The 55,257-nt window shown below is 75.2% G+C and carries 59 protein-coding genes and 3 pseudogenes (2 of these 62 only partly in view); 23 read left to right on the top strand and 39 right to left on the bottom strand.

Going from position 1 to position 55,257, the window contains the following annotated elements; translation table 11 throughout:
* The 3 genes in view from hemQ to hemE are tightly spaced (each overlapping or abutting the next) and all read right to left on the bottom strand, a layout consistent with a single transcriptional unit that may run on beyond the window.
* Positions 1-237, bottom strand: partial view of a hydrogen peroxide-dependent heme synthase gene (hemQ, locus tag ACFPBZ_RS11990; RefSeq protein WP_378036276.1) — the beginning only. 453 nt of this gene lie to the left of the window's left edge; only the first 237 of its 690 coding nucleotides appear in the window; the start codon lies at positions 235-237; its stop codon lies beyond the left edge, outside the window.
* Positions 225-1,655 carry a protoporphyrinogen oxidase gene (gene hemG, locus ACFPBZ_RS11985; protein WP_378036275.1) on the bottom strand — a complete coding sequence of 477 codons (1,431 nt, stop codon included), beginning with the start codon at positions 1,653-1,655 and terminating at the stop codon, positions 225-227. The genes hemQ and hemG overlap by 13 nt, the downstream gene beginning before the upstream one ends.
* Entirely contained in the window at positions 1,652-2,716 is a 1,065-nt protein-coding gene (hemE, locus tag ACFPBZ_RS11980; protein ID WP_378036274.1) for a uroporphyrinogen decarboxylase, read from the bottom strand. Before hemE ends, hemG begins: the two co-directional genes overlap by 4 nt.
* A gap of 102 nt (positions 2,717-2,818) precedes the next feature.
* On the opposite strand from hemE, the gene ACFPBZ_RS11975 reads away from it, so the two are divergent.
* The 3 genes and pseudogenes from ACFPBZ_RS11975 to ACFPBZ_RS11965 form a co-directional block, all read left to right on the top strand.
* On the top strand, positions 2,819-3,415 hold the full coding sequence (locus tag ACFPBZ_RS11975) for a DUF3000 domain-containing protein (RefSeq protein ID WP_378036273.1): 597 nt from the start codon (positions 2,819-2,821) through the stop codon (positions 3,413-3,415).
* Between the two features lie 833 nt (positions 3,416-4,248).
* Positions 4,249-4,902, top strand: a complete 654-nt coding sequence (locus ACFPBZ_RS11970) for a response regulator (protein WP_218891017.1) — start codon at positions 4,249-4,251, stop codon at positions 4,900-4,902.
* A 59-nt stretch (positions 4,903-4,961) separates the two neighbouring features.
* Positions 4,962-6,152 (top strand): annotated as a pseudogene (locus ACFPBZ_RS11965) (HRDC domain-containing protein); the annotation flags it as partial.
* 173 nt (positions 6,153-6,325) lie between these two features.
* Here ACFPBZ_RS11965 and ACFPBZ_RS11960 read toward each other — a convergent pair.
* Positions 6,326-7,570, bottom strand: coding sequence for a sensor histidine kinase (locus ACFPBZ_RS11960; protein ID WP_378036354.1), 1,245 nt, complete (start codon positions 7,568-7,570; stop codon positions 6,326-6,328).
* A gap of 83 nt (positions 7,571-7,653) precedes the next feature.
* Between ACFPBZ_RS11960 and ACFPBZ_RS11955 the strand changes: the two genes are divergently transcribed.
* Positions 7,654-8,532, top strand: a complete 879-nt coding sequence (locus ACFPBZ_RS11955) for a beta-keto acid cleavage family enzyme (RefSeq protein WP_378036272.1) — start codon at positions 7,654-7,656, stop codon at positions 8,530-8,532.
* Between the two features lie 35 nt (positions 8,533-8,567).
* Here ACFPBZ_RS11955 and ACFPBZ_RS11950 read toward each other — a convergent pair.
* The 8 genes and pseudogenes from ACFPBZ_RS11950 to ACFPBZ_RS11915 all read right to left on the bottom strand — a co-directional run.
* Positions 8,568-9,266 (bottom strand): annotated as a pseudogene (locus ACFPBZ_RS11950) (alpha/beta fold hydrolase); the annotation flags it as partial.
* A 6-nt stretch (positions 9,267-9,272) separates the two neighbouring features.
* Positions 9,273-9,953 (bottom strand): response regulator transcription factor, encoded by a 681-nt coding sequence (locus tag ACFPBZ_RS11945; protein ID WP_378036271.1) that lies wholly within the window; start codon positions 9,951-9,953, stop codon positions 9,273-9,275.
* A gap of 122 nt (positions 9,954-10,075) precedes the next feature.
* Entirely contained in the window at positions 10,076-12,091 is a 2,016-nt protein-coding gene (gene dxs / locus ACFPBZ_RS11940) for a 1-deoxy-D-xylulose-5-phosphate synthase (protein WP_378036270.1), read from the bottom strand.
* Between the two features lie 50 nt (positions 12,092-12,141).
* Positions 12,142-12,729, bottom strand: coding sequence for a class I SAM-dependent methyltransferase (locus tag ACFPBZ_RS11935; RefSeq protein ID WP_378036269.1), 588 nt, complete (start codon positions 12,727-12,729; stop codon positions 12,142-12,144).
* Positions 12,726-14,111 carry a M20 metallopeptidase family protein gene (locus ACFPBZ_RS11930; RefSeq protein WP_378036268.1) on the bottom strand — a complete coding sequence of 462 codons (1,386 nt, stop codon included), beginning with the start codon at positions 14,109-14,111 and terminating at the stop codon, positions 12,726-12,728. The genes ACFPBZ_RS11935 and ACFPBZ_RS11930 overlap by 4 nt, the downstream gene beginning before the upstream one ends.
* Complete coding sequence (locus tag ACFPBZ_RS11925; RefSeq protein WP_378036267.1) at positions 14,108-15,307, bottom strand: amidohydrolase family protein; 1,200 nt, start codon at positions 15,305-15,307, stop codon at positions 14,108-14,110. The genes ACFPBZ_RS11930 and ACFPBZ_RS11925 overlap by 4 nt, the downstream gene beginning before the upstream one ends.
* Positions 15,308-15,362: 55 nt before the next feature.
* Positions 15,363-16,547, bottom strand: coding sequence for a class I SAM-dependent RNA methyltransferase (locus ACFPBZ_RS11920; protein WP_378036353.1), 1,185 nt, complete (start codon positions 16,545-16,547; stop codon positions 15,363-15,365).
* An 86-nt stretch (positions 16,548-16,633) separates the two neighbouring features.
* Positions 16,634-18,712 carry an APC family permease gene (locus ACFPBZ_RS11915; protein ID WP_378036266.1) on the bottom strand — a complete coding sequence of 693 codons (2,079 nt, stop codon included), beginning with the start codon at positions 18,710-18,712 and terminating at the stop codon, positions 16,634-16,636.
* 134 nt (positions 18,713-18,846) lie between these two features.
* Here ACFPBZ_RS11915 and ACFPBZ_RS11910 point away from each other — a divergent pair, with 134 nt between their 5' ends.
* The 4 genes from ACFPBZ_RS11910 to ACFPBZ_RS11895 all read left to right on the top strand — a co-directional run bounded on the left by ACFPBZ_RS11910 (position 18,847) and on the right by ACFPBZ_RS11895 (position 22,275).
* Entirely contained in the window at positions 18,847-19,512 is a 666-nt protein-coding gene (locus ACFPBZ_RS11910) for a potassium channel family protein (protein ID WP_378036265.1), read from the top strand.
* A 5-nt stretch (positions 19,513-19,517) separates the two neighbouring features.
* The gene (locus ACFPBZ_RS11905) at positions 19,518-20,201 is read left to right on the top strand and encodes a potassium channel family protein (protein WP_378036264.1); all 684 of its coding nucleotides are present in this window, start codon (positions 19,518-19,520) and stop codon (positions 20,199-20,201) included.
* 87 nt (positions 20,202-20,288) lie between these two features.
* Positions 20,289-20,636 carry an ester cyclase gene (locus ACFPBZ_RS11900; protein ID WP_378036263.1) on the top strand — a complete coding sequence of 116 codons (348 nt, stop codon included), beginning with the start codon at positions 20,289-20,291 and terminating at the stop codon, positions 20,634-20,636.
* A gap of 1 nt (position 20,637) precedes the next feature.
* On the top strand, positions 20,638-22,275 hold the full coding sequence (locus ACFPBZ_RS11895; protein ID WP_378036262.1) for an alpha/beta-hydrolase family protein: 1,638 nt from the start codon (positions 20,638-20,640) through the stop codon (positions 22,273-22,275).
* A gap of 2 nt (positions 22,276-22,277) precedes the next feature.
* On the opposite strand, the gene ACFPBZ_RS11890 is transcribed toward ACFPBZ_RS11895, so the two are convergent.
* The 5 genes and pseudogenes from ACFPBZ_RS11890 to dut form a co-directional block, all read right to left on the bottom strand.
* On the bottom strand, positions 22,278-23,048 hold the full coding sequence (locus tag ACFPBZ_RS11890) for an SAM-dependent methyltransferase (RefSeq protein WP_378036261.1): 771 nt from the start codon (positions 23,046-23,048) through the stop codon (positions 22,278-22,280).
* Positions 23,049-23,127: 79 nt separating this feature from the next.
* A complete protein-coding gene (locus ACFPBZ_RS11885) occupies positions 23,128-23,871 on the bottom strand; it encodes a DUF3159 domain-containing protein (RefSeq protein ID WP_378036260.1) in 744 nt (247 codons plus the stop codon).
* Positions 23,872-24,086: 215 nt separating this feature from the next.
* Positions 24,087-24,464, bottom strand: coding sequence for an OB-fold nucleic acid binding domain-containing protein (locus ACFPBZ_RS11880; protein WP_378036259.1), 378 nt, complete (start codon positions 24,462-24,464; stop codon positions 24,087-24,089).
* An 89-nt stretch (positions 24,465-24,553) separates the two neighbouring features.
* Positions 24,554-25,222 (bottom strand): DUF3710 domain-containing protein, encoded by a 669-nt coding sequence (locus ACFPBZ_RS11875; RefSeq protein ID WP_378036258.1) that lies wholly within the window; start codon positions 25,220-25,222, stop codon positions 24,554-24,556.
* Between the two features lie 259 nt (positions 25,223-25,481).
* Positions 25,482-25,967: pseudogene (gene dut, locus ACFPBZ_RS11870) on the bottom strand (dUTP diphosphatase); the annotation flags it as partial.
* On the opposite strand from dut, the gene ACFPBZ_RS11865 reads away from it, so the two are divergent.
* Complete coding sequence (locus ACFPBZ_RS11865; RefSeq protein ID WP_378036257.1) at positions 25,939-26,427, top strand: DUF3093 domain-containing protein; 489 nt, start codon at positions 25,939-25,941, stop codon at positions 26,425-26,427. The pseudogene dut and the gene ACFPBZ_RS11865 overlap by 29 nt on opposite strands.
* A gap of 81 nt (positions 26,428-26,508) precedes the next feature.
* On the opposite strand, the gene ACFPBZ_RS11860 is transcribed toward ACFPBZ_RS11865, so the two are convergent.
* Positions 26,509-26,811 (bottom strand): DUF4193 domain-containing protein, encoded by a 303-nt coding sequence (locus tag ACFPBZ_RS11860; RefSeq protein ID WP_169183181.1) that lies wholly within the window; start codon positions 26,809-26,811, stop codon positions 26,509-26,511.
* A 280-nt stretch (positions 26,812-27,091) separates the two neighbouring features.
* Between ACFPBZ_RS11860 and cei the strand changes: the two genes are divergently transcribed.
* On the top strand, positions 27,092-27,721 hold the full coding sequence (gene cei, locus ACFPBZ_RS11855) for an envelope integrity protein Cei (RefSeq protein WP_378036256.1): 630 nt from the start codon (positions 27,092-27,094) through the stop codon (positions 27,719-27,721).
* An 8-nt stretch (positions 27,722-27,729) separates the two neighbouring features.
* Here the strand turns inward: cei and ACFPBZ_RS11850 are convergent, their stop codons facing one another.
* Positions 27,730-28,569 carry an inositol monophosphatase family protein gene (locus ACFPBZ_RS11850; RefSeq protein WP_378036255.1) on the bottom strand — a complete coding sequence of 280 codons (840 nt, stop codon included), beginning with the start codon at positions 28,567-28,569 and terminating at the stop codon, positions 27,730-27,732.
* 55 nt (positions 28,570-28,624) lie between these two features.
* On the opposite strand from ACFPBZ_RS11850, the gene ppgK reads away from it, so the two are divergent.
* The 7 genes from ppgK to ACFPBZ_RS11815 all read left to right on the top strand — a co-directional run bounded on the left by ppgK (position 28,625) and on the right by ACFPBZ_RS11815 (position 33,813).
* Complete coding sequence (gene ppgK, locus ACFPBZ_RS11845; protein ID WP_378036254.1) at positions 28,625-29,371, top strand: polyphosphate--glucose phosphotransferase; 747 nt, start codon at positions 28,625-28,627, stop codon at positions 29,369-29,371.
* Between the two features lie 224 nt (positions 29,372-29,595).
* A complete protein-coding gene (locus ACFPBZ_RS11840; RefSeq protein ID WP_378036253.1) occupies positions 29,596-30,996 on the top strand; it encodes an RNA polymerase sigma factor in 1,401 nt (466 codons plus the stop codon).
* A 94-nt stretch (positions 30,997-31,090) separates the two neighbouring features.
* Positions 31,091-31,990, top strand: a complete 900-nt coding sequence (locus ACFPBZ_RS11835) for a DMT family transporter (protein ID WP_378036252.1) — start codon at positions 31,091-31,093, stop codon at positions 31,988-31,990.
* 9 nt (positions 31,991-31,999) lie between these two features.
* Positions 32,000-32,206 carry a hypothetical protein gene (locus tag ACFPBZ_RS11830; RefSeq protein ID WP_378036251.1) on the top strand — a complete coding sequence of 69 codons (207 nt, stop codon included), beginning with the start codon at positions 32,000-32,002 and terminating at the stop codon, positions 32,204-32,206.
* A 16-nt stretch (positions 32,207-32,222) separates the two neighbouring features.
* The gene (locus ACFPBZ_RS11825; protein WP_378036250.1) at positions 32,223-32,636 is read left to right on the top strand and encodes a PaaI family thioesterase; all 414 of its coding nucleotides are present in this window, start codon (positions 32,223-32,225) and stop codon (positions 32,634-32,636) included.
* A gap of 50 nt (positions 32,637-32,686) precedes the next feature.
* Positions 32,687-32,980 carry a hypothetical protein gene (locus ACFPBZ_RS11820; RefSeq protein ID WP_378036249.1) on the top strand — a complete coding sequence of 98 codons (294 nt, stop codon included), beginning with the start codon at positions 32,687-32,689 and terminating at the stop codon, positions 32,978-32,980.
* Positions 32,981-33,030: 50 nt separating this feature from the next.
* Positions 33,031-33,813, top strand: coding sequence for an inositol monophosphatase family protein (locus ACFPBZ_RS11815; protein WP_378036248.1), 783 nt, complete (start codon positions 33,031-33,033; stop codon positions 33,811-33,813).
* Here the strand turns inward: ACFPBZ_RS11815 and ACFPBZ_RS11810 are convergent.
* Complete coding sequence (locus tag ACFPBZ_RS11810) at positions 33,791-34,339, bottom strand: hypothetical protein (RefSeq protein WP_378036247.1); 549 nt, start codon at positions 34,337-34,339, stop codon at positions 33,791-33,793. The two genes, ACFPBZ_RS11815 and ACFPBZ_RS11810, sit on opposite strands and share 23 nt — an antisense overlap.
* A gap of 83 nt (positions 34,340-34,422) precedes the next feature.
* Between ACFPBZ_RS11810 and ACFPBZ_RS11805 the strand changes: the two genes are divergently transcribed.
* Complete coding sequence (locus ACFPBZ_RS11805; protein ID WP_378036352.1) at positions 34,423-35,364, top strand: aldo/keto reductase; 942 nt, start codon at positions 34,423-34,425, stop codon at positions 35,362-35,364.
* A gap of 17 nt (positions 35,365-35,381) precedes the next feature.
* On the opposite strand, the gene ACFPBZ_RS11800 is transcribed toward ACFPBZ_RS11805, so the two are convergent.
* From ACFPBZ_RS11800 to ACFPBZ_RS11790, 3 genes are all read right to left on the bottom strand, one after another.
* The gene (locus ACFPBZ_RS11800; RefSeq protein ID WP_378036246.1) at positions 35,382-35,957 is read right to left on the bottom strand and encodes a class I SAM-dependent methyltransferase; all 576 of its coding nucleotides are present in this window, start codon (positions 35,955-35,957) and stop codon (positions 35,382-35,384) included.
* 200 nt (positions 35,958-36,157) lie between these two features.
* Complete coding sequence (locus tag ACFPBZ_RS11795) at positions 36,158-37,543, bottom strand: type I glutamate--ammonia ligase (protein WP_378036245.1); 1,386 nt, start codon at positions 37,541-37,543, stop codon at positions 36,158-36,160.
* A 24-nt stretch (positions 37,544-37,567) separates the two neighbouring features.
* Positions 37,568-38,485 (bottom strand): EamA family transporter, encoded by a 918-nt coding sequence (locus ACFPBZ_RS11790; RefSeq protein ID WP_378036244.1) that lies wholly within the window; start codon positions 38,483-38,485, stop codon positions 37,568-37,570.
* 185 nt (positions 38,486-38,670) lie between these two features.
* Here ACFPBZ_RS11790 and ACFPBZ_RS11785 point away from each other — a divergent pair, with 185 nt between their 5' ends.
* Complete coding sequence (locus ACFPBZ_RS11785; RefSeq protein ID WP_378036243.1) at positions 38,671-38,865, top strand: DUF7455 domain-containing protein; 195 nt, start codon at positions 38,671-38,673, stop codon at positions 38,863-38,865.
* 343 nt (positions 38,866-39,208) lie between these two features.
* On the opposite strand, the gene ACFPBZ_RS11780 is transcribed toward ACFPBZ_RS11785, so the two are convergent.
* From ACFPBZ_RS11780 to ACFPBZ_RS11750, 7 genes are all read right to left on the bottom strand, one after another.
* Entirely contained in the window at positions 39,209-40,966 is a 1,758-nt protein-coding gene (locus ACFPBZ_RS11780; RefSeq protein WP_378036242.1) for a DEAD/DEAH box helicase, read from the bottom strand.
* Between the two features lie 72 nt (positions 40,967-41,038).
* The gene (locus tag ACFPBZ_RS11775; protein WP_378036241.1) at positions 41,039-41,287 is read right to left on the bottom strand and encodes a DUF3039 domain-containing protein; all 249 of its coding nucleotides are present in this window, start codon (positions 41,285-41,287) and stop codon (positions 41,039-41,041) included.
* A 67-nt stretch (positions 41,288-41,354) separates the two neighbouring features.
* Positions 41,355-41,774 carry a DUF3099 domain-containing protein gene (locus ACFPBZ_RS11770; RefSeq protein WP_378036240.1) on the bottom strand — a complete coding sequence of 140 codons (420 nt, stop codon included), beginning with the start codon at positions 41,772-41,774 and terminating at the stop codon, positions 41,355-41,357.
* A gap of 184 nt (positions 41,775-41,958) precedes the next feature.
* The gene (locus ACFPBZ_RS11765; protein ID WP_378036239.1) at positions 41,959-42,573 is read right to left on the bottom strand and encodes a superoxide dismutase; all 615 of its coding nucleotides are present in this window, start codon (positions 42,571-42,573) and stop codon (positions 41,959-41,961) included.
* Between the two features lie 158 nt (positions 42,574-42,731).
* Positions 42,732-43,451: a Crp/Fnr family transcriptional regulator gene (locus ACFPBZ_RS11760; RefSeq protein WP_378036238.1), complete on the bottom strand. Its 720-nt coding sequence runs from the start codon at positions 43,449-43,451 to the stop codon at positions 42,732-42,734.
* 81 nt (positions 43,452-43,532) lie between these two features.
* Positions 43,533-44,795: an MFS transporter gene (locus ACFPBZ_RS11755; protein ID WP_378036237.1), complete on the bottom strand. Its 1,263-nt coding sequence runs from the start codon at positions 44,793-44,795 to the stop codon at positions 43,533-43,535.
* Between the two features lie 129 nt (positions 44,796-44,924).
* Positions 44,925-46,820: a heavy metal translocating P-type ATPase gene (locus ACFPBZ_RS11750; protein ID WP_378036236.1), complete on the bottom strand. Its 1,896-nt coding sequence runs from the start codon at positions 46,818-46,820 to the stop codon at positions 44,925-44,927.
* Positions 46,821-46,901: 81 nt separating this feature from the next.
* Between ACFPBZ_RS11750 and ACFPBZ_RS11745 the strand changes: the two genes are divergently transcribed.
* A complete protein-coding gene (locus ACFPBZ_RS11745; RefSeq protein WP_378036235.1) occupies positions 46,902-47,246 on the top strand; it encodes an ArsR/SmtB family transcription factor in 345 nt (114 codons plus the stop codon).
* On the opposite strand, the gene ACFPBZ_RS11740 is transcribed toward ACFPBZ_RS11745, so the two are convergent.
* Together ACFPBZ_RS11740 and ACFPBZ_RS11735 are read right to left on the bottom strand one after the other, a co-directional pair.
* Entirely contained in the window at positions 47,243-47,782 is a 540-nt protein-coding gene (locus ACFPBZ_RS11740; RefSeq protein WP_378036234.1) for a hypothetical protein, read from the bottom strand. The two genes, ACFPBZ_RS11745 and ACFPBZ_RS11740, sit on opposite strands and share 4 nt — an antisense overlap.
* 182 nt (positions 47,783-47,964) lie before the next feature.
* Entirely contained in the window at positions 47,965-48,252 is a 288-nt protein-coding gene (locus ACFPBZ_RS11735; RefSeq protein WP_378036233.1) for a zf-HC2 domain-containing protein, read from the bottom strand.
* Between the two features lie 72 nt (positions 48,253-48,324).
* Here ACFPBZ_RS11735 and ACFPBZ_RS11730 point away from each other — a divergent pair, with 72 nt between their 5' ends.
* A complete protein-coding gene (locus tag ACFPBZ_RS11730; protein WP_378036232.1) occupies positions 48,325-49,017 on the top strand; it encodes a DUF5134 domain-containing protein in 693 nt (230 codons plus the stop codon).
* Here the strand turns inward: ACFPBZ_RS11730 and ACFPBZ_RS11725 are convergent.
* The gene (locus ACFPBZ_RS11725; protein WP_378036231.1) at positions 49,014-50,426 is read right to left on the bottom strand and encodes a hypothetical protein; all 1,413 of its coding nucleotides are present in this window, start codon (positions 50,424-50,426) and stop codon (positions 49,014-49,016) included. The genes ACFPBZ_RS11730 and ACFPBZ_RS11725 overlap by 4 nt on opposite strands.
* A gap of 88 nt (positions 50,427-50,514) precedes the next feature.
* On the opposite strand from ACFPBZ_RS11725, the gene ACFPBZ_RS11720 reads away from it, so the two are divergent.
* Both ACFPBZ_RS11720 and ACFPBZ_RS11715 read left to right on the top strand, forming a co-directional pair.
* Positions 50,515-51,072, top strand: coding sequence for a sigma-70 family RNA polymerase sigma factor (locus ACFPBZ_RS11720; protein WP_378036230.1), 558 nt, complete (start codon positions 50,515-50,517; stop codon positions 51,070-51,072).
* Complete coding sequence (locus ACFPBZ_RS11715) at positions 51,069-51,755, top strand: zf-HC2 domain-containing protein (RefSeq protein ID WP_378036229.1); 687 nt, start codon at positions 51,069-51,071, stop codon at positions 51,753-51,755. Before ACFPBZ_RS11720 ends, ACFPBZ_RS11715 begins: the two co-directional genes overlap by 4 nt.
* A gap of 15 nt (positions 51,756-51,770) precedes the next feature.
* Here ACFPBZ_RS11715 and ACFPBZ_RS11710 read toward each other — a convergent pair whose 3' ends face one another.
* The 6 genes from ACFPBZ_RS11710 to ACFPBZ_RS11685 form a co-directional block, all read right to left on the bottom strand.
* A complete protein-coding gene (locus ACFPBZ_RS11710; RefSeq protein ID WP_378036228.1) occupies positions 51,771-52,097 on the bottom strand; it encodes a putative quinol monooxygenase in 327 nt (108 codons plus the stop codon).
* Between the two features lie 181 nt (positions 52,098-52,278).
* A complete protein-coding gene (gene cobF / locus ACFPBZ_RS11705; RefSeq protein ID WP_378036227.1) occupies positions 52,279-53,043 on the bottom strand; it encodes a precorrin-6A synthase (deacetylating) in 765 nt (254 codons plus the stop codon).
* 24 nt (positions 53,044-53,067) lie between these two features.
* Positions 53,068-53,655, bottom strand: coding sequence for an HhH-GPD-type base excision DNA repair protein (locus ACFPBZ_RS11700; RefSeq protein WP_378036226.1), 588 nt, complete (start codon positions 53,653-53,655; stop codon positions 53,068-53,070).
* Between the two features lie 5 nt (positions 53,656-53,660).
* Entirely contained in the window at positions 53,661-54,188 is a 528-nt protein-coding gene (locus ACFPBZ_RS11695) for a GNAT family N-acetyltransferase (RefSeq protein WP_378036225.1), read from the bottom strand.
* A 258-nt stretch (positions 54,189-54,446) separates the two neighbouring features.
* A complete protein-coding gene (locus ACFPBZ_RS11690) occupies positions 54,447-55,205 on the bottom strand; it encodes a DUF1365 domain-containing protein (RefSeq protein WP_378036351.1) in 759 nt (252 codons plus the stop codon).
* A protein-coding gene (locus ACFPBZ_RS11685) for an NAD(P)/FAD-dependent oxidoreductase (RefSeq protein ID WP_378036224.1) crosses the window boundary here: on the bottom strand, positions 55,199-55,257 show its 3' portion. It continues 1,186 nt past the right edge of the window; only the last 59 of its 1,245 coding nucleotides appear in the window; its start codon lies off the right edge, out of view; the stop codon is at positions 55,199-55,201. Before ACFPBZ_RS11685 ends, ACFPBZ_RS11690 begins: the two co-directional genes overlap by 7 nt.

Below are 55,257 nucleotides of genomic sequence, written 5' to 3'. Positions count from 1 at the left end.
CGACTCGATGTCCGGCGCGTGGGTCCAGACCATCCAGTCGGCGTCGGCGCGCATCCCGGCCAGGTCGTAGACGCCGCGCACGACGACGCCCTTGTTGTCCTGCTCCTCGACGACGGCGGTGAACTCGTCGGCCGCCTCGCGGCGGTCGTCGGGCAACCGGGCGGGGTCGGTGCGGAACACCGACCACATCGCGTACCGGATCGTCGAGTTCAGGTCGTCGTAGTTCAGCCGGGCCACGGCTCCATGGTGCCACTCGTCCGCCGGGCCAGGTGCGCGGTGACCCGGGTGGCCGCGGCGTCGCCGGTCGCGAGGCACGCCGGCACCCCGACCCCGTGCAGGGCCGCGCCCGCCACGGCGAGCCCGTCGGGCAGCGACGACTCGATCGTCGCCACCCGCTCGCCGTGCCCCACGCCGTACTGCGGCAGCCCGCCGCCCCAGCGGGCGACGACGGTCTCGACCGGCTCGGCGTCGATCCCCAGCAGGACCCGGAGGTCGTCGAGGACGGCGTCGACGAGCTCGTCGTCGTCGCGCTGCAGGGGCGTCGTGTCGCCGTAGCGGCCCACCGAGGCCCGCAGGACGAGACCGTGCTCGGAGCGCAGGTGGGGCCACTTCACCGACGACACCGTGACCGCCTTGATCGTCCACGGGGTGCCGTCGGGGCGCCGCTCCCCCGCGCCGAGCAGCACGCCCGAGCGCGTCCCCAGGTCGGTCCCGGGCGGGACGGCGATCCCGACGACGGCCGAGGAGGCCAGTTCGATGCCGGCCGCGGCCGCGGCGGCGACCGGGGCGACGTCGGTGAGCAGCCGGCGCAGCCCGGGCGCCGGGACCGCGAGGACCACCGCGTCGGCCTCGAGCGTCTCCATGCCGTCGGGGCCCATCGCGAGCACCCGCCAGCCGCCCGGCGTGGGCTCGAGGGCGGTGACCGTCCGGGCCAGCCGCACCTCGGCCCGCGCGGCCACTGCGAGGGCGGCCGGCAGGTCGGCGAGCCCCGTGCGCAGGGTGCCGAAGACCGGGGCGGGCGCGGTGCCGTCGGGCGGGGCCCCGGGCAGCGCCGTGGCGGCCGCGGCCACCAGCGAGGAGGGGTCGCGGTCGAGGGCCGCGGCGAGGGCGGGCACGGTGGCCCGGACCCCGAGCGAGTCGGCCCGCCCGGAGTAGACCCCGCCGAGCAGCGGGTCGACCAGCCGGTCGGCGACCTCGTCGCCGAGCCGGGCGCGGACCAGCCGGCCCACCGAGTCGTCGCCGGTCCACGCCACCGGGCCGAGGTCGGCCTCCGCGGCGAGCGCCCGCCGACCCTCGTCGGACAGGAGGTCGGTGACGGCGGCCGGGTCGCCCGGCACCCCCATGACGGTCCGCGGCGGCAGCCGGTGGGTGGCGCCGCCCGCGCGGATACCGCTGGACGCGGCCGACGGGTGCACGACGTCGTCGGACAGGCCGAGCTCGCGCAGGCGGTCCGCGGCCTCGGGGCGGCGGGCCAGGAACGCCTCGGCGCCGACGTCGAGCCGGATGCCGGCGAGCTCCACCGCGGAGAGCTTGCCGCCGAGCACGCGCGTCGCCTCGAGCACGGTGATCGTGGCGTCGGGTCCGAGCCCGGTACGGAGCCGGTGTGCGGCGGCGAGCCCGGAGACCCCGCCGCCCACGACGACGACGTGCGTCATCGCACCGGCAGCGAGTGCACCAGGTCGACCACGCGGGCGAGGGAGTCCGGGTCGGTCTCGGGCAGCACGCCGTGGCCCAGGTTGAAGACGTGCGCGGGAGCGGCGTGGCCCTCGGCGACGATGCGCCGGACCTCCCGCTCCACCACGTCGGGCCCGGCGAAGAGCACGGCCGGGTCGAGGTTGCCCTGCAGGGCCTTGCCGGGGGCGCGCGTCGTCGCGACGTCGAGCGGGATGCGCCAGTCGACCCCCACGACGTCGGCGCCCGCCTCGCCCATCGCGCCGAGCAGCTCGCCGGTGCCGACGCCGAAGTGGATGCGGGGCAGGCCCGAGTCGGCGAGGCCCGCGAGCACCTTCGCCGAGTGCGGCATCACCAGCTCGCGGTAGTCGCGCTCGGACAGCGCGCCCGCCCACGAGTCGAACAGCTGCACGGCGTCGACCCCGGCGTCGACCTGGGCCCGCAGGAACGTGAGGGTGAGGTCCGCGAGGTGGTCGAGCAGCGCGTGCCAAGTGGCCGGGTCGCCGTGCATGAGTGCCTTGGTGCGCTCGTGGTTGCGGCTCGGGCCGCCCTCCACGAGGTAGGAGGCGAGGGTGAACGGCGCGCCCGCGAAGCCGATGAGCGGGGTGTCGCCCAGCTCGCGGGTCAGCAGCCGCACCGCCTGCGCCACGGGGTCGGCCTGCCCGGGGTCGAGGGTGGGCAGGGCGGCGACGTCGGCGGCCGTGCGGACCGGCGAGTCGATCACCGGGCCGGTGCCGGTGACGATGTCGACGCCCACCCCGGCGACCTTGAGCGGCACGACGATGTCGGAGAACAGGATCGCGGCGTCGACGCCGTAGCGGCGGACCGGCTGCAGGGTGATCTCGCACGCCAGGTCGGGCGTCAGGCAGGACTCGAGCATCCCGGTGCCGGTGCGCACCTCGCGGTACTCGGGCAGCGACCGGCCGGCCTGGCGCATGAACCAGACGGGCACGTGGTCGGCGGTGCCGCCCCGGGCCGTCGTCAGGAAGGCCGAGCCGGGCAGGGCGCGCCGGGCGGAGTCGTGGCTGGTCGTCGGCGCGCTCATCGCCCTCCAGTCTGCCACTCGCCCCGCACCCCGCTTCCGGGCGTGGCGCCCCCCGGCGCGTCGGACTCCCGCGCGTGGCGCGGGGCACCTACGCTCCGTGAGGTGAGTGCACCCGCGACCGCCCCCGAGACGTTCCGCCGGGCCGTGGAGTCGCTGGCCGCCCTGCGTCCCCGCCCCGAGATCGAGCTGCGCGACATGCGCGCCCCCCAGCGTCTGGCGCCCTACTCGGCCGCCTGGAGCGCCGAGGTGGTGTCGCCGGCCGCGATGCCGGAGGACGAGCCCGAGGTCCTGGTGACGGGCCGCCTGGTGCTGCTCCACGACCCCGAGGGCCAGGAGGCCTGGGACGGCACGCTGCGCCTGGTCACCTTCGTCCGCGCCGAGCTCGACCCCGAGCACGCGAACGACTCCATGCTCGCCGAGGTCGCCTGGTCCTGGCTGACCGGCGCGCTGGAGGACAGCGGGGCGGCGGCGACGGCGGTCGGGGGCACGGTGACCCAGACGTCGTCGGTGCGCTTCGGCGACATCTCCGGGCCGGCGCACGTCACCGACCTCGAGCTGCGGGCGTCGTGGACCCCGGTGGTCGACGAGGAGCCGATCGACCTCACCACGCACGGGACGGCGTTCACCACCGTCCTCGCGACCGCGGCCGGCCTCCCGCCCGTGGGTGTCGCGACGCTCGGGGCCCGCCGCCACGGCTGACGGCCCCCGGCCCACCACCGGCCTTCCCGAGTGGGCCCTGGTGGCTCCCCCGACAGCCCTGGACGCCCCCTCGGCGGGGCGCCCGCGCCCGAGGGCCCGACCCCCGGACGTCAGCGATGTGCCACCGCGGACACCGGACGTCAGCGATGTGCCATCGCCGACGCGAGGCCTCGCGGGGCCTCGGGTGTCCGAGATCCGCGCCCGGAAAGCTCTCCCACAACGAGACGACAGCCCTTCCGGCGTCTCAACTCGGGTCCGGGATCCGGTTCACCATTCAGCGAACTCTCAGCATTTTTCCCGGTACCGATGGTTCCGCCACGACCATTTCCCGGTGGTCCGTGTGCCGATGCCGGACCCGGCGGACGCGTGGTCCGCTGGGCGGACCGGGCGTACGCGGGGTAGCGGGTGGGTCACGGGACGGACTCCGAACGCTGCTGCCGTGTTGCGTCCGTTACGGAGCCGATACTGGACCGATGAGCGCAGCCGCGCTGGGACGTTCGGAGGCTTTGGACACTCTGCGTCACTTCGATCACACAGAGTGTCACCGAGCCCGTACGGAGAGTGCGACACACACCCCGAGGAGTGACCGAAAACCCGTAACGGGGGAAACTCCACCGAGCGAAGTTGGCCCTAATGCTCTCGTTAACTCGCCAGGGGGGATATGTTCTCCGGCGACGCACTTCCTCGGCCGTTCGGCGGCGCGGTCGGACACCGAGGGTTCCCGGTGTGTTCCGTCGGGGGGCAAGACCGACTTCAGGGAGGTAGTTGACGTGGCTACCGTTGGCCCAGGTATGGCACTTCGCGGCGTAGCGAGTGGCCTGCTGCCACCGGCCATGGTCCCGCATCCGCGGGAAGAGATGTTCTCGGTGCTGGTGGTCGACGACCACCCGCTGTTGCGCGAGGCGATCGCGCAACGACTGACCTCGATGGGCGCGGGCACCGTCCACGAGGCCGCCTCGATCTCCGAGGCGCGCACCAGGGCACTCGCTTCCGGGCCGTGTGATCTCGCGATCCTCGACCTCGGACTCCCGGACGGGTCCGGACTGGACCTGATCGCGGAGCTGCGGGCACAGGGCTGGAACCGCATCGTGGTGCTGGCGGCGTCGGACGACCCGTCCGCCGTCCGCGCGGCGTTCCAGGCCGGGGCACAGGCGTATCTGCTCAAGTCCGCCTCGCCGGGCATCGTGACCGACGGCGTGCGACGCGTGCTCGAGGGCGGCCTCTACGCCGACCCCTCGGTCGCGCCGCTGCTCGCCGCGGGCACGAGGGTCCCGGCCACCGACAACACCCCGCGCGAGCTCTCGGCGCGCGAGGTCGAGGTGCTGCAGCTGGTGGCGGACGGTCGCTCCAACAAGGAGATCGGCGAGGCGTTGAGTCTCTCGGCCCTCACGGTCAAGAGCCACCTCTCGCGGATCGGGCGCAAGCTCGGCACGGGCGACCGCGCCCAGATGGTGGCGCTGGCCATGCGGGCCGGCGTCATCCGCTGAGCGCTCACCCGGACCCCGGTGCGAGCGGGGACGACGCCGTCGGTGGGGGCGAGGAGATCATCGAGCTCCTCGCCCCCGCCGAGGGTGTCCCCGACCTGGTCACCGACCGGGACCGTCTCTCGGCGCTCGCCGACGACCTGGCCGCGGGCAGCGGTCCGGTCGCCGTCGACGCCGAGCGCGCCTCGGGGTTCCGATACTCCGCCCGCGCCTACCTGGTGCAGCTGCGCCGGGAGGGCGCGGGGTCGGCCCTGGTCGACCCGATCGCCCTCGGGGGCGACCTCTCCGTGCTCGGCGACGCCCTGCGCGGCGTCGAGTGGGTGCTGCACGCCGCCTCGCAGGACCTCGCGTGTCTCGCCGAGGTCGGCATGCGGCCCGATTCGCTCTTCGATACCGAGCTCGCGGGCCGGATCGCCGGCTACCCGCGGGTCGGGCTCGGCCCGCTGGCCGAGCGGCTCCTCGGCGTGCACCTGCGCAAGGGCTACGGCGCAGCCGACTGGTCGACCCGCCCGCTGCCCGACGACTGGCTCGTCTACGCGGCCCTCGACGTCGAGCTCCTCGTCGAGATGCGCGACCTCCTCGCCGCCGACCTGGAGAGCCAGGGCAAGGCCGAGTGGGCCCGCCAGGAGTTCGAGGCCGTGCGGCTCGCCCCTCCCCCGCCCCGGCGGGCGGAGCCGTGGCGCCGCACCTCCGGCCTGCACAAGATCCGTCGTCCCCGCCAGCTCGCCGTGGTGCGGGCCCTGTGGGAGTCCCGCGACGAGCTCGCCGAGTCCCGCGACGTCGCGCCCGGGCGCCTCCTGCCCGACGCCGCGATGGTCGACGCCGCCCAGCGCGAGCCGGCCGACAAGGCCGAGCTGACCGGTCTGCCCGTGTTCCGGGGCAGCCGCCAGCGCCGCCTCGCCGACCGCTGGTGGCGGGCGATCCGCACCGGCCGGACGCTGCCCGCCGAGGAGCTGCCCACCGCGGCGGTTCCCGGCGACGGTCCCCCGCCGGCCAACCGGTGGTCGGACAAGGACCCCGACGCGGCCGCCCGGCTCGCCGCCGCCCGCGCCCACCTCGCGACGCTGTCCGAGCAGTGGGGCACCCCGGTGGAGAACCTCCTGCAGCCCGACCTGGTCCGGCGCCTGTGCTGGGCGCCGCCGGTCCCGGCCGATCTCGAGGCGGTCGAGGCCTTCCTGACGACGGGCGGTGCGCGGCCCTGGCAGCGCGAGCTCGCCGGGCCCGGGCTCGTGACGGCCCTGACCGCCGCGGCCCCGCCGCCCCGGGCGCCGCAGGCATCGGCACCGGTCTCCGCCGAGGGGACGCCCGACGAGGCCGACGCGGAACCGCCGTCCGAGCCGGAGCCGGAGTCGGACCAGCAGCCCGACCAGCCCCGGGCCTCGTCGCGCCGGCGCCGCACCCGCTCGCACGAGGGCCAGATCGGCGCTCAGGTGGGGACGACGACCCCGGTGTTCAGCGACCCCGAGGGCTGATCCACCTCCGGGGCGGGCAGCACCACCCGCACGGAGAGTCCCCCGCCCTCGACCGGCTCGGCGGTCACGGTCCCGCCGTGCGAGCGCACCACGGCCCGCACGATCGACAGCCCCAGGCCCGAGCCGGTGCCCACGCGGTCGGCACCGCGCCGGAACGGCTCGAACAGGGCGGGCACCCGGGCGGGGTCGAGGACCGGTCCCGACGAGGCCACGACCAGCTCGACCGCCCGCTCCGCCGGCAGCGGCCGGGTGCTCACCGCGATCCAGCCCGCGTCGACGTTGTGGCGCACGGCGTTCTCGACGAGGTTGCCGACCACCCGCTCCAGCAGCGCCGCGTCGCCGACCACCACGGCGCCGTCGTCGTCGGCGCCCGTCGCGGCCTCGTCGACGGCGAAGCGGACCCGCAGCCGGCGTGCCTCGACCTCGGCGCGGACCGCGTCGAGCGCTCCGTGGGCGGCCAGGTCGAGGTCGACGGCCTCGTCGCCCGAGGTGGCGCGGTGCTCGGCGGCCTCGGTGCGGGCCAGCAGCAGGAGGGCCTCGACGAGTCCCTCGGCCCGCTTCGTGGCGTCGCGGAGCACCCCGGCCATGCGCCGCAGCTCGTCGACGTCGGCGTCGGGGTCGGCCAGGGTCACGTCGATCTCGGTGCGCAGGACGGCGAGCGGGGTGCGCAGCTCGTGGCTGGCGTTGGCGACGAAGCGGCGCTGGGCGTCGAAGGCGGCCTGCAGCCGGTCGAGCATCTCGTCGAAGGTGTCGGCGAGCTCGGCGACCTCGTCGCGCGGGCCCTCGAGCTCGATGCGGGCGTCGAGCGACTCGGCGGAGAGCCGGCGGGCGGTGGCGGTCACGTCGTGGACCGGGCGCAGCACGTGCCCGGTGAGCACCCACGAGACCATCGCCGCGGCCGACACCACCAGCGCGAACGCGATGCTCCCCACCTGCAGCACCTCGACCCGCGCGCTGCGCCCGAGGGCCGCGGCGATCTCCCCGGCCGGGACGGAGACCCCGTCGACGAGCACCGGGGTGCCGGGCGGCAGCGTCGGCAGCGAGGCCGCGACCTCCCCGACGAGCATCCACCCCAGCCACAGCAGGAGGGCGGCGACCGCGGCCACCAGGCCGGTGGCGAGCAGGGTCAGGCGCAGCCGCAGGCCGGGGCCACGGCGTCGCCGCGCGAGTCGTTGGCCGGCCGGTCGGGACACGGTCAGGGAGCCTACGACCGCTCCCGCACCCCGCGTGTGAAGGTCCCGACGCCGCTCCCCCGGTCGGCGCCGTGCGGCATGCTCGCGCCATGAGCGCCGAGTCCGTGATCGTCGAGGTCGCCGTGAACGGCACCACCACCCGCGACGCGAACCCGCACGTCCCCCGGACCCCCGACGAGATCGCCGCCGACATGCTGGCGTGCCTCGCCCGCGGGGCCGCCGTGGCGCACAACCACAACGACGAGCCGATGTTCACCGCCGACGCGGTGCACGCGGTGGAGCCCTACGTGCAGGCGTGGACCCCCGTCGTCGGAGCCCACCCCGACGTGCTGCTCTACCCGACGATGGGCGCCGGAGCCCGCGGGATCCCCGTCGAGCAGAAGTGGGGCCACGTCGAGGAGCTGGCGCGCCGCGGGCTGGGCGGCATGACGCTGGTCGACCCCGGGTCGGTGAACGTCGGGCTGCTCGGCGACGGCACCGTGCCCGCCGCGGCCGCCCCGGAGGCCTACCAGAACAGCTTCGCCGACACCGAGTACATGTTCCGGCGCACCGGGGAGCTGGGCGCGATGCCCTCGATCTCGATCTTCGAGCCGGGGTTCCTGCGCACCACGCTGACGCTGCACCGCCACGGGCGCGTCCCCGCGGGCGCGATGGTGAAGCTGTACTTCGGCGGCGACCTGCAGTTCGGGCTCCCGCCCACCGAGCGGGCCCTCGACGCCTACTGCGAGCTCCTCGAGGGCTCCGGGCTCACGTGGTCGGTGGCGGTGCTCGGCGGGGACGTCGTCGGCAGCGGGCTCGCGGCGCTCGCGCTGGAGCGCGGCGGGCACCTGCGCGTGGGGCTGGAGGACTACGCGGGGCCGCGCCGACCCTCCAACACCGAGCTGGTGGACGAGGTCGTCGAGCTGCTCACCGCGTCGGGTCGCCGGCCCGCGACGTGCGCCGAGGCCCGCACGATCCTGCGGGCCTGAACCCGCGCGAGGAACGGGACCACCGCCGCAGCGAGCTCCTGCGGGTGCGTCACCGGCACCATGTGGGCGCCCGCGCCGACCGTCACCGCCTCGATCCCCGGGCGCAGCGCGGCCAGGCGGTCGAGCCAGTCGGCCGGGGCGATCCGGTCGCCCGGGCCGCGCACGAGCAGGACCGGCTGGTCGAGCCCGGCGAGCACCGGGCCGAGCGGGTGCCGCCGCGCCGCGTCCATCGCGCGCGCGAAGGTCACCAGGCCGGTGTGGGTGTAGTCGCGCGCCAGCAGCGGGACCTGGCCGAGGGGCTCGCGGGCCGCCGTGGCCAGCCACCGGGCGGTGAGCCCGGGCCAGGTCGGAGCCTCCGGGTCGGTGGTGGGGCCCACCAGGACCAGCGACGACACCCGCTCGGGCCGCCGGCGCGCCATCTCGGCGACCAGCTGGCAGCTTGCGGAGTGGCCCACCAGGGCCGCGCGGTCGATGCCCAGCTCGTCGAGCCGGGAGATCAGGCGCTCGGCGGAGGCAACGGGGTCGAGCGGGTCGTCCCGGCGGGCGGGGACGCCGTGGGCGGGCAGGGCGACGACCGCGGTGCCGCGGCCCGTCCCCGCGGCGAGCAGGATGCCCGGGCCGCGCCACCCCTCGACCGAGAGCCCGAGGCCGGGGACGGCCACCACCTCCGGCGGGTCGTCGCCGTGGCGCAGCACCTCCGGCGGCGCCGTGGGGAGGCGGCGACGCAGCAGCATCGTGGCCTAGACGCCCGCCGTGGCGGCGTGGGTGTCGGTGCGGACCCGGTAGCCGGAGCCGACGACGGTGTCGATGATGCCGGGCTCGCCGAGCTTCTTGCGCAGCGTCATCACGGTGACCCGCACGGTCGTCGTGAAGGGGTCGGCGTTCTCGTCCCACACGCGCTCGAGCAGCTCCTCGGACGACACCACGGCGCCACCGGCGGCCATGAGCACCTCGAGGACCCCGAACTCCTTGCGGGTGAGGTCGACCGCGGTGCCCTCGCGCACGACGGTGCGCTTGGCCGGGTCGAGCACGACGCCCGCGGCGGCGAGGATCGGCGGCGTGGCCGGCACGGCGCGGCGCCCGAGGGCGCGGATGCGGGCGACGAGCTCGGGGAAGTCGAAGGGCTTCGCCAGGTAGTCGTCGGCGCCGAGCGCGAGGCCCGTGACCTTGTCGCGCAGCGTGCCGCTCGCCGTCAGCATGATCACCCGCGTCACGTCGCCGGCGATCTCGGCGCACAGCTCGTCGCCCGAGCGGCCCGGCAGGTCGCGGTCGAGGACCACGACGTCGTACCGCGTCACCGACGCCTTCTCCGAGCCGGTGTCGCCGTCGTAGGCGACGTCGACGGCCATGCCTTCCCGTCGCAGGCCCCGCGCCAGGGCGTCGGCCAGGGCCTGCTCGTCCTCCACGATCAGAATGCGCACTCCGTCGGCCTCCCAGGTCGAGCTCAGCTCCGCGTCATCTCCACGATGCCACCGCGCTCCTGAGCGGGGGCTGAGAGGAGCCTGGGCGGACCCGGTCGATCCGTGGGCCCGGTCCTCCCGGACTAGCCCTGCCCGTCGCCGGCCGCGCGCGGCAGGGAGGCCACCACGTCGTCGTCGCCCGCGCGGCCCGAGACCCACTCGGTGACCCGGCGCGCGACGTCCTGGTCGGTGAGCCCGGCCGCGGAGAGGATCGCGCTGCGGCTGTCGTGGTCGAGGAACTCCTGGTCGAGCGCGATCCGGCGGACCGGCACGTCGATGCCGGCCTCGGACATGGCGTCGGCGAGCGAGGACCCGAAGCCGCCGTGGCGCCCGCCGTCCTCGACCGTGACCACCAGGCGGTGCGTCGCCGCGAGCTCGAGCAGCGCCGGGGGCACGGGCTGGACCCAGCGCGGGTCGACGACCGTCACGCCGATCCCCTGGGCGGTGAGGCGGTCGGCGGCCTCGACGCCGAGCTGGCCGAAGGTGCCGACGCAGACCAGCAGCACGTCGGGGAGATCGGGGATCTCGGCCGTGTCGTCGCCGGACAACCGGTCGACCGCGGTGGGGCGGGGGGCGGTGCGCGGCAGGCGGCCCGGCTCGGCGAGGACGTCGACCGCGCCGGGACCGGACGCGGCACCGAGGCGGCGCAGGGCCGGGATCTCGCTGGGCACGGCGCCCTTGGACCAGCGCAGGGCGGTGGGCCCGTCGTCGATCCCGACGGCCTCGCGCAGCTCCTCGCGCAGGGTCACCGCGTCGCGGGGCGCCGCGACCCGCAGGCCCGGCACGATGCCCATCACCGAGAGGTCCCACATGCCGTTGTGGGAGGCGCCGTCGTCGCCGGTGACCCCGGCGCGGTCGAGGGCGATCGTCACGGGCTCGCGGTGCAGCGCGACGTCCATGAGCATCTGGTCGAACGCGCGGTTGAGGAACGTCGAGTAGATCGCGAGGACGGGGTGCAGCCCGCCGTGGGCGAGCCCGGCGGCGGAGGTCATGGCGTGCTGCTCGGCGATCCCCACGTCGAAGAGCCGGTCGGGGAACTCCTCGCCGAAGCGCGAGAGCCCCGTGGGGCCCGGCATGGCCGCGGTGATCGCGACGACGTCGGGGCGCTCCCGGCCGATCTCGACCATCGAGTCGGTGAACACCGAGGTCCAGCTCCGGGCCTTCGGGCCGACGGCGAGCCCCGTCTCCGGGTCGAGCTTCCCGACCGAGTGCATCTGCTCGGCCTCGTCGTTCTCCGCGGAGGCGAAACCGCGACCCTTCGAGGTCACCGCGTGGACGATCACCGGGCCGCCGAAGTCGCGCGCGGCGGTCAGCGCGACCTCGAGCGCCGCGACGTCGTGCCCGTCGACCGGGCCGACGTACTTCAGCCCGAGGTCGGAGAACAGCGCCTGCGGGGTGATGGCGTCCTTCACGCCCGCCTTCGCGGCGTGCATGGCCGAGTACAGGTGGCGGCCGATCATCGGGATCTTCTGCAGGGCGCGCCGGCCGTGGTGGAGGACCTCCTCGTAGCGCGGCGCGAGGCGCAGGGTGGAGAGCCGCTCGGAGAGCCCGCCGATGGTCGGGGCGTAGGACCGGCCGTTGTCGTTCACCACCACGACGACCGGCCGGTCGGAGCCGGCGATGTTGTTGAGCGCCTCCCAGCACATGCCGCCGGTGAGGGCGCCGTCGCCGACCACCGCCACCACCGAGCGCTCCCGCCCCAGCAGGGCGTCGGCCTTCGCGAGGCCGTCGGCCCAACTCAGGGCGGTGGAGGCGTGGGAGTTCTCGACGAGGTCGTGCTCGCTCTCGGCGCGGCTGGGGTAGCCGGAGAGCCCCCCGCCCTGACGCAGGCCGTCGAACGCCCCGGACCGCCCCGTGACGATCTTGTGGACGTAGCTCTGGTGCCCCGTGTCGAACAGCAGCGCGTCGCGCGGCGAGTCGAACACCCGGTGCAGGGCCAGGGTGAGTTCGACGACACCCAGGTTCGGACCGAGGTGCCCACCGGTCCGGCAGACCGCGTCGACCAGGAATCCGCGGACCTCGGCGGCGAGCGCCACGACGTCCTCGGGGCCGAGGGTCCGCAGGTCGGCCGGGGTGCGGACACGCTCAAGCAGACTCACGCCGCTCAGTCTACGGAGAACGCGGGAGGGCGCAGGGCACCACGAACCGCTCAGGCCGTCCGCGGGCGGCGCGCCACGTAGACCACCGCGGGCGGCGCGTTCAGCCACACCGTGCGGCTGACCACCACCTCCTCGAACGTGGCCTCGAGGTTGCGCTGCACCTGCTTGGCCGTCGGGAAGAACCGGATCCAGGCGTGGGCGAGCTGCGTCACGGCCCCGCCCGGCGCGGCCAGGCGGGCCAGCAGCTCGAAGATCGAGGGGCCGCTGCTCGGGGCGGTCGAGATCCAGGGCAGCCCCGACACCGACAGGTCGGCCCGCACGCCCTCGGCCAGCAGCTTCTCCACCGCGGCGTGGGCGTCGTCGCAGATCACCTCGACCTCGGGGTGCCGCCGGCGCAGGACCTCGGCCATGTCCTCGTCGAACTCGATGGCGATGTGCCGGCCGCGTCCCTGCAGGACCTTCTGGATCTCGTCGGTCACCGAGCCGGTGCCGGCGCCGAGGTCGAGGACGACGGGGTCGCCGGTGGTGGGCAGCGGCGCGATGGCCTGGCGGCAGAGCGGCGGGAAGCTGGGGAACAGCGCCGCGACGTGCAGGGGATCCCGCACGAAGGCGGTCGCGAAGTGGCGGATCTCGGTCATCGGGACTCTCCAGGGGGAGCGGTGCCAGAAGGAGTGGTGCCGGAAGGAGCGGGGAGGGTGTGGCCCGCCGCGACCACGGCGGCGAGCAGGGCACGGGCGACCTCGCCGACCAGGGCGTCGTCGGGCGAGAACGCCGGGTGGTGCAGTCCGGGAGCCTTCCCCGGCACGGCCCCCGGGCCGTCGAGGGGGTGGTCGGCGGTGCCGACGAAGAGCATGGCACTGGGCATGCCCTCGGCGGAGTAGTGCGAGAAGTCGTCCGCGCCACAGGAGCGGAAGGTCGTGTCGAGCGTGAGACCCGTCGGACCGTGCCCGGCAGGGTTCCCGCCGTCGCCGCGCTCGCCCCGGTCCCCCCGGCGCCGCCCCCCGAGGGCGGCCGCGACGGCCGCGGTGAGGGTGTCGTCGTTCACCACCGCGGGCTCGTTCGGCACCACGGCGACCGTGCCGGTGCACCCGTGGGCCCGTGCGGTGTGCTCGACGACCTCGCGGACGGCGTCGAGGATCGCGTCGCGGTCGGCGTCGAGCGCGCGCACCGTGCCGCGGGCCGAGGCGTCCCCGGGCACCACGTTGGGCGCCGAGCCCGCCGTGATCTGCCCGATCGTCACCACCCCCGCCTGCAGGGGGTTCACCCTGCGGGCGACGACCTGCTGCAGCGCCACGACGACCGCCGCGACCGCGAGCACCGGGTCGCGCGTGCGGTGCGGGTAGCCGCCGTGCCCGGCGCTGCCGGTCACCGTGATCTCGATCTCGTCGGACGAGGCGTTGACCGGGCCGCGGCGGGCCGAGACGACGCCGCGGGGCAGCTCGGGCTGGACGTGGACGCCCAGCATCGCCCCCGGGGAGTGCGCGCGGAACTCGTCGGCGACGACGACGTCGGCCGCCCCGCTGGGCGCCGCCTCCTCGCGCGGCTGGAACACGGCGAGCAGCGGGGCCGGGAGGGCGTCGGGCCCGACGGCGCGCACCGCGCGGGTCAGCGCGACCAGCGCGGCGGTGTGCACGTCGTGCCCGCAGACGTGCGCGGCGGGCCGCTCGGGCGGGGCGGTCGAGGCGAACGGCAGGTCCGTCCGCTCCACCACGGGCAGCGCGTCCAGCTCGGCGCGCACGGCCACGGACGGCCCCGGCCCGCCGACGCGCAGCATCCCGCCGGTCCCGGCGACCGGCTCGAGCTCCGCGCCGAGGGCCGCCGCGACCAGGTCGCGGGAGTCGGCCTCGTCGCCGGAGACCCGCGGGTCGCGGTGCAGCGCGTGCCGCAGCTCGACGGCCGCGTCCAGCTCGGCCTCCAGGGCCGCGCGCAGCGCCTCGGGGACCGGGGTCGGCGACGCCGGCGGCGCCGGGCGCTCGTCGGGACGGTGCGGGCCGCCGGAGATGTCGACCTCGGTCGTCATGCGGGCATCCGGGGGTAGATCCGGCGGGCGTTGTCGCGAGCGATCATGGTGGCCACCCGTTCGGCGTCGGCGGGAGAGATCTCGTCGGTGGCGCACAGGTGCTCGAGCAGCCCGCCGAGGGCCGCCCGGAAGCGCAGCGCGCCGAGCAGGTGCAGTTCGGGGAGCCCGTAGGCGTCCGAGGCGTAGAGCACCTTGGCGAAGGGTGCCAGTTCCAGCATCTCGGCGATCACCGACGTCGACCGCGGGCCCACGTAGGGCACGGCGAGGCTGACGTCGACGTACACGCCGGAGAAGACCTGGGCCATCCACGCGGCCTGCCGGTGGAACGGGTAGGTGTGCAGCAGCATCAGCGGCACGCCGAGCGGCTCGACGAGCCGGGCGAGGCCCGCGAGCAGGGCGGGGTCGGCGCGGTGGAGGTCCTCGTCGGGGTCGCCGAAGCCGGTGTGCAGCTGCAGCGGCAGGCCGGTGTCGAGCCCGGCCCAGAGGCCGTGGCGCAGCAGCACCGGGTCGCGCAGCGGCTCGCCGTCGCGGGCCCGCCGGGCGAGCCAGCCGTCGGCGGCGGCGGTGACCTCGGCCGGCTCGGGGCGGTGCGGGTCGACGTCCAGGCCCGCGCGGTAGGCCAGGACCGTCTTGCAGGCCACCACGAGGGGCGTGCGGTCGGGCGCGGTGCGCCGGGCCACCTCGGAGCGGACGGCCTCGCCGTAGCCGGCGGCGTCGACCCCGGCGTCGGCGACGTGCTCGGCCACCGCCTCCAGCCGCACGACCTCGCCCACGCCGACCCCGGCCGTCGTCGTGAGGGCGTCGAGGTCGAGCAGCCCGGAGACCGCGAAGCCGTGGTCGACGAGCAGCGTCCCGGCCCCCGCGGCCCGCAGCATCGCCCGCGTCACCGCCGGGGAGCCCAGCTCGCTGCGGCGCTCCAGGTACTCCTCGGCCGGCGCGTGCGGGGGCAGCCCGAGCACCGGGGAGCACCAGCGCCGGACCGAGAAGCCGAGCGCGGAGTCGAACGCGGAGGTCCCGGGCGCCGGGCCGTGGCCCTCGGTGAGCAGGGCCTCGAACGCGGTCCGGTCGAGGTCGTCGGCGACCACGGAGTGGCAGTGGTGGTCCACCAGCGGCACGCCGTCGAGGAAGCTCACGGGCCCGGCGGGGACGAGCCCGAGCGAGACCAGGCTGCCGCTGTCCGGGACCGGACAGATCACCGGAGGGGCTCCGCCCCGAGGCGCTCCGGGATCACGACGCACTCCTTGCCGTGAGTCACCGGACGGGCTCCGCCCCGCTGCGTTCCGGGATCGCGACGCACTCCATGTGGTGCGTCATCGGGAAGGCGTCGAACACCCGCAGGCCCGCGAGCCGGTAGCCGGCTCCCGCGAGGGCGGCCACGTCGCGGGCCAGGGCCGCGGGGTCACAGGCCACGTGCACGATGCGCCGGGCTCCCAGGGCGCCGATCCGGCCCGCGAGCTCGCGGCCGAGGCCCTTGCGCGGGGGGTCGGCGACGATCACGTCGGGGGACCCGTCGGACCGCACGAGGCTCTCCAGCACCTTCTCCACCCGCCCGCGGACGACGCGCGCCGCGGGCAGGTCGGCGAGGTTCCCGCCCGCGGCGGAGGTCGCCTCGGGGTCGGACTCCACGTCGACGACGAGGCCCGCCCGATCGGCCAGCGCCGCGGCGATGAGGCCGGCGCCGCCGTAGAGGTCCCAGACGACGTCGTCGGGCCCCAGCTCCCCCACGCCCTCCACCGCGGCCGCGACGACCGCGTCGGCGGCGGCGGGGTGGACCTGCCAGAATGCGGCAGCGGGCAGCGTCCAGTCGCGCCCGGCGGCGTGCTCGTGGGCCGTGCCCGAGCCCACCTCGAGGCGGCGGCCGCCCTCGAGCAGCTCCGTCGCGTGGGTCTCCCCCGCGGCGTCGGAGACGATCTCGATCTCCGCGGTGGGGGTCCACTCGCGGGCCAGCACCGGGTCGAGGGCGTCGCGCACGGCGATCGGGCAGTCCCCGACCGGCAGCACCTCGTGGCTGCGGTGGGCGCGCAGCCCGGGCCGGCCGTCGTCGGTCACCGCCATCCGCAGGCGCGTGCGCCAGCCCAGCGGGCCGCCCGGCAGGGCCTCGCACTCCCCCGTCCACGTGATGCCCGCGAGGTGCTGGAGCTGCTCGGCGACCACCGTGGCCTTGAGCGCGCGCTGCGTGTCGTGGTCGGCGTGCTGGAAGTCGCAGCCGCCGCACCCACCGGGACCCGCCCAGGGGCAGGCCGGCTCGACCCGCCCGGGCGCCGCCCGCAGGACCGTCACCGCGTCGGCCCGGCAGAACGAGCCCCCGTGGTCCTCGGTGACCACCGCGTGCACCCGCTCCCCCGGCAGCGCGTGGCGCACGAAGACCACCCGGCCCTCGTGGCGCGCCACGCAGTGCCCGCCGTGGGCGACCGCGCCGACCTCGACGTCGAGCATCCGGTCGGTCCAGTCGAGGCGCTCCGGCCTCGTCGGGGGCTCGGTACTCGACGGGGGCTGGGGGCTCGTCGTGATGGCTCCTCCACTCACCGGGCGTCCGCCCGCTCGCTCGCACCGGGCGACGACGTCGACCCGGGGGCCACCGGCGCCCCGTTGCCCGAGGGGCCGCCGGTCGGCGGCGCCTCGTACCCGCGCCGGGCCGAGCCCGGCGCTCCCTGCGGGCGCGGGGCCGCGAGCCGGCGCGACGACTCCAGCTGCCACGGCACGCTGACCACCATCACGCCCTTCTGGAACAGCAGGCGCCCCTTGAGGCGCAGCGCCGACTGGTTGTGCAGGACCTGTTCCCACCAGTGGCCCAGGACGTACTCCGGGATGAACACGGTCACCACGTCCCGCGGGCTGTCGGTCCGGATGCGCTTGACGTAGGACAGGATCGGCCGGGTGATCTCGCGGTAGGGCGACTCGAGGACCTTGAGCGGCACCGGGAGCTTCCGGCGCTCCCAGTCGGCCACCACCTTGCGGGTGTCGGAGTCGTCGACGTTGACGGTCACGGCCTCGAGGACGTCGGGGCGGGTGGCCCGGGCGTAGGCAACGGCCCGCAGCGTCGGCTTGTGCACCGTCGAGATCAGGACGATCGCGTGGTTGCGGCTCGGCAGCACCGCGTCGATGACGTCGGGCGCGGCGATCTCCTCGGCCACCCGGTCGTAGTGCCGGCGGATCGAGAGCATCAGCAGGAAGGCGATCCCGCCCGCCACGATCGCGATCCACGCCCCGACCAGGAACTTGGTGATCAGCACGACCACCAGCACCACGCCGGTCATGCCCGCGCCGAACGTCGAGACCATCCGCGAGCGCTTCAGCCGCCCGAGGGTCTCGGACTCGGTCTCGGTGGCGAGCAGCCGGTTCCAGTGCTTGATCATCCCGAGCTGGGAGAGCGTGAACGAGACGAACACGCCCACGGTGTAGAGCGGGATCAGCGCGGTGACCTCGGCGGAGAACCCGATGACCAGCACGATCGCGAAGAAGGCGAGGAAGATGATCCCGTTGGAGAAGGCCAGCCGGTCACCGCGGGTGTGCAGCTGGCGGGGCAGGTAGCGGTCCTGCGCCAGGATCGAGCCGAGCACCGGGAAGCCGTTGAACGCCGTGTTGGCCGCCAGCACCAGGATCAGCGCGGTGAAGATCGTCACCGCCCAGAACCCGGGGGCGAAGCCCGAGAAGATCGTCTCGGCGAGCTGGGCGATCAGGGTCTCCTGCTTGTAGCCCGGCGGGGTCCCGACGAGCTGCGTGGCCGGGTCCTCGGCCATCCGCACGCCGGTGGCCCGGGCCAGGGCGAGCATCCCCGCGAACATCACCACGGCGATCAGGCCGAGCATCGCGAGCGTGGTGGCGGCGTTGCGCGACTTCGGCTTCCGGAACGCCGGGACCCCGTTGGAGATCGCCTCGACCCCGGTCAGCGCCGCGCAGCCCTGGGTGAACGAGCGCAGCACGATGAACATCAGCGCGATCTGGGACAGCTGGTGATCGGCGTCGGCGCGCACGTCGAAGCCGGCGCTCGGGGCCACCATGTCGTGGCCCAGCAGCAGCCGGACCACCCCGACGACGATCATCCCCGACAGCGCGGCGACGAAGCAGTAGACGGGCACGGCGAACGCTGCCCCCGACTCCCGGACCCCGCGCAGGTTGACCGCCGTGAGGGCGGCGATCGCGAGGACGCTGAACGCCACCTTGTGCTCGCCGACCAGCGGGATCAGGGCCCCGAGGTTGTCCGCGGCCGACGACACCGACACCGCCACCGTCAGCGTGTAGTCGACGAGCAGCGCCGAGGCGACCGTCAGGCCCGCGTGGCGCCCGAGGTTCGTCGTCGCGATCTCGTAGTCGCCGCCGCCCGAGGGGTAGGCGTGGACGTTCTGGCGGTAGCTGACCACCACGGTGGCGAGCACCACGATCACCGCGAAGCCGATCCACGGGGAGAAGACGTACGCCCCGAGCCCGGCCAGCGAGAGGGTGATCAGCACCTCCTGCGGGGCGTAGGCCACCGAGGAGAGGGCGTCCGAGGCGAAGACCGGCAGCGCGATCCGCTTGCGCAGCAGGGTGCCCGACAGCTCGTCGCTGCGGAACGGGAGTCCGAGGACGAGACGTTTCGCGGCTGTCGCGAGCCTGGGCACGCGCAGAGAGTAGGCCGGATCGGCCGGGCGGGTGGCAGTGGACGGGCACGGCTGCCTATACCGTTCGCGCGTCGGGTGAGGACGCCGTGCCGCGGTGCCCCGTCACCGGTACCGCGAGACGTGGAGGGGCGGGCGTGCACATCGTCGTCATGGGCTGCGGACGCGTGGGGTCCGCGCTGGCCCTGTCGCTGGAGCGCCTCGGCCACGAGGTGGCCGTCGTCGACCGCGACCCCCAGGCGTTCCGGCGCCTGGGCAGCGACTTCCACGGCCAGGAGGTGGTGGGCGTCGGCTTCGACCGCGAGGTCCTGACGAACGCCGGCATCCACCGCGCGCAGGCCTTCGCCGCCGTGTCCTCGGGCGACAACTCGAACATCATCTCCGCGCGGGTGGCGCGGGAGACCTTCGGCGTCGAGACCGTCGTCGCCCGCATCTACGACGCCAAGCGCGCCGCGGTCTACGAGCGCCTCGGCATCCCCACCGTCGCCACCGTGCCGTGGACCACCGACCGCTTCCTGCGCTCGCTGCTGCCCGACGGGGTGGCCACCGCGTGGCGCGACCCCTCGGGCACCGTCGCGATCATGCAGCTGCCCTTCCACGAGGACTGGTCGGGCCACCCGGTCGCCGCGCTCGAGGAGGCCACCGGCAGCCGGGTCGCCTTCATCGTGCGGTTCGGCACCGGGGTGCTGACCCGGCCCGACACCATCGTCCAGGCCGACGACGTCGTGTACGCGGCGGCGATCAGCGGCACCGTGGCCTCGGTCACCCAGGCGGCGCTCACCGCGCCGACGGAGCGGGGGTAGACGACGTGCGCGTGACGATCGCCGGAGCCGGGGCCGTGGGCCGCTCCATCGCCTCGGAGCTCATCGAGAACGGCCACGACGTGATGCTCGTCGAGCGCGACCTCGCCGAGGTGGAGCCCGAGTCGGTGCCCCAGGCCGAGTGGGTCCACGCCGACGCCTGCGAGGTGGCCTCCCTCGAGGACGCCTCCGTGCAGGACTGCGACGTGGTGATCGCGGCGACCGGGGACGACAAGGTCAACCTCGTCGTCTCGCTGCTCGCCAAGACCGAGTTCGCCGTGCGGCGCGTGGTCGCCCGGGTCAACAACCCGCGCAACGAGTGGCTGTTCACCGAGTCCTGGGGCGTCGACGTCGCCGTGTCGACCCCCCGCATGCTCGCGGCCATGGTCGAGGAGGCCGTCTCGGTCGGCGACCTCGTCCGGCTGCTCACCCTGCGCCAGGGCAAGGCCAACCTCGTCGAGGTCACCCTGCCCCCGAACACCGCGCTCGCCGGGCGCCCGGTCCGCGAGGTCCCGCTGCCCGCCGACGCGGCCCTCGTGGCGATCCTGCGCGGCGGGCGGGTGATCGTCCCGCAGTCCGACGACCCGCTCGAGGGCGGCGACGAGATGCTGTTCGTGGCCGGGGAGGGTGTCGAGGAGGAGATCCACTCGGCGCTGACCTCGGGCGACGCGGGGCGGGGCGACCTGATCTGAGGTCCGGGGGTGTCAGCGATGGCACATCGCTGACACCCGACGTCCGTCTGGCGCCACGCTCGATGTCGGCGTGGCACGCTGGCCGCCATGGACGCCCACGAGCTGTACCGGCGTTGGATCGACGAGCTGTGGAACGGCCGCCTCGACGTGGTCGGCGAGCTGGTCGACGAGGGCTTCGTCGGCCACTGGCCCGATCGCGACGTCCACGGCCCGCAGGAGCTCGCCGGGCTCATCGGCGAGACCCACGGGATGCTCGACGTGCTGACCTTCGTCATCGAGGTCGGCCCGCTCGTCGACGGCGACCTCGTGGCCGGGCGCTGGCGGGGCCGGGGCGCCCAGGACGGCAACCCGGTCACGTTCGTCGGGAACGACCTGCTGCGGGTGGCCGGCGGCCGGTTCACCGAGTACTGGCCGGCGTCCCTGCCGCTCCCCTGAGGTGCCCCGACCCACGGCCGCCCGCTGGTGGCACCTGCACCCGGTCGGTGCCGCCCTCGGGGTCGCGCTGGCCGCGCTCGGGTTCACCCCGTCGCTGATCCCGCGGACCGGCCCGTTCCAGGGCCTCGTCTCCGGGGTGCTGCTCGCGGCGGGCTACCTCGTCGGGGTCCTGCTGGGCCGCCTCGCGCGGCCGCTGGCCCCGACGATCTCCCGACCCACCCGCCGGCTGGGGTGGGTGGTGCTGGGGGCGGCGCTGGCCGCGGCCGGGGTCGTCGCGGTCGTGCTCGGTTCGCGGTGGCAGGACGAGCAGGCGGCGCTGCTCGGAGTCGCGCCCCCGGACCGGTGGTGGCTCGCCGTCCCGGTGACCCTCGCCGTGTTCGCGGTACTGCTCGCGGTCGTCCGCGGGGTCCGGGCCCTGCCGCGGTGGCCGCGGCGCCTCGTCGTCGGGGTCGTGGTGGTGGTCCTCGTCCTCGCCGCGGTGTCGGTGGCGGGCGTCCCGGGCGTGAACCCGGCGCGCGCCGCGCTCGACCCCGCCTTCGCCGCGCAGAACGACGGCGTGTTCGGCGGCGCCACGCGGCCGACCTCGCCCCGACGCTCCGGCTCCCCCGCCTCGCCGGTGAGCTGGGAGTCGCTGGGGCGCGGCGGGCGCACCTTCGTCTCCTCCGGGCCCACCCCGCAGGCCCTCGCGGCGGCGGGCGGGCGGCCGGCGGCCGAGCCGATCCGGGTCTACGTCGGCCTGCAGACCAGCGAGGACGCCGCCGAGCGGGCCCGGATCGCCGTCGACGAGCTGCGGCGCACCGGGGCGTTCGACCGCCCGGTCGTCGCCGTCGTCACCACCACCGGCACCGGCTTCGTCGACGCCGAGGCGATGGACGCCCTCGAGCTCGCGTGGGGCGGCGACACCGCGATCGTCACCAGCCAGTACTCGCTCATGCCCAGCGGCCTGTCGTTCCTGCTCGACGGCGACCGCGTCGCCGAGGCCGGCACGACGATGTTCGACGCGGTCCGCGCCGCGGTCGACGCGCTGCCGCCGGGGCGCCCGCGGCCGCGGGTGGTCGTCTTCGGCGAGTCGCTGGGGTCGCTCGGCTCGCAGGCCGCGTTCGCCACCCTCGACGACGTCCGCGCCCGCGCCGACGGCGCGGTCTGGAACGGCCCGCCGAGCTCGTCGCCCCTGCACCGGGCGGTCGTCGCGGGACGCGACCCCGGCAGCCCGGAGATCCGACCCGTCGTCGGGAACGGGGAGACGGTGCGCTTCGGCGGCGGGTCGGCCACGCCGGACCTGACCACCAGGCCCGCCGCGCCCTGGCCCGACCCGCGCGTCGTGTACCTCCAGCACCCCTCCGACCCGGTGGTGTGGTGGTCGCCGCGCCTGCTCGTCGAGCGCCCGACCTGGCTCGCCGAGCCGCGCGGCGACGACGTGCCGCCGAGCGTGCGCTGGTACCCGCTCGTGACGTTCTGGCAGCTCACGATGGACATGATCCGGGCGCAGGAGGTGCCGTTCGGCCACGGCCACAACTACGGGCCGGAGTCGCTCGACGCCTGGGCGGCCGTGGTCCCGCCGCCGGGCTGGACCCCGGCCGACACCGCGCGGGTGCACGCGGTGCAGGAGGCGGGCGGGCTGCCGACGCCCGGCGCCTGAGCTCAGGTCCGGAGACCGACCACCGCGTAGGCGCCGACCGGCCGCTCCCCGGTCGGCGCCGGCCAGTCCGCCACGTCGACCATGACCGGGGTGACGAGCTCGAAGCCCTCGACCGCCTGCGCCAGCTCACCGCGGTCGCGGAGCACGACCTCCGAGGCGCTGCCGCGGTAACCGTCCCGGATCGCTCGGGTCCGGGCGGCCAGGTCGGGGTCGTCGAGATCGGCGCTGCCGTGGCTGATCGCGAGGACGCTGCCCGGGACCAGCGCGTCGCGGTAGCACCCGAGCACCGCGGCCACGTCGTCGGCGACGAAGTGCAGGACCGCGACCGCCAGGACCGCGACCGGGCGGGTGAGGTCGAGGTGTTCGGCCGCGGCCTCGAGGACGTCGTCGGGCAGGGTCAGGTCGGCGTGGACGACCCGGACCCGGTCCAGGTCCGCGGTCAGGGCCCGCGCGTGGTGGACCGCCACCGGCTCGAAGTCGACGTAGACCACCCGGGCCGTCGGGGCGACCTCGTGGACGTTGCCCACCGTCGGGACGCCGGAGCCGAGGTCGAGGAACTGGTCGATGCCCCGGTCCGAGCACCACCGCACCACCCGGCGCAGGTAGTCGCGGTTGACCCGGCACGTGCGGGTCATGTCGGGGTTGAGCTCGAGGATGCGGGCCGCCTGCTCCCGGTCGACCGCGAAGTGCTGTGCCCCGCCCAGGAAGTAGTCGTAGATGCGGGCCGCGTTCGCGCGCTCGAAGTCGACGCCCTGCGCCCAGCGGTCCGTCACGTCGCCTCCCCGGATCTCCCGGTCATCGTGGCGCCTGCGCCGCAGGTCTGACCAGGGCCGGGGAACGACCAGGTCGGCGTCAGGCCGGGGCGGGCCCGGCGTCGGCGGCCTGCTCGGCCTTCGCGGCCTCGGTGGCCCGGCGGATCGCCCACACCGTGACCGCCGCGGCGAGCAGGGCGAGCGGCACGCCCATGGCGAGCCGCACCCAGCCGAGCCAGGTGTCGGCGTAGGCGGAGTCGTAGAGCCAGCGCTGGACGGCGAACCGGGCGCCGAAGACGACCACCCAGGCGAGGGTCGCGACGTCGTAGCCGCGGCGCAGGTAGGGCGAGCGCCGCCACGTCTGGCCGTCGCCGTTGACGAGGTGCCACAGGGTGCCGACCAGCGGCCACCGCACGACGACGGAGATCAGGAAGAGCCCGCCGTAGATCAGGCTGGTCCAGATCCCGAGCAGGAAGAAGCCCTTCGCCTCGCCGGTGCGCCAGGCGATCACGGCGCAGACCGCGACGCCGAACAACCCGGAGAACGCGGGCTGGAGCTTCTCGCCCCGGACCAGGCGCCACACCGCCACCGCGACGGCCCCGGCCACCGCCGCCACGATCGACCCGACGAGGCTGTGGAAGATCGCCTGGGCGATCACGAAGACGACCACCGGCACGGCCGAGGAGACGACGCCGGAGACGCCGCCCATCTGCTCGAGCAGCGTCGGCGCGCGCTCGGCGGGCTCCTCGCCGCCCTCGGCCGGCTCGTCGTCGGGCCGCTCGGGCTCCGGCTCGCGGTGCCGGGAGGTCGGGCCGGTGGTCGGGCGCTCGGCGGGCGGCGCCACCCGGCCGTCCCGCAGCGGCGGCCCGTTGCGGGCGACCGGCCCGGTGCGGCCGAGGACGGGGGCGGTCGGCGCCTCGGGCCGGTGCTGCGGGGCGGCCAGGAACGCCTCCGTCGGGGCGTCGGCCGCCCGGGCGTGCCGACCGGGCGGGGGGACGTCTGGAGAGCGGATGATCGGGCTCCCTGGTGGATGGGGTCCGGACCTCGGGGACGACCGGGTCAGGGCGCGCGCTGCAGCTCGTAGTACGGGTTGTAGATCACCTTGCGGCCGTCGCGGACGGCCACGCGCCCGCTGGCCTGCAGGGTGCGGCCGGGCTCGATCCCGGGGATCCGGCGCCGGCCCATCCAGACGAGGGTGACGCCGTCGGTGCCGTCGAACAGCTCGGCCTCGAGGGTCGCCACGGAGTCGCGCGGACAGATCTCCACCGACCGCAGCCGGCCCTTCACGGTGATCGCCTCACCCGTGCCGGTGCAGTCGCTCGCCCGGGTGCAGCCCGACCGGGCCGACTCGGCGGTGAGGTCCTCGGCATCGAGGTCGGAGACGTCCGAGGTGAGTCGACGGACCATCCGCGACATGAACCCAGCGTTCTTGCCCATCTCCGGCGCTCCTCAGCACTGGGCCACGACCGCCGTGGCCACGGACCCGTCGTCGGGCCCGAGATCAGGGTAACCCCGTCCCGACCTGCTCAGGAGCGGCCCGGCGAGGTCCCGGAATTGGCCCGCTGCGGCAGCATCATGGGGATCACCGGGCCGTCGTGCGAGGTGATCTGCCGCGGCCGGGTGGGCAGCGACTGGTAGAGGGTGTCGCGGAAGGGCTCCGGCACGTCGTCGGGCACGACGAGGGGCAGCAGCGACCGGACCGGCAGCGGGTCGGGCGAGCGGACGACGACGGTCCCGCGCACCATCTCGCGCAGCATCTCGTGCAGGGCCAGGGCGTGCTGGGCCGGACCGGTCCCGACGCCGCGGAGCAGCCAGCGGGGGCCCTCCACGGCGACGACGCGGGCCACGACCTCGCCGTTGCGGGCGACCAGCTCCCGGCCCCACTCGCCGCGGTCGCGGCGGATGGTGGCGCCCTCGGCGTGCAGCTGCGTCGCGAGCTCCTCGACGAGCTCGGTCCACAGGCCGCCGGTGCGGGGCGCGGCGAAGGCGCTGACGGTGAGACGGCCCTCGGGGACCATCACGTGGACCGCGCGCAGCGGCCCCGACGGGTCGGGCTCGCAGACGAGCTTCGCGCCCGGGGGGACCGGCAGCTGCACCGATCCCAGGTCGAGGCGCAGCCGCCCGTCCCGGGGGGCGTTCTCTCCGTCCCAGGGACCACGCTGCTGGTGGTGGCGACGCCCCGCGGGCTCGCCCATCCCCGGCACCTGCGCGATACGACCCTTGCGGTGCCGTCCACGCGCCGGCTCGGTCACGACCACGACAACCTCAGAGCTCCTCTACCGCCGGCCGCCTCCGGCCGTCCTGTTCCCCATCGGCGGGGACCGACCCGTACTCAATACCCCGTTCGTGACCTCTTCGTGATGTCTCCCGCGCGACGTCACGGTCGGCGTCCCCGGACGCGCGCCCGCCGGTCGCCTCCGCGCCACCCGGGTCCCGGCCGTCGCTCGGCCCCCACCCGCCGCTCGAACCCCAGCCGTCCGCACCGCGCCCCGACCCGGGCAGCTCGTCGACCACCCGGACCGCCGGGAGCTCCACCCGCTGGACCACGAGCTGCGCCACCCGGTCGCCGCGGCGCAGCACCACCGGCCGGCGGGGGTCGTGGTTGACCAGGCAGACCAGGATCTCGCCGCGGTACCCGGCGTCGACGGTGCCGGGGGCGTTCACCACGCCGAGCCCCTCGCGGGCGGCCAGCCCCGAGCGCGGGCACACGAAGGCCGCGTAGCCCGACGGCAGCGCCACCGCCACCCCCGTCCCGACGAGGGCCCGTTCCCCCGGGGCGATCTCCACGTCGGTCGTGGTGCGCAGGTCGAGGCCCGCGTCGTCGGGGTGCGCCCGCGCCGGGACGGGCAGCCCCGGGTCCAGCAGGACGAGGGGGAGGTCGCGCACGGGCCGCGAGCCTACGCTGGAGGACGTGACCCGAGCCCCCGCCCCGACCGCCATCCCGGCCGGCCTCGAGCGCCTCCGCCTGCCCTGGTGGGCGTGGCCGCCCGGCCTCCTGCTCGCCGGACTCCTCGCCGCCGAGGTGCACATGGGCTTCCCCGGCGTCCGCTCCTGGCTCCCCTACGTGGTGCTGCTGCCGCTGGCGCTCGTCGTGCTGTGGCGCATCGGCCGCACCTACGTGGGCGTGGCGAACGGCCCGTCGGGCGAGCCCGAGGTGTGGGCCGGCCCGGCGCACATCCCCGCGCGCCTCGTCGGGCGCACCGACGTGGTCCGCGGCGAGGGCAAGCGCCTGGCGCTCGGGCCGCAGCTCGACCCGGCGGCGCACGTCCTGCACCGGGCCTGGGTGCCCACCGCGGTGCGACTCGAGATCACCGACCCCGACGACCCGACGCCGTACTGGGTGGTCTCCACCCGCCGTCCCGACGAGCTCCTCGCCGCGATCCGCGCCGCGCGGGCCTAGGGACGGGCCGGGCCCGGGAACGAGAAAAGCCCGGACCGGGTGTGTCCCGGGCCGGGCTTCGATCGATTGCGGTGGCCCCGTCTAGGCGGCGCAGTCGCGGCAGATGAACGCGTTGCCGCGGGTCTCGGCGAGGCGGCTGCGGTGGTGCACCAGGAAGCAGCTCCCGCAGGTGAACTCGTCAGCCTGCTTGGGCAGCACCCGGACCGTCAGTTCCTCGCCCGAGAGATCGGCACCGGGCAGCTCGAAGCTCTCCGCGGTGTCGGTCTCGTCCACGTCGACGGCCGCGGACTGTGCCTCGTTGCGCCGGGCCTTGAGCTCCTCGAGGGAGTCCTCGCCCATCTCGTCGGACTCGTTGCGGCGCGGGGCGTCGTAGTCGGTAGCCATGTGGTGTGTCCCACCCTCGTCCGTGCGGTGTTCCGTGTCGTGCGGCTGCACAACGCGGCACGAGCACGGTTTGTGCCGGGCTCCGTGAGTGACCCGGGTCTCATCGGGTGGGCTTCCAGACCTGCACCGTGCCGCGGGGCGGCGCGAGGGTAGCCGACCGCGGGGGCGGTGGGCGGTGCGGTCGACTGCTCCGTTCGTGTGGCACTGCCGACACCGCGGGACGACCGGCGGGTGCGGCGCTCACATCGGTGCCGGACCGGCCCGACTAGGCTCCCGCGTCGTGGCCGCCTCCCTCCCGCGAGCCGGTTCCTACCGGCGCCGGCACCTCCTGCCGATGGCCCTGCTCGTCATCGTGCTGGCGGTCGCGAGCCTCCTCACCTGGATCGTCGTGTTCGCGAACTCGACGTCCCAGTCGGTCACCTCGTGCAACCCGCCGCCCTCGGGCGGCGGGACCGTGCAGCCCCGCACCGCGCTCGACCGGACCGAGGCGGCCGCGCCCGCGAACACCGCGGTCCGGGTGCTCAACGGCGCCGGGCAGCGCGGCCAGGCCCAGCTCGCGGCGGTGGAGCTCGGAGAGCTGGGGATGCCCGAGGCCGCCCAGCCCGACAACGACCCCCTCTACCCCGCCCAGGACCTCGAGTGCGTCGGGCAGATCCGCTACAGCGACGACGGGGCCTCGGCGGCCCGGACGCTCTCGCTGGTGCTGCCGTGCGCGGAGCTGGTCGACGACGGCCGGCAGGGCGCGGCGGTCGACCTCGCCCTGGGCAGCGAGTTCCGCGACATCACCCCGGGCGCCGGTGTCGGCGACGCCCTGAAGGCGCTGGCGCGCGGCGGCGAGTCGGGGACGCCGGTGCCCGGGACCGAGCCCGCGGAGCTGTCGACGCTGCGCGACGTCGACTGCTCCCAGTAGGTCTCCCCCTAGACGTCGGCGACCCCCGCCGATCGCAGGAGGTCGGCCAGCGGCGCGGCCAGGGCGGGACCGGCGGCGAACGTGGCCTCGCGCCCCAGGCCGTCGTCGGGAACGGTTCCCGGGCGCCGCACCACCGCGCCCGCCTCCTCGGCGATCAGCGCGCCGGCCGACCAGTCCCACGGCTGCAGGCCGTGCTCGTAGAACCCGTCGATCCACCCGGCCGCCACCGAGCACAGGTCGAGCGACGCGCAGCCCTGGCGGCGCACGTCGCCGATCGAGGAGGCGATGCGGGCCAGCAGGGCGGCCTGGCGGCCGCGGCGCGCCGGGTCGTAGGCGAGCCCCGTCCCGACGACCGCGAGCTCGGGCCGGTCGAGCGCGGAGGCCCGCAGCGGCTGCCCGTCGAGCCGGGCGCCCAGCCCGGCCGCGGCGCTCCACACCCGCCCGGAGACCGGTTCGACGACCGCCCCGGCCAGCGGGCGGCCGTCGAGCTCGACGCCGACCGAGACCGAGAACCAGGGCAGCCCGTGGGTGTAGTTGACGGTGCCGTCGATGGGGTCGACCACCCAGCGCACCTGGCCCGGGGTCGGCTCCGGGGCGGTGCCGCCCTCCTCGCCCAGCACCGCGTCGTCCGGGCGCCGCTCCGCGAGCCGCTCGCGGACGAGGGCCTCGCACTCGCGGTCCCCGGCCGTCACGACGTCGGTGGCCGAGCTCTTCGTCGCCATGTCGGCCACGGACCGGTCCCCGACCACCCGCTCGCGCACCGCGAGGGCCAGCACGGCCGCCTCCCGGGCGATCTCGACGGCCAGGGTCTCGAACGGCTTCGGATCGGGATCGTCCACGGACCTCATCCGACCACATGTGACCTAGGCTTCGTCCGCGATCGCGAGCGGACGGGGTGTGAACATGCGACGACTGGGGATCGACGTCGGTGGTACCGGCGTGAAGGGCAACGTCGTCGACACGGAGACGGGCGAGACGCTCGCCGAGCGGGTCCGGATCGAGACGCCGCACCCGGCCACGCCGGAGGCGGTCGCCGACACGGTGGCCGCGGTGGTCGAGGCGCACTCCTACGAGGGCCCGATCGGCATCACGCTGCCCTCGGTGGTGAAGGACGGGATCGCCCACACCGCCGCCAACATCGACACCACCTGGCCGGGCACCGACGCGGTCCGTCTCTTCTCCGAGCGGATGGGCCGCCAGCCGGTGTTCGTGCTCAACGACGCCGACGCCGCCGGGCTCGCGGAGATGCGCTTCGGGGCGGGAGCGGGGCGGCGCGGGGTCGTCTGCGTGCTCACCCTCGGCACCGGCATCGGCTCGGCGCTCTTCCACGACGGCGTGCTGCTGCCCTCGACCGAGTTCGGCCACCTCGAGGTCGACGGGCACGACGCCGAGAGCCGGGCCTCCTACTCCGCGAAGGAGCGCGGTGACCTCTCCTGGGAGAAGTGGGCCAAGCGCGTCTCGCGCTACCTGCAGGTCGTCGAGAACCTGGTGTGGCCCGACCTCTTCATCCTCGGGGGCGGGGTGAGCAAGCGGGCGCACAAGTGGGTGCCGCTGCTCGACGCCCGGACCGAGATCGTCACCGCCCAGCTGCTCAACCAGGCCGGGATCGTGGGCGCGGCGATGGCCGCCGCGGAGGACACGAGCCCCTGACCTGGGGTTTCACCCGTTCGAGAGATCGCCACGACAGTCGCCGCTGTGAGGTTTCGGCGACAGTCACCCGGCGTCGTTACAATGGATGACAGCCCGAGGCGGGACACCGCCGGAGCCGAGGCCCACGCCGTTCCCGACCACTCCGTGTCGTGTCCGGCCCGCCGGGGTTCCGTCGATCAGGTCCGCCCGTCGCCCCAGCAGTCGATCGTCACGAAAGGTCGTACGTGGCAGCCGCAGATTCCGCTTCCAGCCGTCGCGCCACCACCGCCACGGCGGAGCAGCCCTCCGGCCCGCTCGGGGTGGTCACGACCGACACCGACGACACCACGGCGGCCGCCGGTGCCGCGAAGACCGCCACCCGCGCGAAGCCGGGCACCCGGTCGAAGTCCGCCGCGGCGAAGACCGCCGCCCCCGCCAAGAAGGCGCCGGCGAAGAAGGCCGCCCCCGCGAAGAAGGGCGCCAAGACCGAGGGCACCACCGACGGGGAGGCCCCCGCCGAGGGCGACCTCGAGGACGCCGCTCCCGCCGAGGGCGACCTGACCGAGGAGGTCGAGGCCCTCGGGGCCGAGGTCGTCGAGGTGGTCGAGGCCACCGACGTCGAGACCGAGGAGCCCACCGAGGAGGACAAGAAGTCGGGCGACTTCGTCTGGGACGAGGAGGAGTCCGAGGCGCTGCGCCAGGCGCGCAAGGACGCCGAGCTCACCGCGTCCGCCGACTCGGTCCGCGCCTACCTCAAGCAGATCGGCAAGGTGGCGCTGCTCAACGCCGAGGAGGAGGTCGAGCTCGCCAAGCGGATCGAGGCCGGCCTCTACGCGGCGGAGCGCCTGCGCAAGGTCGCCGAGGCCCAGCAGGAGCTCGCGACGCAGATGCGCCGCGACCTGCGGTGGATCGTCCGCGACGGCGAGCGCGCCAAGTCCCACCTGCTCGAGGCGAACCTCCGCCTCGTCGTCTCGCTGGCCAAGCGCTACACCGGCCGCGGCATGGCATTCCTCGACCTGATCCAGGAGGGGAACCTCGGCCTCATCCGTGCGGTCGAGAAGTTCGACTACACCAAGGGCTACAAGTTCTCGACCTACGCGACGTGGTGGATCCGCCAGGCCATCACCCGCGCGATGGCCGACCAGGCCCGCACCATCCGCATCCCGGTGCACATGGTGGAGGTCATCAACAAGCTCGGCCGCATACAGCGTGAGCTGCTCCAGGACCTCGGGCGCGAGCCCACTCCTGAAGAGCTGGCCAAGGAGATGGACATCACGCCGGACAAGGTGCTGGAGATCCAGCAGTACGCCCGGGAGCCCATCTCGCTCGACCAGACGATCGGCGACGAGGGCGACTCGCAGCTCGGTGACTTCATCGAGGACAGCGAGGCCGTGGTGGCCGTCGACGCGGTCTCCTTCACCCTGCTGCAGGACCAGCTGCAGTCGGTGCTCGCCACGCTCTCCGAGCGCGAGGCCGGCGTGGTCCGCCTGCGCTTCGGCCTCACCGACGGCCAGCCCCGCACCCTCGACGAGATCGGCCAGGTCTACGGCGTGACGCGCGAGCGCATCCGGCAGATCGAGTCGAAGACGATGTCGAAGCTGCGCCACCCGTCGCGCTCGCAGGTCCTGCGCGACTACCTGGACTAGAGCGTCCCGACGAGGCCCCGACCCCCTCCCGCACGGAGGGGCCGGGGCCTCCGTCGTTTGCGGGGGCGAACGATCCCGCGTTGGGTGGACCCCCGTGACGTCGTCGCGGTGGACCGTCCCGCTGCTGAGCGGGCTGTTCGTGCTCCTGTGGTCCTCGGGCTTCATCGCCGCGAAGCTCTCGACGCGGACCACCGACGTCCCGACGGTGCTGTTCTGGCGGTTCGTCATCGCCGCCGCGGTCACGGGCGCGGTCGCGGCCTGGCTCCGACCGGGCCTGCCCCGGCCGCGGGCGACGGTCCACCTCGTCGTCACCGCGCTGCTGCTGCAGATCGGCGTGTTCTCGGCCGTGTTCACCGGCCTCGCGCGCGGGGTGCCCGCGGGCCTGACCAGCCTCGTCGTCGGGCTGGCGCCGCTGCTCGTCGGGCTGCTCACCCCGCTGGTGCTGCGCACCCGGATCGGCGTGGCTCCCGTGATCGGGCTGCTCCTCGGCGCCGTCGGCGTCTACGTCGTGGTGTCCGGGAACCTGACCGGCGGCGGACCGGTCCTGCTGCCGGTGCTGGGGATGGCGTTCCTGACGGCGGGCACGCTCTACCAGAAGCGGTTCAACGACGACTCGCCCGTCGCGGCGTCCGTGGTCGTCCAGATGGTCACCTCGGCGGTCGTCATGCTGGTCGCGATGCCGTTCCTCGCCCCGCAGTGGCTCCCGACCGGGGCCGGCGGCTGGTTCGCGGTGGCGTGGCTGGGCGTCGTCAACTCCGCGGGCACCTTCGCCGTCATGTTCGTGCTGCTGCGCCGCCGCTCGACGGTGCACGTGTCCGCGCTGATGAACCTCTCCCCCGCGACGACCGCGCTGCTGGCCGTCCCGCTGCTGGGCGAGGCACTCACCGGCCGGGCCCTGCTCGGCCTGGCCGTGGCGATCGTCGGGATGTTCCTGGGCCTCGGGACCTGGCCCCGGCTCCGGCGACGCCCACCGGAGGTCCCGGTGACCGGCTAGCGTGGCGGGGTGCCGATGGAGGAGCGGGTCCGGTTCGACGAACGCCGCCGCTACGTGTTCCTGCTGTGGTTCAACGGGACACTGGGCGTGCTGTGGGCGGTCCTGCTGGTGGTGACCGGGGCGGTCTGGTTCGCCGGGCTGCTCGCGGTCGCCCTGGCGCTCGGCGGCCTCTCGGCGTGGGCGTTGAGCGTGCTGAACCGCGAGGAGCCCCGGTAGCCCGGACAATGCGCGGGTGACCTCCCCGTCGCTCGCCGACCGCGCCGCCGCCGCCCTCGCCATCCCGCTGCAGGACGCGCTCGGCGCGCGCCCCGCCGACCCCGCGGCCCCCACGGCCGGACTGGTCTTCCCGGTGACCGGCCTCGCCATCAACCCCGGTGGCACCCTGCACGCCGGGGCCCTCGGCGCGATCCTCGAGCTGCAGGGCTTCCTCACGCTGCTGCCCGAGCTCGCCGACGACGAGCACGCCGTCACCCACCACATCTCCACCCAGCTGCTCAGCCCCGGGAAGCGGGACGAGGAGGTGCTGGTGACCGCGGTGCTCGAGCGCCGTACCCGCCGGCTCGGGTTCGTGAGCGCCACCGCGACGGTGGGCGACCGCCTCGTCGCGCGGAGCCAGATCACGAAGTCCGTGATCGCCCTGCGGTGACGGCGCCCGTCGCCGACACCGGCCCGCCGGGCCCTGGGATGATGGCCGCCATGAGCCAGAACCCCGAGGCCGACGACATCCCCGGCCCCGACCCGGTCGCCGTGCACGAGCGGTCGGTCGCCGTCATCCGCGCCATGGACGCGGGCGACCTCCAGGCCGTCGGTGGCCTGCTCGCCGAGCTGGGCGGCCCCGAGGAGTTCGGCGCGCAGGTCGTCAGCCTGGCGAGTCTCGCGCGCCTGCTGCTCGACCAGAACCCGCAGACCGCCCCGGAGCAGGACGAGGCCCGCGCCGCGGTCCTCGGCGAGCTGGCCCGGGTGCTCGTGGCGGCGGAGGACGAGGCGTAGCGCACACCGCCACCGCGCACCCGGCCGTCGTCGTAGGCGAAGATCGGGGGGTGAGTGCAGCAGACGTCCTGGTCCCCGGCAGCCCCGCCACCGCGGAGGACGCCGCGCTCGCCCGCGAGCTGGCCGACGCCACGGGACAGCTCCTGCTCGACCTGCGCGGGCGCACCTCCCCCGGCCGGGAGCGCGAGTACGCGGGCGACGAGCAGGCCCACGACTACGTGACCGGCGAGCTCGCCCGCCACCGTCCCGACGACGCGGTGCTCTCCGAGGAGGGGTCGCTCGACCCGACGGGCTGGCGCGGGGCGCACCGCCTGTGGATCGTCGACCCGCTCGACGGGTCGTCGGGGTTCGGGCGCGGGAACGACGAGTGGGGCGTGCACGTGGCCCTCGTCGTCGACGGGCACCTCGCCGCGGGGGCGGTCTCGGTGCCGGGCACGGGCGCGCTCGTCGACTCCGGGACGGTGGAGCGGGTCCCCGACCACGGCGTTCCCGACGACGGCTCGCTGGCGGTCACCGTCAGCAGGTCCCGTCCGCCGCGGGAGCTGCAGGCGGTCGAACGGGCCTTCCGGGTGAACCTGGTGAAGCGCTCGGCGGCCGGGGTGAAGATGCTCGCGGTGCTGGACGGGGAGGCCGACGTCTACCTGCACTCCGGCGGGCAGTACGAGTGGGACAACGCGGCGCCGATGGCGGTCGCGATGGCGGCCGGGCTGCTCGCGACCCGGATCGACGGCTCGGTCGTCCCCTACGGGCAGGACGACCCCTACTCCCCCGACCTGCTGATCGCCCGGCCGAGCGTGCACGCGGCGGTGCTCAGGGCGCTGCGGGGTCGCTGAGGGGCGCGCCGACGTCGATCGCGGGCCGGCCCTGCGTGGTGTGCCCGGTGACCAGCAACCGGCGCCACCGGACCCCGACGAGCTCCTCGAGCACCAGGACCACGTCCTCGGCGTCGACCACGCGGTAGACGCAGCCCTCCGGGTCCGCGGCGGGATCGGCGTCGGCGTCCACGAGCACGCCGAGGTCGCCGTCACCGAGCCCCGCCAGCGGGAGGGGGTCGAGGTCGACGACGAGCGCCGCGGCGCCGAGCTCGGCGTGCAGCGGCGCGACGTCCTCCGGGGCGATCATGCGCAGGCCGCCCTTGGCGCCCGAGAGGAACATCAGCTCGGCCATCTCCTCGGCCCCGCGGCGGGAGACGACGGCCACCGTGGTGCCCGGGAGCGCCTGCAGGACGTTGAGCGCCTCGGACGACTGCTGGAGCGCCCGCTCCTCGCCCAGGTGGGCCAGGGCCCCGTCGAACCCGCAGGCCACGAGGATCGTCGGGCTGTCCCCGAAGGTGGCGACGTCGGCGAGCAGGTCGTCCATCCCGAGGACGGTGCCACCGGTCCGCGGCCGGACCAAGATCCTCGTCGCGCGTGCAGGGTCTGCTCCGGGGGTACGCGGTGGCCATGACCCCTGCTCTCCCCCACGACGGTCTCTGCCTCGGCGGCAACGTCTTCGGCTGGACCGCCGACGAGGACACCTCGTTCGCGCTCCTCGACGCCTTCGTCGACTCGGGCGGCCGCATGATCGACACCGCGGACAGCTACATGGCCCGGGCGGAGGGCAACTCCGGGGGCGAGTCCGAGACGGTGATCGGACGCTGGCTGGCCCGTGGCGGTCGTCGGGACGACGTGGTCATCGCGACGAAGGTCGGCTCGTGGGAGCAGCGCAAGGGCCTGTCCCCCGACAACATCCGCGCCGCGTGCGACGACTCGCTGCGCCGCCTGCAGACCGACCACATCGACCTCTACTACGCCCACCGCGACGACCCCGACACCCCGCAGGAGGACTACGTCGCGGCGTTCGACGAGCTCGTCCGCGCCGGGAAGGTCCGTGCGGTCGGGGCGTCGAACTTCGACGCCGACCGGCTCGCGTGCGCGCTGGAGCTCGCCGACAAGCACGACCTGACCCGCTTCACCGCGGTCCAGCCGCACTACAACCTCGTCGAGCGGGACTACGAGCGGGAGCTGGCGCCGCTGGTCGAGCGCGAGGGCCTCGTCTGCTACCCCTACTTCGGCCTGGCCAAGGGGTTCCTGACGGGGAAGTACCGCCCGGGGTCGGACGACGTCGACTCCGGCGCGTCCTCGGGCGCGATGGCGAGCGCCCGGGCGGAGGGCGCCCGCGCCTATCTCGACGATCGCGGCGTCGCGCTGCTCGGTGTCCTCGACGAGATCGCCGCGGCGCACGACGTCCCGGTCGCCGCGGTCTCGCTCGCGTGGCTGGCGGCGCAGCCGACGGTGGGCGCGCCCATCGCGAGCGGCCGGACCACGCACCAGCTCTCCGAGATCCTGCCCGCCGTCGGCCTGCGCCTGACCGACGACGAGCTGGGGCGGCTCTCGCGCGCCTGAGGTCGGGGCCGCGCGGCTCAGCCGCGCGGCCGGCGCGCGATCGTGATCGTGGCCGGGGGCGCATTGCGCCAGATCGTGCGGCTGACGACGACCTCCTCGAACGCCTCGGCCAGCGCCCGCTCGGCCGCCTTCGCCCACGGCAGCACCCGGGTCCAGCTGTGCTGGACCTGGGAGAGCGCGCCGCCCGGGGAGAGCAGCCGGCCGGCGGCGACGAGGAACGAGCGGTCCTCGGCGAGGCTGATCGGCAGCGTGCTGAACACCAGGTCGACCGTGACGCCCCGGGCGGCGAGGTCCGCCATCGCGTCGACGGCCTCGTCGCACACCACCTCGACGCCGGGGTGCCGCAGGGACAGCACCGACGCCAGGCGCGGGTTCAGCTCGACGGCGATGTGGCGACCCCGTCCGGCGAGCCGGCGCTGCACGACGGCACTGGTCGCCCCGGCGCCGGCGCCGAGCTCGAGCACCACCGGGTCCCCCCGGTCCGGGAGGGGTTCGAGCGCGACCTCGCAGGCCGTGGCCGACGTGGGCAACGGCGAGGCCGTCGTCCACGGGGACCGGATGAACTCGCGGGTGAAGGTCAGGACGTCGGACACGGGCACGCTCCGGGGGACGGCGAACGAATCGTCGGAACCTCGGTCCCCGGCGTCTCGAGGTACCGGCTGCGTTGTCCCCACCCGGACGGTCGAGTCAAACCCCCACGACGGAAGACCTCGGCGGTGTCGTCACCCCGCGGCGGTGACGGCCGGTGCGGGGCGAGGAACGAGCCCGACCGGCGTCACCCCGCCGCGGCCGTTCAGTACTTCCAGCGCCAGGCCGCCAGGACCTCCTCGGTGTCCCTCTCGGCGGCCCACGCGGCGTCCGCGCGGCGCACGGCGAGGAAGGCGCCGAGGGTCTCCTCGCCGAGCGCGGCGGTGACCCGCGGGTTTCCGACGAGGGCCTCCTCCTGCTCGGCCTGGGTGCCCGGGAGCTTCGCGATGCCGGCGGCGGCGCGCTCCTTCTTCTTCCAGGTGCCCGGGTCCTGGGCGACCGGGGGCGGCGGGACGAGGTTCTCCTCCACCCCGGCGACCCCGGCGCTCAGGAGTGCCGCGAGCGCGAGGTAGGGGTTCGCGGAGGCGTCGGAGACCTTGAGCTCGAGGTTCGCGTGGTCCTCCCCGAGCAGCGCCGAGCCCGGGACGTAGCGCAGCGGGGCCTCCCGGTTCTCCACGCCCCAGAAGCCGAAGGCGCCCGCGAAGAAGCCGGGGCGCAGGCGGGCGAGCGACCCGATCGACGGGGCGGTCACCGCGGCGACCGCCGGCAGGTCGCGCAGGAGGCCGGCGACGTAGCCGGCGCCCGCGGTGCCCCGCGGGCCCTCGGGGCCGCCGGCGAGCAGGTTCTCGTCGCCGCGCCACAGCGAGGTGTGCACGTGCCAGCCGTTGCCCGCCCCGGCGAGGGTGGGCAGCGGCGCGAAGGAGACCCGCAGCCCGTGCGCCTCGGCGGCCGCGAGGATCGTCTGGCGGGCGAGGAGCTGCTGGTCGGCGGCCGTGAGCGGGTCGGTCGCGGCGAGCGACAGCTCGACCTGCGCGGGCCCGTACTCGGCGTGGACCTGGCCGAGGCGCAGCCCGTTGGCCTCGGCGTCGCGCATCACGGCCGCGACGAAGTCGTCGATCGGCAGCAGCGCGTGCGGGCTGTAGGCCGGGCCGGAGTGGGCGGCCAGCAGCGCCGTGTCCTCGGGGACCTGGGCCTGCTCGTAGACCCCGAACTCCATCTCGTAGCCGACCAGCGCGGAGTAGCCGTCGGCGTCGAGGGCCGCCACGACGCGCTCGAGCACCGAGCGCTGGTCGAACGCCCAGGGCCCGCCGTCGGCGGTGACCTGCTTCCCGGGCGCCCAGGCGAACGCGGGCTGCCCGGCGAGCCGGGTGATGCGGTCGAGCTGCGGGACGAGCCGGACGTCGCCGGAGGCGGTCCCGAGGCCCGGCGCGGCGAAGGTGATCGCGTCGTTGGTGTCGAAGACGGCGAACAGCGTCGTCACGCCCACCCCGGCCACCGCGACCTGCGGCAGCGTCGAGACCGGCACGGTCCGCGAGCGCGGGATGCCGTTGTTGTCGACCCAGGCGACGATCAGCCCGGCCACCCCGTCGGCGGCCAGCGCCGCGGCCAGCTCCCGGCCCCGCTCGCGCAACTCCTCGGTCACGGTCCTCACCCTTCGTCGACTGGACCGGTCAGGCTAGTCAGGAGGTTCCCGCACGGGGTCCCCGGGCGCGTCCTCCCGCCGCAGCGCCACCCCGACGACGACCGCCGCGATGCCGAGCGCCTCCAGCGGCGCCGGAACCTGGGCGAGCCCCACCAGCCCGACGACGGTCGCGGTCAGCGGGAGCAGGGCCAGCAGCAGGGCGAAGCGGGCCCGCCCGACGCGGCGCAGCACCACCTGGTCGAGCACGTAGGGCACCACGGAGGAGAGCACCCCGAGGGCCAGGGCCGAGCCGAGCAGCAGCGGCTCCCCGGCGATGGGCGCGGCCGTGAGCGCGAGCGGGGAGAGCACCACGGCCGCGACGACGAAGCCGATCGCGAGCCCGTCGACCCCCTCGCCCGTCGATCCCGAGCCCTGCGACACCCGCGCCCCCAGCACGATGTAGGCCGCCCACAGCAGCGCCGCCGCGAGCGCGAACGCCACCCCGGCCGGCGACCCCTCGAGGCGCACGTCGGCGATCAGGCCGACGCCGAGTACCACGAGCGCGAGCGCCGCCCAGTCGCGCCGGCTGCGCGAGCCCAGGGCCGCGACGAGCACGGGGCCGGTGAACTCGATCGCGACCGCGGTGCCGAGCGGCAGCCGCGCGATGGCCTCGTAGAAGACGATGTTCATGGCCGCGGTGACGAGGCCGAAGGCGCCGGCCAGCACCAGGCGTCGTCGGGACCAGCGCACCGGGGTCCGCGGGGCTCGCCGCGTCGCCAGGAACCGGGCCATCAGCCGCCAGACGACGAGCACGAGGGCCGCCCCGGCGAGGCGCAGCCAGGCCACCCCCGCGGGCGACATCCGGTCGAACAGCCCGACCGCGAGCGCCGCCCCCGCGTACATCGAGGCCCCGCCGAGCACGAAGAGTAGCGGCGCCGGGAGACCGTTCGTCGTCGATGATCGACTCACCATCGTGTGGTTGTCCGCCTTACCCGATAACAACGGTCGCTATCCGTCGATGAGCGGTACGTGACCGAGGACAAAGCATCGTGTGAACACGAGCGGTCGTCGCCGGGTTCTGACACAGTGGAGGAGCGACGGTCACTCGGCCGGAGCCTGCGGGACCGGTCGTTCGGCCGGTACCCGATTGGAGGGAGATGACGATGCCCGGAACCCTGACCCGGCCAGAACTCACCGCCTCGGACCGGTGCGACCGCTGCGGTGCAGCGGCGCAGGTCCGCGCCATCCTGCCCTCCGGCGGGGAGCTGCTCTTCTGTGGGCACCACGCCCGCGCCCACGAGGCGAAGCTGAAGGAGCTCTCCATCGACGTGCAGACTCCCGAGGCGGTCTGACGACGGCCTGAGCTGCGACGACGTCGATCGTCGCGAGAACGTTCGAGACCACGGCGGGCGGGGACCATGACGGTCCCCGCCCGCCGTCGTCGTGTGCGGGTCCGTCCCGGCCGGCGACCCGCCGTTGGGGGCGCCCGTCGGGCGCGACACGCGCGGGGCGACCACCGGGTCGGGCCCCGGTCGGGTGGTCCGTCCCGACGACGACCGGGGCGCCGCGGCGAGGCCTCGTCCCCACGCCGTGTGACCGGGACGTGTCGTCCGTGACGGCCACGTATCGCAGCGTGATCGACACCCGCCGTCGACCTCCCGCACGGCTGTGACGTCGCCCACACGAGTACCGGGCCTACCGGCCCGCGCTGGTCCGCCAGGTGCGCAGCGTGGTGATCCGCTCCTCGATCTGCTCGGCGGTGGCCACCGGGGTCGCCGGTCCCCCGCATGCCTTGCGCAGGTCACCGTGGATGACGCCGTGCGGCTGACCGGTGCGGTGGTGATGCGCCGCGACGAGCGTGTTGAGCTCGCGCCGCAGCTCCTTGAGCTTCTCCGCGGCACCGGGCTTCTGCCGGGTCGGCGGCGGGACGACGGGGGCGGGCTCCGCGCCGGCCCGGGTGTCGAGCTGCTCGCTCTGGCGGCGGCGCAGCAGGGCGCGCACCTGGTCGGGGTCGAGGAGCCCGGGGAGCCCGAGGTAGTCCTGCTCGTCGTCGGTCCCGGAGCCCGCGGCGGTACCGAACGAGGCCCCGTCGTAGATCAGCTGGTCGAGCTCGGCCTCGGCGGAGAGCGACTCGAACGCCTTCTCCTGCTCCCCCGGCTCGTCCTCCGTGCGGTTCGCGCGCTCGAGGAGCTCGTCGTCGAGGCCCTCCTTCGGCCGGTGCGGCTCGCCGAGCACGTGGTCGCGCTGCAGCTCGAGCTCGCTGGCGAGCCCCAGCAGCGTGGGGACGCTCGGGAGGAACACCGAGGCGGTCTCCCCCGCCCGGCGCGACCGGACGAAGCGGCCGACGGCCTGGGCGAAGAACAGCGGGGTCGAGGCGCTCGTCGCGTACACCCCGACGGCGAGGCGGGGCACGTCCACGCCCTCGCTCACCATGCGCACGGCGACGAGCCAGCGGTCGTTCGTCTGCGAGAACGCCGCGATGCGGCCCGAGGCCTTCGGGTCGTCGGAGAGGACGACCACCGGGTCCTCGCCCGAGAGGCCCGCGAGGATCTTCGCGTAGGCCTTCGCGGTGGTGTGGTCGGTGGCGATGACGAGGCCGCCCGCGTCGGGCATGCCGCCCGAGCGCAGCTGGGAGAGCCGGGTGTCGGCGGCCTGCAGCACCGCGGGCATCCAGTCGCCCTTGGGGTCGAGCGCGGTCTTCCAGGCCCGGGAGGTGTGCTCGGCGGTGAGCGGCTCGCCGAGGCGGGCCGTCATCTCCTCGCCGGCGCTGGTCCGCCACGACGCCTGCCCGGAGTAGGCGAGGAAGACCACCGGCCGGACCACCCCGTCGGCCAGCGCGTCGGCGTAGCCGTAGGAGTGGTCGGCCCTCGAGCGCAGCGCCCCCGCCGAGTCGGGCTCGTAGGTGATGAACGGGATGGGGCTGTCGTCGGACCGGAAGGGGGTCCCGGTCAGCGCGAGCCGTCGCGTGGCGCCGCCGAAGGCCTCCCGGGTGGCCTCGCCCCAGCTCTTGGCGTCGCCGGCGTGGTGGATCTCGTCGAAGATCACCAGCGTGCGGCGGCTCTCGGTGCGGTTCATGTGCAGCATCGGGTGCGCCGCGACCTGGGCGTAGGTGACCGCGACGCCGTGGAAGTCCGCGGACAACCGGCCGACCGAGTTCGAGTACTCCGGGTCGATCGCGATGCCGGCCCGGGTGGCCGCCCCCGCCCACTGGTGCTTCAGGTGCTCGGTGGGGCAGACGATCGTCACGGTGTCGACGGTGCGGTCGCCCAGGAGCTCGGCGGCGACCTTGAGTGCGAAGGTCGTCTTGCCGGCCCCGGGGGTCGCGACGGCGAGGAAGTCCTTCGGCCGGTCCGCGAGGTAGCGGGTGAGTGCCCGGCGCTGCCACTGCCGCAGCGGCGGGGCGGCGGGCACGTCGGTGTCGGGGCCGGGACGTCCGGGCGCGCGCGTGCTCATGACCCTCCGGGGCGGGTGGTGGGCAGGACGAGAACGGCTCCCCGCACGCGGGGAGCCGTCAGGGACGACCGGTCACTCGTCGCCGCCGCCGGGCGGCATCTTGTTGAAGATCTCCTTGCAGGCCGGGCAGACCGGGGAGCCCGGCTTCGGCGACCGCGTGACCGGGAACGTCTCGCCGCACAGCGCGACGACCATGTTGCCCATGACGGCGCTCTCGACCACCTTGTCCTTGCGGACGTAGTGGAAGACCTTCGGGTCGTCGTCGTTCGTGCGGTCGGTCGCCTCGGGCGTGACGTCGGGGAGCACCGCGGTCTGGCTCATGACCCCATGATGCCGGATGGCACCGACAGGTTCACGCGGCGGAGCGGCGTGGACCCGTCGACGCAGCTCAGCCGTCCGTGCCCGTCCGCGGGGGCGCGTGGTCGGGGCCGTCCTGCCGGGCCTGGCGCGGACCGTCGGTGCGCTTCGCGCGCGCGTCGAGCACCTCGGCCGCCTCGATGATGCGGGCCTCGCTGACCGAGGGCAGGGCCTGGCTGTCGGCGCGGTAGCGGTTGACCTTGCGGGCCTTGGTCGGCATGCGGTCGTTCGCGATGAGCACCGCCACCCAGGGCAGCGGCACGGACAGGACGATGAACGCGACCGCCACCAGCGGCAGGTTGAACGCGATACCGAAGACCCCGGCCAGGATGAGGCACGGGATACGGCACGCCATGATCAGGGAGTACCGCCGCTTGCGCGCGGCGAACTCCTCCTCGAACGACATCTGGGCCTCGGTGATGAGGACCGGTTCGTCGTGACGCCGGCTCACGGCATCACCTCCTGTTTCGACTGTCCCACCTCGGGTCCCCGTCGGCGACACGACCACACGTGCCGGTGGGCACCGTGCGCCCGCCGGACGTGCGACGACCCCCGTGGGAACACCCACGGGGGTCGTCCTGGCACGCGGTGGGATCGCTGGTCGGAACGATCACCGCGCGGTCGGGGGGCCGGCTCTAGACGAGCTGCGTGCCCTGCGCCGAGGAGAAGCGCTCGGCGGCGTCGGCCCAGTTGACGACGTTCCACCAGGCCTTCACGTAGTCGGGCTTCACGTTGAGGTAGTCCAGGTAGAAGGCGTGCTCCCACATGTCGAGCATGACCACCGGGACGATGCCCAGCGGCACGTTGGCCTGCTGGTCGTACAGCTGGAAGATGCGCAGCTTCTGGGCGATCGTGTCGAAGCCCAGGATCGACCAGCCCGACCCCTGGATGGTCGTGGCGACCGACGTGAAGTGCTTCTGGAACTTCTCGAACGACCCGAAGTCGCGGTCGATCGCCGACGCCAGGTCACCGGTCGGCTTGTCGCCGCCGTCGGGCGAGAGGTTCTTCCAGAACACCGTGTGGTTGATGTGCCCGCCGTAGTTGAAGGCGAGGTTCTTCTCCCACAGCAGCGCCGTGGTGCCGATCGTGTCCTGCTCGCGGGCCTCGGCCAGGGCGTCGATCGCCGCGTTCAGGCCCGTGACGTACGTGTTGTGGTGCTTGTCGTGGTGCAGTTCCATGATCTTGCCCGAGATGTGGGGCTCGAGGGCGCCGTAGTCGTACGGCAGGTCGGGCAGGGTGTACTCCGCCATCGCTCGCGCATCTCCTCGTGGTGATCGCATGTCGTGATCGACATCGCTTCGCTGTTGCGATCTTTCTGCAACGGCCAGATCGCAGCAAGTCGGGTGCTCGTGTGAGCGCCTCTCCCCGGGGGACCCGCCCAGCGCCCACGGCAAACGATCGGGAGGGTCTAGACCCCGACGGCGGTGGCCAGGCGCCGCAGCGCCGGCCGGTCCCGCACGACGAAGGAACGGCGCTGCTTGAGCAGCACCCCCTCGGCGACCAGGCGGGAGAGCTCGCGGCTCGCGGTCACGCGGGTCAGCCCGACGAGCGCTGCGAGGTCGTCGACCCCGAGCTGCAGGCGCAGCCGGACGAGGCCGTCGGGACCGGGCTCGCCGTGCGCGTCGGCGAGGTGGGAGGCGAGGAGCACCATCCGGTCGCGGGCGCACAGGGCGTCGAGCGCGAGGTGCAGGTGCAGCACGTGCTGCTTGTGCGCCACCCGCCGCGCGACCTCGAGGAGCAGCTCGGGATCGACGCGGGCCGCGGCGAGCAGGGCGTCCCGGGAGACGGCGGCGACCTCGGAGTCGAGCACGGCCACCGCGCTCGCGGCGCGCGGCCCGCGGTCGACGCAGGCCGTCTCCCCCACGCTCGAGCCCGGCTCGGCGTAGGCGAGCACTCGCTCCCCGCCGTCGGGACGCAGCAGCGAGAGCCGGAGGCGGCCGGTGGTCAGGACGTAGAGACAGCTGGAGAGCTCGCCCTGGCGCATCACCACGTCCCCGGCGCGCACGCGTCGCGGGACCCCGAGCGCGGCGAGTCGCTCGGCGACCGGCCCGGTCTCGGCGAGCAGGAACGGGGAGACGGCCAGCTCGGGGGTCGCGCGGGCCGGCCGGGACGACAACGGTCTCGACACGACGACGCCTCCGTCCCGACCCGGACGACCGGGTCGGGACGGAGGCTAACCGGACGAAAGGCCTGGATTCCAGCGTTCGGGTCAGACCGCGACGCGGGCCGGGACCCCGGCGCTGATCGACTCGTCGGCGGAGTCGGGCAGCAGCAGGGTGCAGACCAGGCTCACCACGGACAGGCCCGCGAGGAGCAGACCGATCGCCATGCTGGTCGCGTAGGTGGCCACGAGGGCCGTCGCGATCAGCGGGACCACGCCGCCGCCGAGGACGCCCGCGAGGTTGTAGGCCATCCCCGCCCCGGTGTAGCGGTAGCGGGTGGGGAAGAGCTCCGGCAGCTGGGCGCCGATCGGGCCGTAGGCGATCCCGACGACGCCGAGCACCACCGACAGCCCCAGGCCGAACGACCAGGCGGTGCCGATGTCGATGATCGGGAAGGCGACCAGGCCGCCGACGACCGAGATCGCGTTGCCGACGATCACCATCCGGCGCCGGCCCACCCGGTCGGACAGGATCGCGCCGGCGATGGTGGTCCCGGCGAACACCAGGCCCCCGACGATGCCCATGGCCAGCACCGTCGGCCGGGGCAGGCCGAGCGTCGCGGTGCCGTAGCTCGTCAGGTAGGTGACGCCGATGTAGAAGAAGGCGAACACGGCCATCGTCGACCCGGCCCCGAGCAGGACCGTGCGCGGCTGGGCGGTGAGGACGTCGGCCACCGGGATCTTGCGCTTGCCCGTCGTGGCGGTGTCGCGGCGGGCGAAGGCGGCGGTCTCGGTGATCGCGAGGCGGACGTAGAGGCCGAGGGCGACGAGCAGGACGCTGCCGACGAACGGGATGCGCCAGCCCCACGCGAGGAAGGCCTCGTTCGACATCGTCAGCGCGGTCGTCAGGAAGGTGGCGCTGGCCAGGGCGAACGCGACCGACGGGCCGAGCTGGGGGTAGAGCGCGTACTTGCCGCGGACCTTGGCCGGCGAGTTCTCGGCGGTCAGCAGCGTCGCGCCCGCCCACTCGCCGCCGACCGCGAGGCCCTGGAGGATCCGCAGCAGCACCAGCAGCGCCGGGGCGAGCCAGCCGATCGTGCCGGTACCGGGCAGCACGCCGATGGCGAGCGTCGAGAGCCCCATGAGCAGCAGGGTGGTCACGAGCGTGCGCTTGCGACCCAGCCGGTCACCGAAGTGCCCGAACAGCACCGAGCCGAAGGGGCGGGCGACGAAGGCGACGCCGAACGTCGCGAGGGCGAGCGCGGTCCCGGCCGCCGCCCCCAGCTCGGGGAAGAACACCTTGTTGAACACGAGCGCCGCGGCCGTGCCGTAGATGAAGAAGTCGTAGAACTCGATGACGGTGCCGGTCATGCTGGCGATCGCGATCCGTCGCATCGGCGGGGCGGCGGTGTGGTCCGAAGCGGTCAACGGGTCCCTCCCGGTCGGGCGTGCTGTGACAGGGAGTATCCGGTCCGGGCCGGAGGTGTTCTGTATCACGGACTACAGACGCGATGCGTTCCGCATGGTTCGTGGAGAACGTGGTTCGCGCAGCAGCCGCAGCCCGTTGAGCGCCACGAGGATCGTCGACCCCTCGTGCCCCGCGACGCCGAGCGCCAGCGGGAGGTGCCCGACGAGGTCCCACGTCACCAGCCCGACGACGATCGTCCCGGCGATCACGAGGTTCGCCACCACCGTGCGGCGGGCGCGGCGGGCGAGGTCGAGCAGCCGCGGCAGCCGGTCGAGCTCCTCGCCGAGGACCACCACGTCGGCCGCCCGCAGCGTGAGGTCGGTGCGCCCCATGGCGACGCCGACGTCCGCGGCGGCGAGGGCGGGTGCGTCGTTCACCCCGTCCCCGACGACCGCGACGGTCCGGCCGTCGCGGTGCAGGTCGGCCACCACCGCCACCTTGTCCTCGGGCAGCAGGTCGGCGCGGACGTCGGTGACCCCCAGTTCGCGGGCGATCGCCCGGGCGGCGGTGCCGCGGTCGCCGGTCGCGAGCACGGGCGGGACCACCGTGCGCGCGGCGAGCCCCGCGACGGCGGCGGGGGCGTCGGTGCGCAGGGAGTCGGCGAGGGCGATCGTGCCGAGCGTGGCGCCGGTGTCGAGGTCGGTGACGTCGACCAGCGTGGCCGGGCCCGCGTCGTCGGGGGCCTCCGCGCGGCCGACCGCGATCCGGCGTCCGTCCACGGTCCCGCGCACGCCCCGGCCGGGCTCCGCGACGAAGTCCGCCGCGGGCGCCGGCGCGAGGCCCCGCTCCCGGGCGGCCGCCACCACCGCGCGTCCCAGGGGATGCTCGCTGCCGAGCTCGACGGCCGCGGCGAGGGCGAGGACCTCGTCGTCGACTCCGCCGCAGACCCGGGGTACTCCCGCGGTCACGGTGCCGGTCTTGTCCAGGACCACGGCGTCGACGTCGGCGAGCCGCTCCATCACCTGGGCCGAGCGCACCAGCAGTCCGCGGCGCCCGGCGCTCGCCACCGCGGCCAGCAGCGGCGGCATCGTCGCGAGCACCAGCGCGCACGGCGACGCCACGATCATGAACGTCATGGCGCGGAGCAGGGCGCCGTCGAGGTCCGCCCCGAAGGCCAGGGGGATCCCGAAGATCGCCAGGGTCGCCACCACGACGCCCACCGAGTACCGCTGCTCGACCTTCTCGACGAAGAGCTGCGTCCGCGCCTTCGTCCGCGACGCCTCCTCGACCAGCGCCGCGATCCGGGCCACCACCGACTCCCCCGCGGGCCGGGCCACCCGCACCCGCAGCGTGCCCCCGCTCGCCACGGTGCCCGCGTAGACCTCGTCGCCGGCCGTGCGCGGTACCGGGAGCGGCTCGCCGGTGATGCTCGCCTGGTCGACCTCGGCCGCGCCGTCGAGCACCACGGCGTCGGCGCCGATCGCCTCGCCGGGCCGGACCACCAGCACGTCGCCGACGGCGAGGTCGGCCGCCTCGACCGACTCCTCGCCGTCCCCGGTCACGCGCGACGCCCGGGCCGGCGCGAGGGAGAGCAGGCCGCCCACCGACTGCTCGGTCCGCGCGGTCGCCCAGGCCTCGAGCGCCCCCGAGGTCGCGAAGATGACGATGAGCAGCGCCCCGTCGACGACCTGGCCGATCGAGGCCGCCCCGAGCGCCGCGACGACCATGAGCAGGTCGACGTCGAGCGTCCGCTCCCGCAGCGCCCGGACGCCCTCCACCGCGGGCTCCCAGCCGCCCGCGAGGTAGCAGACCGCGAGCACCGGGCCCCACGCCCACGCCGGGGCGCCGACCAGCACCAGCACCCCGCCGACCGCGAAGGCCAGCAGGGCGAGGCCCGCCCAGCGGGCCTCGGGCAGGCGGACGAGCAGGGACGCCGGGCGCGTCCCGGCGGACGCGGCGGGAGCGGGTCGGTCGTCGAGGAGCGTCACGGCACCGGACGGTACACATTCATGAACGCTCGTTCATACTTTCATATCTGAGCAACCGGACAGGTGAGTAGGCTCCGCGCCATGGGGCACGGGACGGACGGCGGCATCCCCACGGTCGCCGACACCCCCGCGGTCGACCTCATCGCCCGGACGATGCACGCCCTGTCCACGCCGAGCCGGCTCCACCTGCTCCTGCGGCTGCGCGCGGAGCCGCGGACGGTCGGCGAACTGGTCGGCGACGTCGGGATGGAGCAGTCGGCGGTGTCGCACCAGCTCCGGGTGCTCCGCCATCTCGGGCTCGTGGTCGGCGAGCGCGACGGCCGCCAGATCCGCTACCGCCTGCACGACGACCACGTGGCGCAGCTGCTCGACGAGGCCGTCTTCCACGTCGAGCACCTGGCCGGTCGGGGCGACGGGCCGGACTAGGCGGCGGCGAGCTCCACGGCCGCGGGGGCCGGCGACACGGCGTCGGTCAGCATCGCGACGAGCACCTCGTCGCGCTGCGCCGAGCCCGAGGGACCGGACAGGACGGCGAGCCGGTGGAAGGCCGCGGTGAGGTGCGGCAGCGCCCGGAGGCCGGCGGCCCGTCCGGCGAGGCCGTCGAGGCGGACCCGGGTCCAGCGCCGGTCGGCCCGTGCGGCCCGCGCCCGCAGGCGGGTGGCGAGGTGGTCGCCGGGAGCGAGGGCGAGCGCGTGCTCGGCGCAGACCGCGACGAGGCGCCAGGCGGCCCGCGGGTCGTCGTCCGCGGCGTCGGCGAGGGCCGGGGCGAGGGCGAGCAGCCGGTCGCGGGCCGCGTCGGAGACCCGGTCGTTCACCTGCTGGGCCAGGGCGGCGAGGGCGGGGTGGGTGCAGCTCGGCCGGTCGGAGAACGGCTCGCCCGCGATCGCCGACACCCGCTCCATGAGGCAGGCACCGGCGGTGGGATCGGCGTGCGGCCCCCGCGAGAGGTCCGTTCTCGGCATCTGGGCCACTCCGTCCGTCCGCACACGATGTTCGGGCCATGGTAGACCGGCGGTGGCACGCGGCAAACCCTTGATTTCGGCGGGCCGAAACCTGGGATCGGGTGGGCCGTCACCACGTCTCCGGTGCGCCGGGGTTGCCGGACCCCGGTGTCCCGTAATCGTGGAACCGGCGACGCGTGCGGTCAGGCCACCATCGGGGCGCACCGGCAGATCCGGCCCTGCCGGCACCCGCAGCCGCAGGTGGCCGCGCAGCCGCAGGCCGGGACGTCGCCCAGGACGATCCCGACGAGGTCGGGCGCCGCCTCGGCGGGCCGCGTCCGCGCCCGACGGGTCACGACGGCCGCCCGCTCCGCCCACCGGCGGCAGTCGGCGCAGCCGGCGAGGTGCTCCTCGAGCGCCGCCCGCTCGGCCGGGGTCGCCTCGCCGTCCAGGTCGGCGGAGACCACCTCGCGCCACGTCTCTCGGTCCACGTCGCGCAGGTCGTCGGGAACGCCTCCGTGGTTCCCGGGAACCGGACGCGATCGCGCGACGACTGTCCCCGCGTGTTCTCCCCGACGCTCTCCCTGGTCTTCACCGCGGTCTTCCTCGCCACCGCCGTGTACTCCCTGGTCCGCCTCGCCGAGCTCGGCGCCACCGGCGACCGCGACGGCAGCCGGGCGGCGGAGCTGACGCACCTCGTCATGAGCCTCGCCATGATCGCGATGGCCTGGGCGTGGACCGGCGGGCCGACCAGCCCGAGCGGGATGCTGCAGCTCGTCGTCTTCGGCGCCGCCACGCTCTGGTTCGCCACGCGGGCCCTGACCCCGGGGCACCCGCGCGCGGTGGCGGGCTACCACGTCGTCATGAACGCGGCGATGGTGTGGATGGTCGCCGCGATGCCCCAGATCATGGGGATGTCGACGTCCGGGGACTCCTCCGGCGGGCACCACCACGGCGGGTCCTCCCCCGCCGGTGCCGGAGCCGTCGCCGTGGCCACCCCGGTCTGGGTCGCCGTCGTCACCTGGCTGTTCGCCGCGCTCCTGCTCGGGACCGCCGTGCTGTGGGCGCTGCGGGTGCGCCGTCCGGCCGCGGAGCCGAGCTGCGCCGGTCGGGGTCCCGACGAGGCCGCGGGCGGGTCCGCGGGTGGGGCCGCGGTGGCCGTGCGCCCGACGACCGGGCTCGGCGCCCGCCTCGACGCGGGCTGTCACCTGCTGATGAGCCTCGGGATGGCCGGGATGCTCGTCGCGATGCTCTAGACCCCGGTCGGGCCGCCGGGGACGTCGAGCTCCACCGGCACGGTGACCAGCGAGCCGCCGCGCAGCACCTGGAGCCACAGGCGGTAGCGGCCCGGCTCGGGGAGGACCGTGGTGAAGGTGATCTCCGGGCCGTGGCCCCGGCCGGCGGCGCGGGGGGTCATGTCGTGGGCGTGGGTGAACGACGTCGCGGCGTCCGCCGGGTCGGGCGCTCCCCTGCGCCCCGGGCCGAGGACGAACAGGTGCCCGGCCATCCCCAGCCACGCCTGCAGGTCGGTGACCGGGCGGCCCCCGGCGCTGAACTCGGCGCGGATCCGCGTGGGCCCGCCGGGCGCGACGCCGTCGACCGACACCGCCACCTGCATCCCCGCGACGTCGCGGACGCCGGGGCCCGGCAGCGCGGCGGGGGCGGGCGGCGTCCCGGGGACGTCGAGCACGGTGCGGGCCAGCTGGTGGTCCGCGCCGTCGCGGGAGAACTCGGCGAACAGCCCGTACCGGCCGGCCGCGGTGGGCGTGAACCGCACCTCCCAGCGGCCCGGCGCCACGCGCACCGGGTGCAGGTGCTGCTCGGACCCGTCCTGGCCGAGGACCGCGACGTGGACGAAGGCCTCGTCGTGCACGGTCAGGTCGTCGACGTCGGCGCCGGTGGAGCCGTCGGTGAACCCGAGGGCGAGCACGGACGGGCGCAGCGACGCCGACAACGTGACCGGGCCCGCTCCCGTGGCCGGCATCGCGGCCGTGCCGCCCATGCCCGCCATGCCGTCCATGCCCGCCATCGGGGCGGCGGCCGGTCCGGTGGTGGCTCCCCCGGCCACGTAGGCCGCGGGGGCGGCCGGGGTGCCGAGCGCGATGGCGGTGACGCCCGCCGCCACCCCGGCCGCCGCGAGGGCCGCGAGGCCTCCCACCAGGCGGGGCCGCCGGCGGGCGCCGGCGGTGGTCGCGGCGATCCCGGCCAGGACGGCCACCGCGATCGCGAGGCGGGCGACCCACGTCGAGGCCGGGGTCCCGGGGTCGACCCACCGCAGCGGGATCCGGGCCACGGCGCCGCCGTCGGCGAGCACGACGTCCCAGCTCCCGGCGCGGTCGAGCGCCACGGTGGACCGGCCGGGGGCGCCCACGGGGCCCGGGACCACGGCGGTGTCGGCCGGGGTGCCGGCGGCGGCCGCCGGCTCGACGCCGACCCGGACAGGCCGGCCGCCCGCTGCGGTGGTGTCCAGCGCCTCGACCGCCACGTCCATCGACCCGGTCCCGGACGGCGGCGGGGTGAGCACGAGCGTGAGGTCGCGGTCGCCCAGCGACTGCGCCACCCGGACCACCCCGGCCGGGGCCGACTCGTGCGCCGCGACCGGTCCCGCCAGCGCGAGGGCCCCGACCGCCACCAGCAGGGCCGCGAGGGCGCAGGACCGCATCACGGCCCGGAGAATACCGACACCTGCAGAGCCGATGAGATGTTCGAGGTCCTCGTCTCCCGTCGGCAGCTCCGGGCTAGCGTGATGACCCGTGGACGACGCCGCCGTGACCCGGGCCGCCGAGCTCGCCCGGGACGGCGACCGCGCCGGGGCGGCCCGCTTCGTCGAACTGACCCAGCAGCAGGTGTGGCGGCTGCTCGTACACCTCGCCGACCGCGGGGTCGCGCAGGACCTCGCGCAGGAGACCTACGAGCGGGCCTTCCGCGCGCTGCCCGGCTACCGGGGCGAGGCCCCCGCCCGCACCTGGCTGCTCTCGATCGCCCGCCGGGTGGCGGCCGACCACCTGCGCCAGCGGCGGCGCCGCCCCGCGGTGCCGGGCGAGATCCACGACGGCGACGAGCCCGTCGGGCGCCCGCGCCTCTCCGACGTCGCCGAGAGCGTCGTCCTGCAGGCCGCGGTCGACGCCCTCGACGACGACCGGCGCGAGGCGTTCGTGCTCACCCAGGTGGTGGGCCTGGGCTACGCCGAGGCGGCCGCCGTGTGCGGGTGCCCGATCGGCACGATCCGCTCGCGGGTCGCCCGGGCGCGGGCCGACCTCGTCGAGGCCCTGGGCGCCGACGAGGACCGCCTGCGCGGGACCGGGCCGTGAGCCTCGCGACGGCCTGCGCCGACGTCCGCGAGGAGATCTCCGCCGACCTCGACGGCGAGAGCGACGCGTCCGGCCGAGCCGCGATCGAGGCCCACGTCGCCGGCTGCGCCGGGTGCCGGGACTGGCGCGAGGCCGCGGTCGTCGTCACCCGCACCGTCCGCACCGGCCCGGCCGACGCCGGCCCCGACCTCGTCGCCCTGGTGCTGCCCGCCGCGCCCCGGCCCCGGGTGGCCCCGCGGGTCGCCCGGGTGGCCCTCGCCGGGGTGGGCGCGGTGCAGACGGTGCTGGGGGTCCTCGCGCTCACCGGGACCGACGGCCACGGTGGCGGGGCCATGCTCGGCGCCGACATGGCCCACCTGGGGCACGAGACCGGCGCGTGGAACGTGGCGGTCGGCGTGGCCTTCCTCGCCGGCGCCCGCTGGACCCGCCAGCTCGCGGGGCTGCTCCCCGTCCTCGGCACGTTCGTCCTGGTGCTCGGGGTCCTGAGCGCGATCGACCTGCTCGCCGGCCGGGTCGAGCCCGGCCGGGTGCTCGCCCACGGCCTCGTCGTCGTGGGGATCGCCCTGGTCGCCTACGTGCACCGGGCCGGTCCGTCCCCGGCCCCCCGGCCTGCACCGGCGCGGACCCCGCAGCCCGCCCCGGGGACCGGGACGAGGCAGGACCGGCGCTCGGAGGCGGCGTAGGGGGAACCCGTCCGCTCACATGCGGTCGCGCACCTCGCCCATCTCCGTCCACGTGGTGTCGCCGATGTCCTGGTAGACGATGGTCGGCACCCGCGAGACGACGGCCGGGAGCCAGCCGAAGAACCACTGCGCGTGCTCGGACGCGACGTGCGCCTCGCCGGCGGCCTGGTCCGCGTAGTTCGCGACCACGACGAACTGGTCGGCGGTGTCGACGCTCTCGTAGCAGGTGAAGTGCCGGTTGCCCGGCTCCTCGCGGACCTGCGCGCTGTAGCGGCGGACGCCCGTCAGGAACTCGTCCCGCTTCTCCGGACGGATGTCGATGCTGATCACGATGAAGATCACGGCGACGGCCTCCTGATCGGGGACCGCCGACGCTAGCGGATCGCCGGGGCGCCGCGGGCATGCGAAAGGGCCTGCGCCACCAGGTCGGGGGTCCGGTGGCGCAGGCCCTCGACGACTGTGTCGCTCCGGGGGGCCGTGGCGTTACCGGTCCCCGGGAAGCGATGTTCGGGGGCGGCTTCGCTCACCCGTCGAGACGCAGGAGGTAGGTGTCCATGATCCAGCCCTTGCGCTCCCGGAGGTCGGCGCGCGTCGCCAGGATCCGCTCGCGGACGTCGCCGAGCCGGCCGCTGATCAGCTCCTCGTCGGGCGTGCCGAGGTAGGCGCCCCAGTAGACGGTCGCGTCGTCGGGGACGGCCTGCACCCCGTGCTGGTCGGCGCCGTCGAGCATCACGACGAGGTCCGCCCGCTCGGTGGGCGTCCCGGCGATCACCTGGCGGGCCGGGGTGATCACCGCGGGCCGCCCGGTGCGGGTCATCGTCACGCGGTGGGCGGCGGTCAGCGCGGCCGGCGCGCTGATCCCCGGGATCACGGTCCAGTCGATCGCGACGTTCCCGCGCTCGACGATGCGCTCGACGGTGTCGACGGTGCCGTCGTAGATCCCCGGGTCGCCCCAGGCCAGGAGCGCGACCGACCCGCCCTCGGGGACCTCGGTGGAGATCGCCTCCTCGTAGATCGCGAGCCGCTCGTCGCGCCACTGCTGCGTCGTCTGGAGGTAGTGGCCCTCCTCGGTGGTCCCGCGCTCGCGATGGGCGTCCTGACGACGCACGACCCTCGCCTGCGGAGCGAACCGTTCGGCCAGTGCGGTGCGGGAGTCGGTCAGCTCGTCGGCCGCGCCCCGCTTGTGCAGCAGGAGCACGACGTCGACCGCACCGAGCGCCTCCACGGCGTCGAGGGTGAGGTGGCCGGGCGAGCCGGCGCCGATGCCGACGACGTGGACGGTGCGCATGGATCCATCTCTAGCGCACGACGATCACGCCTTCGCCTCCCGGGCCTCCTTGGCGGCCTTCTTCTGCGCCTGCTTGAAGTCCCGGACCTCGGCCAGCGTGGTCGCGTCGACCACGTCGGCGATCGAGCGCCGCGACCCCTCGTCGCCGTAGGAGCCGGCCGCCTCGCGCCAGCCCTCGAGGTCGAGCCCGAGCTGCTTGCCGAGCAGCGCCGTGAAGATCTGGGCCTTCATCGTGCCCCAGCCCGGGAGGGCGTTGAGGCGCTTGAACACGTCGCGGCCGTCGGCGGCCTCGGTCCAGATGCGGGTGACGTCGCCGTCGTAGTCCTCGACGATCGCCCGGCACACCGCCTGCACCCGCTCGGCCATCGACCGCGGGTACCGGTGCAGGGCCGGCGGGCCGGTGAAGGCGGCCACGAGCTCGTCGTGGTCGTACTCCGCGATCTTCCCGGCGGTGATCTCGCCGATCCGGTCGGTGAGCAGGGCGGGCCCGGCGAACGCCCGTTCCATCGGGAACTGCTGGTCGAGCACCATGCCGATGAGCAGCGCGAGCGGGTTCCGGGCGAGGACCTCGTCGGCCTCCGGGTCCTGGGCCAGGGTCAGCTGGGGCGACACGGTCGTCACTGTAGGGGCTTCGTCAGCACCGCGAACCGGAAGTCGTCGCCGCGCGGGAACCCGACCCCCTCCTCCCCGTAGGGGAACGGGCGGGTCTCGCCGGTGCGCACGTAGCCGCGGCGCTCGTACCAGGCGATCAGCTCCGCCCGGCGGTCGATGACGCAGAGCTCCATCGTCGTCGCGCCCGCCTCCCGGGCGTACTGCTCCGCGGCGTTCTGCAGCAGCTTCCCGAGCCCGGTCCCCTGCGACGACGGCCGCACCGCGAACATCCCGAACGACGCCACCGGCTCCCCCGCCCGGTGGGTCACCGCGCAGCACCCGTCGTGGTCCCCGGCGACCAGGAGGTGGATCGCGGGGTCGGCGAGGTCGGCGGCGAGCAGGTCGCGGGTGGTGCGGGGGCCGTCGATCAGCTCGGCCTCGGTGGTCCAGCCCGTCTCGCCCCCCTCCCCCCGGTACGCGGCGTGGACGAGCTCGAGGAGGGCGTCGGCGTCCTCGGCGACGGCAGGTCGGATCGTGAGCGGGGCACTGGTCACGGCGTCGAGTGTGCCTCCCGGGTGCTCGCGGTTCGAGCACCGCTGCGGACGTGCGCGTCCCACACCCACTCCACCGACCCGGCACGACGACCTCCTCGGACCCTGCGCGTGCCGACCGGGCGGACCGTGTGCGGGGCACACACGGCCGGGCCGGAAGGGGCCCTCCCGCGCTGCCGTTGCGCGACGCAACGCTGGCGCCGCCCCACCTCGACCCGTCCCGCCGTGTGCGCGACGCAACGCCGGCGCCTGCGCCGCGGTTCAGGCGCCGGGACGGAGCTCGGAGGGCTCGAGCTGGCCGAGCCCGCGGTCGACGTCGACCGGCGTCCGTCCGATCACCGGCAGCCCGCGCCACCACAGCGAGATCCCCCGCCGTCGGATCGCGAGCGAGACGCGCTGGGTGACCAGCGGGTGGCGCAGCAGGGCCCGGGCGACGGCGCGCCGCGTGGCGGGTCGCCGGGTGCCCCGCATCGTCGCGACGAACGCCGTGGACAGGACCCCCGCCTCGTCGGGACGGCGCAGGACGACCGTCGCCGACAGCGTCTCCCCCGGCTCCGGGACCCGCATCCGGTACTCGCCGTCGACGGGGAAGAACGGCGAGACGTAGAAGGTCTTGTCGACGCGGGCGCGGCCGGCGTCGTCAACGTCGAGCAGGTAGTGGTGCCGCCCGCGGTAGGTGTTGTGGACCTCGGCGACGACGGCGGTGAGCCGGCCGGACGCCGCGTGGCACCAGTAGAGGGTGATCGGGTTGAAGGCGTGCCCGAGCGTGCGGGGGTGGGCGAGCATCAGCACGCGGGCGGGCCGGTCGCGGCCCTCGGCGGCGAGGAACGCGTCGAGGTTGTCGCGGATCGAGCGCTCGGGGTGCCCCAGGTGGTCGGCGGCGCGGAACGCGATCCCGGGGAGACGGGGCAGGTCGTCGAGGTCGACCAACCAGAGGTACATGCGGTGGGTGAACGCGTCGTCGAGGGTCTGCGAGCGCCGGTGCTCGACGAGCACGTCGTAGAGCGCGGGAATCACCAGGAGACCCCGAGCGAGGCGGCCGCCCGGACACCCGACGCGCAGCCGTCCTCGT

The organism is Actinomycetospora atypica, assembly GCF_042653685.1.
In the GTDB taxonomy this organism is placed as follows: domain Bacteria; phylum Actinomycetota; class Actinomycetes; order Mycobacteriales; family Pseudonocardiaceae; genus Actinomycetospora; species Actinomycetospora atypica.
Note: the sequence above shows the minus strand (reverse complement) of the source record. Positions and strands in the feature narration are given on the sequence as shown.

Coding starts and splice junctions, on each gene's coding strand:
- ACFPBZ_RS11745 (WP_378036235.1), top strand. CDS start 46,902: ATGGGGCACGGGACGGACGGCGGCATCCCCACGGTCGCCGACACCCCC.
- ACFPBZ_RS11805 (WP_378036352.1), top strand. CDS start 34,423: ATGACCCCTGCTCTCCCCCACGACGGTCTCTGCCTCGGCGGCAACGTC.
- ACFPBZ_RS11955 (WP_378036272.1), top strand. CDS start 7,654: ATGAGCGCCGAGTCCGTGATCGTCGAGGTCGCCGTGAACGGCACCACC.
- ACFPBZ_RS11880 (WP_378036259.1), bottom strand. CDS start 24,464: ATGGGCAAGAACGCTGGGTTCATGTCGCGGATGGTCCGTCGACTCACC.
- ppgK (WP_378036254.1), top strand. CDS start 28,625: ATGCGACGACTGGGGATCGACGTCGGTGGTACCGGCGTGAAGGGCAAC.
- ACFPBZ_RS11930 (WP_378036268.1), bottom strand. CDS start 14,111: ATGACGACCGAGGTCGACATCTCCGGCGGCCCGCACCGTCCCGACGAG.
- ACFPBZ_RS11820 (WP_378036249.1), top strand. CDS start 32,687: ATGAGCCAGAACCCCGAGGCCGACGACATCCCCGGCCCCGACCCGGTC.
- ACFPBZ_RS11790 (WP_378036244.1), bottom strand. CDS start 38,485: ATGGTGAGTCGATCATCGACGACGAACGGTCTCCCGGCGCCGCTACTC.
- ACFPBZ_RS11920 (WP_378036353.1), bottom strand. CDS start 16,547: ATGCTCGACGTCGAGGTCGGCGCGGTCGCCCACGGCGGGCACTGCGTG.
- ACFPBZ_RS11780 (WP_378036242.1), bottom strand. CDS start 40,966: ATGAGCACGCGCGCGCCCGGACGTCCCGGCCCCGACACCGACGTGCCC.
- ACFPBZ_RS11765 (WP_378036239.1), bottom strand. CDS start 42,573: ATGGCGGAGTACACCCTGCCCGACCTGCCGTACGACTACGGCGCCCTC.
- ACFPBZ_RS11785 (WP_378036243.1), top strand. CDS start 38,671: ATGACGATGCCCGGAACCCTGACCCGGCCAGAACTCACCGCCTCGGAC.
- ACFPBZ_RS11810 (WP_378036247.1), bottom strand. CDS start 34,339: ATGGACGACCTGCTCGCCGACGTCGCCACCTTCGGGGACAGCCCGACG.
- ACFPBZ_RS11740 (WP_378036234.1), bottom strand. CDS start 47,782: ATGCCGAGAACGGACCTCTCGCGGGGGCCGCACGCCGATCCCACCGCC.
- ACFPBZ_RS11850 (WP_378036255.1), bottom strand. CDS start 28,569: ATGAGGTCCGTGGACGATCCCGATCCGAAGCCGTTCGAGACCCTGGCC.
- ACFPBZ_RS11860 (WP_169183181.1), bottom strand. CDS start 26,811: ATGGCTACCGACTACGACGCCCCGCGCCGCAACGAGTCCGACGAGATG.
- cobF (WP_378036227.1), bottom strand. CDS start 53,043: ATGCGCACCGTCCACGTCGTCGGCATCGGCGCCGGCTCGCCCGGCCAC.
- ACFPBZ_RS11970 (WP_218891017.1), top strand. CDS start 4,249: ATGGTCCCGCATCCGCGGGAAGAGATGTTCTCGGTGCTGGTGGTCGAC.
- ACFPBZ_RS11900 (WP_378036263.1), top strand. CDS start 20,289: ATGGACGCCCACGAGCTGTACCGGCGTTGGATCGACGAGCTGTGGAAC.
- ACFPBZ_RS11755 (WP_378036237.1), bottom strand. CDS start 44,795: ATGACCGGCACCGTCATCGAGTTCTACGACTTCTTCATCTACGGCACG.
- hemG (WP_378036275.1), bottom strand. CDS start 1,655: ATGACGCACGTCGTCGTCGTGGGCGGCGGGGTCTCCGGGCTCGCCGCC.
- ACFPBZ_RS11775 (WP_378036241.1), bottom strand. CDS start 41,287: ATGAGCCAGACCGCGGTGCTCCCCGACGTCACGCCCGAGGCGACCGAC.
- hemE (WP_378036274.1), bottom strand. CDS start 2,716: ATGAGCGCGCCGACGACCAGCCACGACTCCGCCCGGCGCGCCCTGCCC.
- ACFPBZ_RS11935 (WP_378036269.1), bottom strand. CDS start 12,729: ATGACCGAGATCCGCCACTTCGCGACCGCCTTCGTGCGGGATCCCCTG.
- ACFPBZ_RS11875 (WP_378036258.1), bottom strand. CDS start 25,222: ATGGGCGAGCCCGCGGGGCGTCGCCACCACCAGCAGCGTGGTCCCTGG.